Genomic DNA, 43,509 nt, shown 5'->3' on the forward strand with positions numbered 1-43,509 from the left:
CCACCCGCAGATGCGATGTCACGCCGCGAGCCTAGTGCTGCCACACGTCTGAGCGTGGTCCACGTGGCGATGCCTCCGACAACGCCAGGCCCCGCCTCGGCCGCCATCGACGACGCGGGTACTCTCCCGGAAAGGCGGCATCTGCGATCAGACCTCGTCGAGCTGCAGGATCATGCCGCGGAAGGTCGCGTAGCGGGCCAGGTTCGCCACGGCGTCCTCGGCGGTGCGCCGGCCGATCTCGGACCCGAGCGCGGCTTCCAGCGCGGCCATGTCGTCCCAGTCCAGCATCACGACCATGTAGCACGGCTCTCCGATCACGGCTGCCGGCTCATGACTGCGCGTGTAACGGCGCAGGCCCGGATACTGTTTCGCCAAGGGGATGTGGACATCGGTGTAGTGACGTTCGAATGCGTCGACGTCGGATGGGGTGTCGTACATCACGACGAATCGCGCCGGCTGCTTGGCGGCCGGGTCCACGGTTGCAGTCATCTGTTCAACTCCTGTCATGGGAACCTCCGGTGTGCGGCGTCACCGGCTCAGTGCAAGGGGGCTTTCTCAGGGCAACAGGGCCAGTTTGCCGACGGTGGCCCTGGCTTCCAGTTCCGTCAGCGCCTTCGGGCCGTCGGCCAGTTCGTACACGATGGGCAGGCCGGGGGCGAGCACGCCGGCCGCGATCAGCGCGGACAGCTCACCCATGAGCTCGCCGAAGATCTGCGGCGCGGCCTGGGTCAGCACGCCGATATTGAGGCCGATGACGTGGACCTGGTGCTTGTACACCAGCTCCCAGTTGGTGATCGGGGCTTCGCCGCCTGCCACGCCGTAGACGACGACCCGGCCGGTGACCCGCTTGGCCGCGGCCAGGCTGGCGGCGAAGGTGACGCCGCCGGCCGACTCCAGGACCACATCGACGCCGGAACCGCCGGTCAGCTCCGTCACCTCGGCGGCGAGGTCGCCGCCGAGAGAGTCCAGAACGTGGTCGGCTCCCAGTGCCAGCACTGTCTCGTGCTTGCCCGGCGAGGCGGTGGCGATGACCGTCGCACCGTAGTGCTTGGCCATTCTCACCGCAGCCTGGCCGGTCCCGCCCGCCGCGGCGTGGATCAGCACAACGTGCCCGGCGGCGATGCCGCCCAGAGGCTTGAGCGCGGCCAGCGCGGTGGGCCAGTTCACGACCAGACCCAACGCCTGCTGCTCCGTCCAGCCCGAAGGCACCGGCACCGCCGCAGCCGCGGGCAGGACCATGTACTCGGCGAAAGCGCCGTCTCCGACGCCGACGACACGAGCCCCCGGTTGCGGACCGGTCACCGCCTCACCCACCGCGACGACCTCACCGGCGGCCTCGAAACCCGCCAGGTACGGTGGCCGCGGGCCGTCCAGGAACGTGCCGTGGGCCTTCGAGATGTCGGCGAAGTTGACCCCGGCGGCGGTGACGCGGATCAGGACCTCGCCCTGGCCGGGGCTCGGCACCGGCGCGTCGGTGATCAGACGCATGTCCTGCGGGCCGTTGAGGGAAGTCTGCTGCAGCGCGCGCATGGTCGCGGGAATGCTCATTGGCGATCAGGCCTTCTGTCTCGGCGTACATGAGAGAGACCGACCGGCCCGTTGCGCGGGCCGCGCCTCTCACCATGTAGACCCCGGCCACCACAAAAAGGAATCGACCGCTCCCGAACCGCAAGGAGTCAGCTTCCCGCGCTCCCTTTCACCATGGCTGAGGGTGAACCGCTGGTCCGGCCGACGCGTGATCATTAACATCGTCGGGCGTGGCACCAGAGATTCTCCCGGGCGGGACGGCGGCCGCCGACGGGGACAAGGCTTACGCCTCCGAGCACGGTCGTATCGCCGACGAGATGCTGGACCGGTGGGGTGGGTTGGCCTCCGGGCTGCCGCTGCTGGGCGCCGCCTCGGACGAGGAGGACGAGTACGGTTTGCGGCATCTGGTTCGGCATTTGGCCGCGGCGGGCCGTGACGAGGACGTGCACCGCCTGCTGGCCTGCGAGCGTCCCGCTCCGGGACGGGCCGGCGCGGTGAACACGTGGTTCGACGCCCGCGACCGCATCGGCCAGGCCGACGGCTACCTCGCCGACCTGGAGCTCGCGCGGCGTCTGGCCCGCAAAGCCACCGACGTCGCCATCGCCGCCGGTCGGACAGCCCCCTCGCTCGGGTTGGAGATGCGTTACGCATTGATGGCGGTCTGCGCGCGGTTCACGGGGACCCGAACCTACGACGAGCTGCCCCCGATGCTGGTCGAAGCCGGGATCTGGGACGTCACGCGGGCGCTGACCGCCGCGCGACGCGAAGACGGTCACGAGCGGCGCGCCGGGTACCTGTCCGCGCTGCTGCCTCACCTGCCGGCCAAGGAGCGGCAGCAGGTGCTGCACGAACTGCTCCACCCGGGATTCCCGAACGTGCTCCGCGAGGTGTGGCCGCAACTGAAGGCGGATGAGTTCGCCCACGTACTGACCGTCCTGGAAAACGACGACCCGTGGTACGTGAGTCATCAGCTGGAGGAGCTCGCCCCGCACCTGCCGCCCGAGCTGCTGGGACGGGCGGTCGCGCTGGCCGTGGTGCTGCCCCTGGACCATCGCCGTGACCAGGCCCTGGCGGCGCTGGCTCCGCACCTTCCGCCCGCACTGGCGCGTGCGGCTCTGCCCGCCGCGATGGAGCTGGCGGACGTACGCGACCGGGCCCGCGTGCTGTCCGAGCTGATCCCGCGGCTCCCGGACCAGGACCGGCCGGAGACGCTGACCGCGCTGCGCGCCGCCGTCGCCGCGATCGATCCTCAGGCCGAGGCGAGACTGTGGCGCTGGGGCGAACTGCTGGCCCTGCTGCCCGCGGCGAAACGCCTGGCGGCGCTGGCCGACCTCCCCACTGACTCGTGGGACCGCGCCGAGCTCCTGATGCACGCGGCCGAGCGCGTACCCGTGCGGGAACGCGCCCCACTGTCGGCCGCCGCTCTGACGGCGGCGCGCGACATCGCCGATCCGCTGGTCCGGGCCCGCGTCCTGATCCAGCTCGCCGAACTGCTTCCTCTCGAAGAGCAGGCCGCCGCGCTCGCCGAGGCACGCACGGCGTCGCGCGAGATCACCGAACCGCCCTACGGCGCGTGGGTGCTCACCGAAATGCTCGAACCGCTGCCCGCCCACCAACGGCACGCCGTGCTGGCCGAGGCGCTGACGATCACACGGTCGCTGCCCGCCTACGACGTCGACGACGGCCGAAGAGACTGGGACGACCGCGCGCGCCTTCTCATGGAGATCTCCACCTGGCTGTCCCCCGACGAGGCCGAGGAGGTGCTCGCCGAGGCTCTCGACCTGATTCGCGCGGTCGACGACGAGGACCAGAGATTCCACGGCCTCCTCGCCATCGCCGAACTCCTGACCGGACGACGGCGCCACGCGGCCATGGCCGAGGCGCTGGACCTCCGGCTCGGGGACGTCGACTACGAGAACTACTTCCACGGTCAGCTTGCGCGAATGGCACCACTCCTGCCTGAGGACCTCATGGTCAGAGCACTGAACGAGCTCCATGGACTGAAGCGCCCGGGATACCTGGGCCGCACCCTGCTCGGTGTCGCCGAGCACCTGTCCGGCCTCGCGGTCGACCGCGGCCTGGACATCGCCCGTAAGCTCACCGAACGCCCCCATTACCAGGCTGCCGCGCTCGCCGCCCTCGCCGACCGGCTGCCCTCCGCCGAACGCCGCGCGGTCCTGCGCGAGGCCGAGGCCATGGCCCGTAAGAATCGGCAGGGCATGATCCACGTCGCGCGCCGCGTCCCGATCGGACGCCGTGCCGCGCTGCTCGCCGAGGAATTGTCTTTCCGCCAACGCGGCTTCCGGGCTGACCAGGACGAGGCGCTGGCCTCCCTCCCCGATGAGGCGGCCCGTCCGGTCCCGTTCGCGTATGTCCCGGTGCCGGTTCTGGACCGCAGATGGGACGAGGACGGGCAGATCCTGCTGCGCCGGGCTCACCGCGCATGGCGGCGCGGCGCGGGCCGCACCGTGGTGATCGGGATCGTCCGTACGGCGCTCGAGAAGTACGGCCACCAGGATCCCCCGGGCTCGGCCGCCCTGACGAGCGCCGCCCGGGACCTCGGCGGCCCCCTGGCCGAATGCGAGTATCGAAGAGCCGTGCACGACATCTATCGCTGGTGGCCTTAGGGTCCGTGGCGGCTTCAGCGAGAACCGGCCCCCGCGCCACGGACAGTCTCGAGATGCAGGGGCCGTCACTTACTGTTGGACGGACCTGGAGGGCGACGGGAGTTGCCAAGGCCATTGGCGCTCGCCGTCGGGGTGAACAAGCTTCCCGGAAGCGAATACCGCATACTGCGCCCTCCATCCGTAACGGTAGTCCGGGTCATCGGCAAACGGCAGCGCCAGGGACCTGACCTGCAGGCACGGCCATTCTTCGACGCTGATGTCGTGGTAACTGCCCCATGCGTCGAGCTGGTGTGTACGGCCGTGCCGCTTCTCGTACGGCGCTGCGGCCTCCCTGTAGGCCGCCAGATCGATCGCCTTCCACAGCAGGCATTCGACGCCGGTCACCGAATCGACTACGACGCGAGGGGGAATCTGTGAGCATGTCGCGCAGGCCGTGAATCCTGATCCTCTCGTCTCGCAACGGCCGCCCCCGCTCTCGATGTATGCGGCATACATGCGCCTTGGCTCATGGGCGACAAGCTGCGCAAAGCCTGTCTCGTCAAGCCGCATCAGCAGGAAGTCGAGCAGTTCCTCCACGAAACGCTCATAGCGTGCCACTTCGCGATCATCCCATGGTCTTGTGGCGAGTCGGGGTGATCTGATCGCCGCGCAACGGGCGATGCCGGAGCCGTTGCTGCCGGTGTGCGGACTGTTCCGCCACCGGCAGGGTGCCCGGCGTCACCAGTCGATGAGCCGCAAGCCGGGCGGCAGGATTCACCCTGTTCAAACGGCCTGGCCACTGGTCGGTACTTGCTAGGCGAAGGGCTCCACTTCGCCCTCCGACCAGGACCGGCGGCGGCTGCGCTGCCACGCCTGGTAGACCGGCATCGCCTCCGCCTGCTCCCGGTACGCCGCGGCGAGCACGTCACGGATACCCGGTACATGCTCGGCGACCGGCGAGCCCGCCGACCACAGGAGCCGCTCCCGTACCCACATCGGGTCGCCGGCCAGTGGCCTGACCACCACGTTCTCGCGCTCGGCCGTGATCGCCCTGCACAGGGAGACTCCGTGCCCCTGGCTGATCAGGGAGAACACCAGGCTGGCGTCGGTGCGCTGGATGCGCCGCGGCACGAACCCCGCGCGGCGGCAGGTGTCCCGGAACATCGCCCGCATCCTGACGTCCTTGCCGACACCCGGCAGCCAACGCTCGCCGGCCAGCGCGGCCAGCGGCACCTCGGGTTCGGCCGCGAGCGGGTGGTCCTTCGACAGGACGACGAAGACGGGCTCGACGCCCAGTACCGCTTCGCTCAGCCCTTCGGGCACCGGCAGCTCGTAGCCCGGATAGTCGACGCTCAGCCCGATCTCCAGCCGGGATTCGGCGAGCAGTTCGACCAGTTCCTCGTCCGCGTCGCTCACGTGCAGGGACACCTCGGCCTCCGGCAGTAACCGGCGGCTGACCGTCATCAGGCCGGCGGCCATCGGCCCGGCCGTGGCGCCGAGCCTGAGCGTCGCCAGGTCGCCGTCGGCGTCACGGCGTTGCACGTCGCGCACCAGATCGTCGTGCAACGCGATGATGCCCTGGGCATGGGACAGGACCATGGCACCCAACGCCGTGGGCTTGGCGCCGGTTCCGTCGCGGGCGAAGAGCCTCCCGCCGAGCGCTCGCTCGATCCGCTGCAGCTGCGCGGTGACGGCCGGCTGGCTGTGGCCGAGCACGGCCGAGGCCCGGCTGATGCTGCCGCACTCGGCGATCGCCGCGACAACCCGGAGGTGGCGGATCTCCAACTGCATAACGCGATGTTATGCCCGATTAGGAGTACCTACGCTCGATGTCCTGATCTCAAAATCTTTCCTGCACCATCAGGAAGGAATTTGATGTCCAGGACGTCTCTGCGCCGGCGCCTGCCCGGTCTCTTGCTCACCACCGCCCTGTTAACCGCGAGTCTGACCTCCACCGCGAGCGCGGAGCCCACGCCGAGCGCCGATCCGGCGCCCTCCCGGTGGACCTCCGGCACCCAGTCCACGGCGCCCCGCGGCTCGTGGGTCACCCTGCTGACGGGCGACCGCGTCTATGTCGAGGGGAACCGGGTCTCGATCGACCCCGCTCCCGGCCGCGAAAAGGTCGGTTTCAGCCAGTACGAACGCGACGGGCACCAGTTCGTCGTGCCGAACGATGCCCAGAAGCTGGTGTCGGCCGCCCGGCTCGACCGGCGGCTGTTCGACGTGACCGGGCTCGTCCAGGCCGGATACGACGACGCGCACGTCGACGACGTGCCCACCATCGTGTCGTACGAGGCCAAGGCCGCTGCCCGGGTCAGGTCGGCCGGGAAGGTCACCCGCACGCTGCCCAGCATCGGCGCCGCCGCGGTGAAGGTCGGCAAAGCGAGAGCGCACGAGTTCTGGACCGAGGTGACCGCCGGCCCGGCGACCCAGCGCACCGCGGCGGCCGGCATCGGGCGGATCTGGCTCGACGGCAAGCGCGAGGTCTCGCTGGACCAGAGCGTGAAGCAGATCGGCGCGCCGACCGCCTGGGCGGCCGGATACGACGGCGGCGGGATCACCGTCGCCGTCCTGGACACCGGGATCGACAACTCCCACCCGGACCTGGCCGGGAAGATCGTCGAGGAGAAGAACTTCACCGACGCCGCCGACACCGTGGACACCGTCGGTCACGGCACGCACGTCGCCTCCACCATCGCCGGCAGCGGTTCGGCATCGGGCGGAAAGTATCGTGGCGTGGCGCCCGGGGCGAACCTGCTGATCGGCAAGGTGTGCAGCACCCGCAACTGCACCGAGTCGGCGATCCTGGCCGGGATGGAGTGGGCCGCCGAGCGGGCGAAAGTGGTCAACATGAGCCTCGGCGGCACCGACTTCCCGGGCGTCGACGTCCTGGAGGAGGCGGTGAACCGCCTGACCGCGACCACCGGCACGCTGTTCGTCGTGGCCGCGGGCAACGAGGGCCGCAACGGCGGTGTCTCCTCGCCGGCCACCGCGGACGCCGCGCTCGCCGTGGGCGCGGTCGACAAGCAGGATGCCCTGGCGTCATTCTCCAACCGCGGGCCGCGCGTCGACGGCGCGATCAAGCCGGACATCACCGGGCCGGGCGTGGGCATCGTCGCGGCGCTGGCGAAGGGATCCGACTATCCGGAGTACTCGCCCGGGTACACCCAGCTGAACGGGACGTCGATGGCCACGCCGCACGTCGCGGGAGCCGCGGCGCTGCTGGCGCAGCAGCACCCGAAGTGGACCGGCACCGACCTCAAAGCCGCGCTGGTCGCCACGGCCAAGCCGAACCCGGGCCTGAACGTCTTCCAGCAGGGCGCCGGCAGGGTCGACGTCGGCCGCGCGGTCCAGCAGGCCATCCTGCCCGACGTCACCAGCGTCGCGCTCGGGTCGCAACCGTGGCCGGCCGAAGACGACGTTCCCGTGACGAAGACGATCACCTACCGGAACGACGGCACCGCGCCCGTCACCCTCGACCTCACGACCACGGCGACCGGCCCGGACGGGGTCGTCGCGCCGGCCGGGCTGTTCGCGGCCAGTCCGGCGCGGGCCGTCGTGCCGGCCGGTGGGACCGCGGCGGTCACGCTGACCGCCGACACCCGGGTGCCGTCGGCGACAGGCACCTTCACCGGAATGCTGCTGGCCTCGAACGCCGACGGCGTGTCGGTGCGGACCCCACTGGCGATCACGAAGGGACATGAGACCCGCACCGTCACCTTCAAGCTCACCGACCGCGCGGGCACACCGGCGAGCGACTACGACCTGTCGGTGGTCGGACTCGATCTGGACGTCTTCCAGGTTCCCTACGACGCGTCGGGCACCGTGAAGGCCAAGCTCCGGCCCGGCCGCTACCACGTTCAGGCCACGGTGATCACACCCGACGGGACCTCGACGCTGCTGGCGCAGCCGAACCTCACCGTCGGGCACACCGACGACGGAGTCCTCACGCTCGACGCGCGCCAGGGCACACCGGTGTCGGTGACCGTACCGAAGTCCTCGGCCCGGACCCGGCTGGCCGCGGCCGGTTTCTTCCGCGGCCTGCCGCGCGGATACGGCCTGGCGGCGCGGATCGTCGGCGCCGATTTCGGCAAGCTGTTCACCGCGGACCTGGGTGAGGAGGTGACGGCCGATCAGGGCACGCTGGTGTCGGAGGTGCGCAGTTTCTGGGCCGAGCCGGGCGCCGACGGCACTTTCTACGGCTCGCCGTACGAGTACGACCTCGTGCAGTTCGTCCGCGGGCGGTTCCTCACCGGCTACCGCCACACCGTGCGCCCCAGCGAGCTGGCGACCGTGGTCAACCGCAACCACGGCGTGACCCCGGACAAGCAGCAGGGCTACATGCACAACTTCGGTTTCCCGCCCGAGGGCGGCAGCGCGATGTCGGGACCGATCAGGTATGACGTGCCCAGCACCCGGACCATCTACTACAGCGCGAAGGGCGTGGTCTGGGACAACCGGTGGGAGACGAGCGGAGCGCGCCAGACGCAGTTCTGGTACGACGACACCACCTGGCAGCCGGGCGGGAAATTCGTGGTCGACTGGCAACGCGGACCTGCCGGGCCGAAGTTCAACCCGCGCACGTACGTCGCCCGGGCGGGCAACACGATCATGTTGAACATCCCGCCGTTCGGCGACGACTCCGGGCACACCGGCTACTCGCTGCTCGACGGCGGCCGGGTCGGGTTCTACCGCGACGGCGTCCAGCTGGCCGAGATACCGAAGTACTTCTACGACGCCAGCGGGCCGGTGCCGTCGGCCGAGAGCACCTATCGGCTGGAGTACGACGTCAACCGTACGACCGGCTTCAACGCCTCCACCAAGATCAGCGGTGCGTGGACGTTCAAGTCCGGTGAGGTGAGCACGGACAAGTGGACGTACCTGCCCCTGTCGTCGTTCTCCTTCACGCCGCAGGTCGACCTGGCCAACAGCGCACCGGCCGGCCGGCCGTTCATGCTGCCGGTGAGCCTGAAGGCTCAGCCGGGCTCGGCCGCCTCGCGGACGCGGCGGGTCAGTGTCGAGGTCTCCTACGACGAGGGCGCGACGTGGCGGAAGGCGGTCCTGATCCCGACCGGAACGGACACGTGGCTGGCCACGCTGATCCACCCGGACAAGGGGTCGGTGTCCGTGCGCGCGCACGCGGAGCGGGCCGACGGCGGCACCGTCGACTACACCGTCATCCGCGCCTACAACCTGCGATGACGCCCGGCGGGCCTCGGGCACGTCGCCCGAGGCCCGCCGTTGTCACGCGCTGTCTGTCTCGGACGTCTCGGCCCAGTGGGTCGCCGATGAAGAGGCATTCAACGCCCATCCTGCACTGTGGGCCCGGGTCGGCCCTTCAAGCCACGGATCATCCGTCGCAGCAGGCGCGCCGCAGTGGGCACGGATGAGTTCGATCACAGTGTCGGCGGTGCAGCCGAGGAAGCTGCGGCCATCGGGCAGCCGCGCCTCTGGACTGATGTAGCTGCGCCGCCCCATGTGGGTGGCCGGGTCAAGCCCGTGTACGGTGATCTTTCCGGCGCGGCCGGCCCGGTTCCATCCGCTGCGGCGGAACAGCCGCCAACGCTGAGGGAAGATCCAGGTGCTGACCCGCTCGATCCAGTCGCTCGCGCTGGTGAGCTGATGCAGGTGATCGGCGTGCGTGAGATCGTTGGCGCCGTTGTGGAACCCACCGATGGTGATCAGCAGGAGCGGTGCCCGCAGCCGGGTGTGCAGTTCTTCAACCGCGCCGGTGGCGACCTGGGCGCCACCGCTGTAACTGAGCAGCACCACGGGTATGCCGCTGTCGGGCTGGTACCCCGCCCGGCGCAGCTGGTTGACGATCTGGGTGCCCACGGCGCGGTTGTACAGGGGACGGTACCTGTGGTCGGCGGCCACGAAGATCTGCATGACGTTGTGCAGGAACAGCAGGAGCCCGATGCGGTGACGGAGCCACGCCCACACCGGCCGGTCGGCGAGCGGGTCGGCCAGCGGAGAGTAGGGCTGCACCTGACCCAGCACCCGCAGCTCGGGCGCACCGGCGATCAGGGCTTGGACAAGCTGGCCCCCGTCGCGGGTGTCGCGGAAGCGACGTTTCCCGATGCCGTCCAGATAGACCAGGTAAGCGTCCGGAGGACGATCGGGATCCGCACCTCGGGCATAGGGGATGCCCTCCGGCAGCTCGGTGGCAGGAGTACGCCAGCCGACGGTGTAGGCCGTGACCTCGTAGCGGGCGAGCAGAGCTTCGGCGAGCAGGACCGGACCAAGCAGCAGGACGAGAAGCGGGATCTCGATCATGTGACCAGCTCCTGCGACCCGGTAGTGTTGATCTTCACGACCAGGCGCCGTACAGCATCGATGGCGGCCGCCAGCCCGACTCCGGCGACGGCCACGCAACCCGCGGCAGCCCACCAGCCCAGCCCCGTCGCGGTGGCGAGCGGGGCGACGAGGCCGGCCCCGACTCCCCCGAGGAGCAGCAGGTGCAGCAGGGGCCCGAGCAGCGGGAACGCGAGGACGGCGGCGAGAAGTAGCGGAGCGACCAGGCCGGGTGTCCAGGTCAACGCGGCAACGACCGACAACGGAGCGGACAGCACCAGCTCGGCAAGGGTCCATGCGGTCAGCGGCCACAGAGCGAACGCAGCGCCCTCGACCAGGGCACCGGTCAGCATGAGCAGGATCGCATGGGGCCGCGACACGCCGGGCCGGCGAGCCACCAGGGGCAGGAACCGCCCGACGGCCTCGGACAGGCCGGCGAACAACAGCAGGACGACAACGACGGGTGACATCGCTCAGTGCTCCCGTGTCGAGTCCGCCGGGTCCGGCCGGCTGCCACGGCCGGCCCGGTGCAGGTAGCGCTCGAGTTCGTCGGCGGCGCGCAGACAGCCGCCGGCCGCGCGCTGGTCGACCTGCAAGCGGGCCGCCGCGGCCCGGAAGCGTGGCTCGTCGAGCAGGCGTCGGGCGAGGGCGTTCACGGGTCCCGCCGCGGCGTCCTGGGGACGGATCGACAGCCCGGCGCCGAGCTCGACCACCTGCCGGGCCACGAGCGGCTGATCTGCGCCCTGCGGGACCACCAGCATCGGAACCCCGGCGTACAGGGCCTCGTTGACGCTGTTCATCCCTCCGTGAGTGACGAACAGCGCAGCACGGGCCAGCACCTCGAGTTGCGGTACGAAGCGGCGAGCATGCACGTTGTCCGGCAGCGGATCCAGCGCGGCTGGATCCGTCTCTCCGGTGGAGATGATCACGGTGCCGCCCAGTGGTGCCAGCGCGGTGGCGAAGTTACGCAGCAACCGCGGGGCGGCTTTCAGCACCGTGCCCACCGAGGCGTACAGCACCGGAGCTTGCAGGCTGTCGGCCGGGAACGACGGGTCGGGTGGACGGACGCCAATGCTCGGGCCGACGAACTGGTACGACCGGTCGAAGGCGTCGACGCCGGGCTGGAACGCGCGCGAGGTGAAGACCAGGTTGAGCGGCTGCCGTACGTTCGCCAGGTCCAGCAGCGGCAACCCACGGGTGTCGTGGCGGCGGTACAACTCCCACCGCGACCGCAGGTAGCCCCGGACATTGCGGGGCCGGGCCGCCGCCGCGGCCAGCAGCTCCCACGAGGCGGCGGTGGGGCTGGGCGCATACCTGTTGAACGCGAACGTGGTGAACAACGCTGCCGCCGGCACCCCGAGTTCGCGGGCGGCGACTGCGCCCCAGGGGCAGGCGGCGCCGTGGACGATCAGGTCAGGCCGGATGCGACGCAGATCGGAAAGCACAGGCGGCAGCAGACCGACGGCAGTGCGCGCAAGCCCGTCCAGCATCGTGAGGGGTATCGGCGGATCGGGAAGCGGTTGGTCACCCCCGGGGTAGAGGCACACGGCCGCACCGGTGGCCTCGATCTCCTTCGAGAACGCGGGCGAGGTGTGATACGTGACGAAGTGGCCACGGCGGACAAGCTCGGCTACGACCGGCAGCGTCGGATTGACGTGCCCGTGCATGGCGATGTTGAGGAACGCGATGGTACTCACCGGCCGACCCCCGCTGCGGAGGCGGTCCGTGCCTGGCCCAGGCCGGCCGGTGCCGCAGGAGACCCGTCAACCCGATACAGGCCGGGCCCACTGATGCGCAGCCCGTCGAGAAAGCGGCCCGCTTCGAGGCAAGCAGTCTCGATCAGTCGGTGGGATTGGCCGAAGTCCCACGGGGCGGGCCAGGCCTCGATGCCGGTCGGCAGCACGACGGTCGGAATCTGTTCGGATACGTCGTGCAGGTCGCGCTCGATCTGATGGTGCCACAGCAGTTGCCCTGCCCGGGCGGCGACCGCGCCGGCCCGCAGGGGAGGGACGATCGGGCGCAGCGGACAGCTCGCCGGCCCGGTCGACAGCACCAGCACGCTGGCCGCCCCTGCTTGCAGAGCAGCCCGTACCGGGACGTAGGCGATCACCCCGCCGTCGACAAGCGTCCGGCCGTCCCGTTCCACCGGGGGCAGGACCCCCGGAACGGCCGCGCTGGCCAGCAGCGCGGACTCGAGATCTCCATGGTCGAGCAGCACCTGGTCGCCGGTGGCCAGATCCGTTGCCACCGCGGCGAAGGGGATCTCCAGCTGTTCGATCCGCGACGGCAGCTCCGCCCGAGCGATCAGTCTGCGCAGGCCGCGGTCCGCGCAGATGCTGGCCCGCGAGGACAGATAGCCGAACGGAAACACCTGACGGCGACGCGCCTGGGTCCACACGCGATCCAGCCATGGTGCGGCCTTGCCGGGGTGTGCGGCCGCGATCGCTCCGTTGAGGGCTCCCACCGAGGTGCCGATGATCAGTTCCGGGACGAATCCTCGCTGCTCCAATGCCCACCCGACGCCGACCTGCGCAGCCCCGAGCACTCCCCCGCCCCCGACCACCACCGCCACGGGACGGGGAAGGGCGCGCAAACCCACCGGCTGCGGGCCCGCGTCCGGGCGGCTCGATGACGAGGAGCGCGTCCTCTCGTCGTCCGTCATGGCTTGACGCTGCGCATCGCCGTGACCACCCGGCGAGTCGCCCTCGCTGACGCCATTGAGGGCCGAGGAGGCCAATCTCCGGCGATATGTAACCCTCATGCTCCGCCCTCTCTCACCACGGCGCTCGATTCCTCAACCAAGACCGGGCGGTCACCGAATCGGTGACTCCGTCGGCCAACTTGTTCGTCTGAGTCGTCGCCGCGAAGGGGGGAGCGAACGATGCGGCCCGTTGCGATCAGGTCAGGTCGGCGAGGTCCTCCTCGGTGAGGGTGATCGACCGGGCGGCCAGGTTCTCCTCCAGATGGGCCACGGAACCGGTGCCCGGGATGGCCAGGACGATCGGGGACAGGGCCAGCAGCCAGGCCAGGGCGATCTGTTGGACGGTGGCGCGGTGCCGCGCGGCGACCTTGACCAGGGCGGGGTCGTTGAAGTCGGCCCTGCCGCCGCCGAGGGGGAAGAAGGGGACGAAGGCGATGCCGGCCTGCGTGCAGGCGTCCAGGACGGCCGTCTCGTCATGGTTGGCGATATGGAAGTCGTTCTGGACGGCCGTGACGGGAGCGATCGTGCGGGCCTCGGCGAGATGGCCGGCATCGACGTTGCTGATGCCCAGGTGGCGGATCAGGCCCTGCTCGCGGAGCGAGGCGAGCGCCTCGAAGCGTTCGGCGAGCGACTCGCCGTGGGGCGGCCCCACCGTGCCGATGCGCAGGTAGACCAGGTCGAGGCGATCCAGGCCCAGGCTCTGGAGGTTGGCTTCGACCTGGGGCCGAAGATCGGCGGCGGTGCCCTGGCCGGGACCGCCGGGACCGAAGACCGGGCCGACCTTGGTGGCGATGACCAGATCGTCCGGGTACGGAGACAGAGCCTCACGGATCAGGGTGTTGGCGCGTACCGAGCCGTCCTGGGTGCGGTAGAAGTCGGCGGTGTCAATGTGGTTGACGCCGAGTTCAACGGCTCGGCGCAGGACGGCGCGACCGGACTCGGGGTCGCGGGCGGGTCCGCCCAAGCCGCTCTGGGGTAGGCGCATGGCGCCGAAACCGAGCCGGTCGATCATACGGTCGCCGCCGAGGCGGAACTGGTTGGTCATGTCTCTTCTCGTGGTGTGTGGTGCCTGGAGAAAACGGGGCCGCCACTTCGGTCGGCGCCGAAGCGGGGCACCCTCGTGGCACGGGCCGGGACATCCGTGCAGCGCTTCTGGTTCTACACATCCACTACCGTATCATTTGCGATAGTATCAATCAATACTAATTTTGCGAGGAAGGTGACTCGCGCGGGAACGACCGCGAACCTCGCGGTCGTTTACTGCTCCACCACAGGAACGATCTACACGCCGGCCGACGAGGTACGGGCCGGTGCCAGGGCCGAGATCAGCCTGCGGCGCGCCCAGGAGAGGGTGGACGGCGGCAACTCCGCCCGTGTCGGCTCGCCAACGCCACTGGCCGTTCGTTGTCGATCAAGCCCCAGATCGCGCCGGATCCAGTGAGACAGGACACGACTGGCCATGTTGGACGGCACGCGGCCCGGCCTACGCTGCGTCGGCTGATCCGCAGCTGAACGGCACGGCCTTGAGGGCGCGGGTCATCTGGTTCCGGCGGCGCCCGCCGCAACGAGTCCCAGGAGGTTGTCGTGAATCTCGGTGAACCGGGCCCGCACCGCTTCCGCGGCCTTGGCGACATCGCGCGCGGCGGGGTCTCGACGCCGTTCGAGCAGCAGGTGGACGGTGTCGGCGAGTGCGGTTTCGGGATCGTCGACGCTGAGCGGGCCTGCGACATCGGGGTCGTTCATGACGGTGCTGAACCCGACCAGCATGGCGTGCAGGGCGTACATCTGCCTGGACAGCGGGAGATCGTCGCGCACGATCCCGTGGTCGCGCAGGATCGTCACGACCGCGTTGCCCAACGCGCTCGGGGTGGCCTCGACGAAGCGCTCCCGGTCGGCGGGGCGGTGGAGCAGCTGCCGCAGGGCGCTGTCGTTGCTCATGAGCCACCGCAGCCACGGGTTGCCCAGGGTCGTGCGGATGAGCAGCGGAGCGAGACGGCGGGGCAGGACGGACTGCGGGTCCTGGGCGATCTGGTTGTTGATGGTCTCGAGCCAGGCCAGTACCTCGCGCGCGACCAGCCCCACGAGCAGGTCTTCCTTGGTCTCCCAGTACAGGTAGACCGTGCCCTTGCCCACGCCCGCGGCCGCGGCGATCTCGGCGATGGTCACCTTGCGGACGCCGTGTTCGAGGACCAGCTCGCGCGCGCTGTCGAGGATTCTGGCCGCCTTGACGGAGTCGTGTTCGATCAGCCGGCTCACCGTCGTGGTTCCTCCCCTTCGCTCTTCGGCGGCATGATGCTACCGGGCTTCACGGAGGTGAACCCAACCGTGCGGCGGGCCCCGAGGCCCGGGTCACCTCAGGCCGATGTCGACCGTCTTCATCCGGGAAGCCTTGCTGCGGTGCTCGGCCTCCGAGAGGAGCGTTCTGCCGAGCGTCGTCCCCGCGACGTGGTCGAAGACGAACCGGATCCCGTACTCGGTGCGGTCGGCCGGGACGAAGAGCTTGCGCATGGCCATGCCGGAGCCCTGGTGGAACTCGATGAAGGGCGGAGTTTCGCCTCCCAGACCCGCAGCGCCCGCGGCACGTCTCCGGGATACCGCTCCAGCATCGTGCCCAGCATGTCGGCCCCGGCCAGGCCGCTGGAGGCCCCCATCCCGGAGTAGAGGGTCAGGCACCAAGCCGAGTCGCCGACGAGCACCACCCTGCCCTGGTGCCACGTGTCGAGCCGCACCTGCTCGGCGGTGTCGAACAGGTGATCCGGCGCCTGCTCGAACTGGTCGAGCAGCCAGCCGAGCTCCCGTCCCCGTCGGCAGTCCGCTGCGGTAGATGGTCCAGGCGGATTGACGACTCGCGGCCCGGGGAGGGAGACGTGGCCGAGCGCGAAGGCGTCCCGGGCCGCAAGGTCACGCGCAGAGATGTGGCACGCCGCGCACCCTCAAGTCCGGCTCCGCCCGTACCATCGCCCTGGACTTCCCGGAAGACGACGATGCTCCCGTGTACACCAACCCGTTCTTCACGGAGTTCGCCCACGCCGTCGAGAAGCGGCGCGATCACGGGGATACGCGCTCTACGTGACGACCGACGCTCCCGAGCCGGGCAAGCTGCTTGAGCGGTTCCGCGAGCTCGCCGCCCGCCAGGTCGACGGAGCGCTCATCGTGCCGGGTTCGCGTTCGGTGGACGCATCCGGACTTGACCTGGTCGGCCTGCCGTGGGTGCAGCCGAACACGACAAGTCCGCTGCCCGGGGTCGACCTCTATCGGGGCGCGTTCGAAGCGACCGAGCACCTGATCGCTCACGGGCACCAGCGTGTCGGGTTCGTCGGAGGTGGAGCCGAGGAGCCGCGGCATCGTGGCTGGCGCGACGCCTGCGCCACACACGGCGTGGTCGCCTCGCCAGGCCTGTACGCACCGTTCACCCGCGAAGGCGGCTACCGGGCCGGCCTCGAACTCGCCGCGGCGGACGACCGGCCCGGCGCGATCTTCGCTTCCTCCGACCTCATCGCGCTCGGCGTCCTCCGGGCTCTCCACGAGCAGGAGGGTGCAGGTTCCGGAGGGGATTATGGGGGATCTTGGCGTAGTTCTCGCCAGGCTGCAACCCGAGCCTCGTGTGCGGCCGTCATCCCGGTGCGGCGGGCGCCCGGATCGCTTCACCGTGGCCGTGGTGTTCGTCGTCGGGGGTGACGTAGCCGATGCCCCCGTGCAGCCGGACGGTGTTGTAGAAGGTGCGGCGTGCCGGAACATCCAACGGCCGAACCGGTTGCAGCTGTTAACCGCGGATCGGCATGGGAGCTGTGGGTTCAGCCCCCGTGGGGTCCGCTTCGGCGCGCAGGATCCGCCAGCTCACATAGGCGCAGGCGGCGGTTGCGGGCATGGTCAGCAGTGTGCTGGCGATCCCGAGCACGATCACGTTCCCGGCCAGGTAAAGAGGCACCATCAACGTGCCGCCGAGGGCGAATTTCGCCACGAAGACCGCCGTGCACTTCTGGTAGCGGCGCCGCCTCGCACGATCGCGCCGCCAGGTGAACCGTTCACCGCGCGCTTGCCCCACCACCAACCCGATCACCGGCCACCCCACCAGCATGGATACCAGGAACACGGCCCCGCCGACCACGGTGGCCAGCACACCGACAAGGTAGAAGTTGACCCCGTCCCCGGTACTCCCGGCCAAGAACGCAGACACGCCCACCGTGAGCAGCCCGCCGGCTGCCTGCCAGTACTTTCGGTCGGTCCACACCCGGGCCACCGCGAAGACGAACACACCGCCGACCGCGATCAGGGCGGAGATCACTACTCGGCCGGTCATCAGATAGGCAACCACGAACAGCGCTCGGGATGCAATGGATTCCGCGAGCGTGCGCCAGCCGCCCACTACGGCGAACAAGGACAGCGACTTCTGCGTCAGCATGTTGAAGTTCATGTGCCGACCACCGCACCATTGGATCCGCCGGATCCGCCGGGGGTGGGAACCATACGGGGGGTGTCTCCGGTGACGTCGGGGGTGGGGAAGCTGTCGCGGCGCATCGCGTCCTCGTAAGCACCGATCGCGGCGCGCAGACTCTGCCGCCCACGGGAGGCCTGGACCAGTTCATCGCAGAGGCGGTGCGCATCCTGCATCGCCAAGTTGCCGCCGAAACCCGGTGCCACGTGGATCGCATCGCCGATGACCGTCACCGGAGCAGCCGGCCATGCCGGCATCGGCGGGATCAGCCCGCCCCGCAGCGCGACCGTGAGGTTCGGCCATGCGTTGTCGACGAGCATCCGCAACGTCGGGTGAAAACCGGCGGACACTTCCTGGGCCCGGCGCCACACCGTGGCCGGTGATTCGGCCGAACCGAGCAGTTCCTGCGTGACGGGCAGCGCCCACATCATGTAGTCCTCGGCATCGGCGACGACGCGGGAGCGCAGAGCAGGCAGCCACTCCTGACTCGCGGCGACCGGCGGCCGGCTGAACCGCAGCACGCCCATCGCCATCATCGTGCCGTGCGCCTGTGCGTTGGCGGGGCTGTGGCCGATCAGTTCGGGTAGCCCGGTACCGGCCATGGCCCGCAGTGGTGTCGCGCCCATCAGCATGCGTTTCCCCGTGTCGACCACCCGTACGTGAGGCAGGTACTGGCGGCGAACGGCCGAACCGATGCCGTCCGCACCGACCAGCACGTCCGCGGTGTCCGTGCTGCCATCGGCGAACCACGATCGGACGGTCCCGTCGGGCCGCTGTTCGAACCGCGTGAACTCCGCCCCGAACCGCACCGTGTCCTCCAGTCCGGTCAGCAACACCGCCCGCAACAGCGGCCGGTGTACCTGCCGACCGGGCCGCGCCGGTCCCGATGTGCCGTCCAGCGGCTGGCTCCGCTCGACCACAAGCCTTCCATCTGCTTCGGACAGGAGCAGCCTCTGTTCGCGCGGTCCGCCCATGGTGGCTTCCGCCATCGCCACGTGCGGCGGCGGTAAGCACGCCCGCAGCGCAGCCGTTCCACGGTCATCGAAATGCAGGCTGATGCCCTGCGGGCGCCCCTGCTCCGCTTCCCGCTCGTATACCACGACCTCGATTCCCGCCCGTCGCAACCCGTGGGCCAGCGTCAACCCACCAAGCCCCGCACCTACCACGACCACCTTCACCCTGCCGACCTTTCTTCACCGGTTGATGAAGTTCAAGGTATCACGCACCGGGCGAATGGCTTCACCAAGCGATGAGGAAAGAACCGATAGACTCGCCCCTGTCATGACAGAACACAGTCCCTCTGCTCGCCCCGGACGCTGGCGATCCGGCGCGGAAAGCAGGCAACGGATCCTGGAAGCCGCCCGCGCACTGTTCCGCGAGCACGGCTATGGCGGCACGACCGTGCGCGCTGTCGCCGCCCAGGCGGGGGTCGATCCGGCCATGGTGTTCTACTTCTTCAAAACCAAGCAGGGCGTGTTCGCCGCGGCCACGGAGATGCCCCCCCATCTGCTGTCAGCCATCGAATCGATCTTCACTGGCGGCCTCGATGACATCGGCGAACGCATCATCCGGACGCTCTTGGAGAACCTGGACAAATCCAGCCGCACGCCGCTCGTGATGCTCACCCGGTCAGCCCCCACTCACGAGGCGTCCGAAGCACTACTCCGCGAATTCATCGACCGGGAAATCACCAGTCGGCTTGCGGCGATGCTCGACACGCCTGACGCCGCGCTACGGGCCGGCATGGTGAACGTCCAGATCCTGGGCCTCGCAGTAGCGCGTTACATCGTACGACTCGAGCCGATCGCCTCCGCGTCCACCGATGAACTGGTGGCCCGCCTCGGCCCGGTCGTGCAGCAGTGCCTCACCGGACAGGGGGCTACTACCACTACCAACACGCCGGGCAGTGGAAGGTGATCGACCGTGCCAACGCGGCGGCAGGGAAGATCCTTTCCTGCCGATGCTCGGGGATCATGGCCGTCGCTCCACGGCCCACCTCGTCCACCTGCCAGGAGGTGTGATGGAGCATGGACACGGGGTCTTCTGAACCGTCACGTCGTGGTGCTCGGTCGAGCAGCGCATGAAGGTGGTCACGCCGGGGACGATCGGCAAGCGCACCTCGGCACCCGTTCCCGGATCACGCACGGTGAGCGTGACGGTGGTCAGGCGATGGAGTCCATGATGTGTTTCCTTGAGCGGCCCTCGCAGGTGATGATGGGTCCGCCGGGGCTCTGAGGCGCGGCGGACCCATCGCTGCGGAGGTGTTACGTGCCGCTGATCGCCTTGTCCGAGCCCAAGGTCTTGGTCCGGGTCTGCAGGAAGGTACGCAGGGTCTTCGCCTCTTCCTCGATCTTGGCGGTGTCGGCCTTCTCGTTCAGCTTGTAGGCCGCGACGAGGTCGTCGAGCAGGCCGGAGGCGGTGCCGCCGGCCAGCAGTTTGGTGTACAGGGCCCGGTACTGCTCCTCATAGAGCTTCTTGAAGGTGGCGTTCGCAAGGAACTTCTCCTTCAAGGGATGGCCCATGCGCATCATGCCGCCGCCACCTTCCGGGCGCGTCTGCTCGCCGCCGTCGGACGGAGTGAAGCCCCGAGCCTGCTGGGATTGCTGACCTTGCTGCTGGGTCTGCTGGGGGCGTCCCCGGCCGAAGCCCATGCTGATCGTGTCGTTCACGCCGCTCTCCGCGTTGCCGCTGAACGCGAGGTTGAGGTCCCAGGTGACGACCTTGAACTTCTTGGCGTCCAGGTCGTACCACAGGTAGTAGTTACGCCCGGGCCCCGCCATGTCGTCGAAGTTCACCATGAGGTTCTGCAGGACCAGGTACCGGGCGAACGACTCCACATCCAGGCGCTCGTCGAGACCCTCGGCGAACTCGGCGTCGGAGGCTTCGTTCACCCACCTGACCAGGTCGATGACCGGCTGCAGGTCCTTGCCGCCGACCTTGTTGATCTGCTTGAAGTCCTCGGTGTACTCGGTCTGGTCCTCGCCCTTGTAGTCGAAGGACCCCGAGGCCAGCGACTTGTACAGCACGCCGTTGCCGAGACCTTCGGCGTATCCCTCGTCCAGGTACTCCACCAGCAGCCGCGGCGCGGCAGAGCGGTCGTTGACCGTGAAGGAGGCGTAGGTGGAGCTCTGGGTCGGCTCGCCGGCGGCGCCGACCACCGAGGTGCCCAGCGCCTCGTTCAGCATCGCCGTCGAGCTCGTCGAGGCCGGGCGCACGGCCATCTGGCTGTGGCCCTGGTAGCGGCGGCCGTCCACGAACTCGTCGAAGCTGATCAGCCACGGCAGGTTCTCCGGCTCCTCGCCCTTGAGCTGGGCGCCGAAGCCCCCCGGCCCGCCACCACCGCCGAAGCCGCCATCGCGGCCGGTCTGTGGCTGCCCGGCCGGGGATCGCGTGGCCTGGGGTTGCCCGGCCGCGGGCTGTCCATCGCCAGGCGGTTGAAAGCCCTCGGGAGGCTGGAAGCCCTCCGGCAGCCCTTCGGGCCGCCGGCCGCCCCCGGGCATGCCGCGCTGCTTGGACTGCCCCTTCCAGGTCAGCCCCATCAGGGTGGAGTTGCCTTTGAGGCGGACGCCCACGCTGGGGATGCGGGTGCCGTCGATGGTCAGGTCCGCCTCGACGTACTCCTTCTCGCCGTCCTTGAAGTACTCCGTCAGCATGTCCTCGTACGCCGCGTCGGTGAAGGTGAGCTTCACGTCGTGCGCCACGGAGGCGTCGAACAGGTCCTTGGTGCCGGTCAGGTTCGTGACGACGGTCTCGGTCTCGGCGGCCTGGGCGCTGGTTACGTATGGGCGGATGGTTCCGCTGCCGAACACGCCCCAGCACGCCGCCAGGAACGCCGTGCACAGCGCGACCAGTTTCCAGTTGTGCCGGAGCTTGACGGGGATGCGGTGCTTGAGCCGTTTGGGCTGTGCTGTCATGCGCGTGCCCCTACAGGTCGGTCTGGTCGTATCCGGTCAGGACGGTGACCGACTGGCCGTGGTTGCGCTCGCGCAGGGCGGCGATGACGTCCGACGGCTCGCTGCCCTTCTTGATCTTGACGGTGTACATCAGCTCCGTGAGCGCGCCGGCCCTGATGGACTCCATGCTGACCAGCTCGAACTCGTCGGTGTGGCGCACCAGGACGTCCTGGATGGCGTGGGTGTAGTCGTCGTCGGAAGGCACCTGCACCTTGACGACCTGGCGGCGCACGTTGAGCTGGAACCAGTTGAACCGGTGCATGACCATGATGATCAGCGAGATCGCCACGGCGGCCACGATGGCCAGCAGGTAGAAGCGGGTGCCGACGGCCATGCCGACGCCCATCACGAGGAAGATGAACCCGACGTCGCGGGTCTCTTTGATGGCGTTGCGGAAGCGGACCACCGACAGGGCGCCGACCAGGGCGAAGGCGCGGGCGATGTTCGAGCCGACGACCAGCATGATGAGCGAGATCAGCATGCCGAGGATGACCAGCGTCTGCACGTACGACTGGCTGTAGGAGACGTTGCGGTGCGTCGCCCGGTACACCCAGCCGATCATCGCGCTGAGCACGAACGAGAGGGACATCGCGATCGCGATGTCAGCCACGCTGAACGTGCCGGACAGGTCCTGGAAGGAGAAGTCCATGGGGGGTCATGCCTCCGAGAGAACGGTCGACCGGCGGCGGTCGAGGTCAAGGTCGTAGCCGGCACCGTGGCCGGCGTCCTGGTGGGCGTCGTGGCCGGGGATGTGGAAGATCGAGCGCGGGGCCAGCCCGTGGGCCTCGACGCTCTGGCAGTACTTGGAGACCCGCACCACCTGCAGGTTCCGCTTGGCGGTGAGGTCGGTCAGCCAGTACGGCACGCGCTCGTTCGCCTTGACCTCCACGATCGCCTTGCGGGCGGGCACGATGAGCCGGTTCTCGGCGTCGGCGCCGAGGTGGAAGTCCCGGTCACGGCCGCGGATGCGGCGGTCGAAGGTGACGCGCAGGCCCACGTCGGCGTCGCGGCCCACGTACGCGTGCCGCTGGTATCCGGTCATCGCGACGGCCCGCAGGTCCAGGCGCAGCACCAGGTCGAGCACCTCCTCCAGGAAGGCCCGCTGGGATGGGTCGTGCTCGACCATCTGCCGCCCGTCGCACAGGCGCAGCGCGTCGGTGTACGGCAGCTGTACCCGCCGCTTCTGAGTGACCCGATTCACCCGCTGCTTGATCTCGATGAACACCGGGGTGTCCAGGTTCACCGAGAACCGGTCACCGTAGTGGCGGATGCGCAGCTTTCTGCGGAACTTCAACCCCTCGATCTTCTCCCAGTAGAAGCGGAGCTGTCGGGTGTCGTAGTAGACGCTCCAGATGCCGTAGCCCGCGTCGCCGCTGTACCGGTCGCGATCCAGCCGCTGCTCGATCTCCTCCCGCAGCTCGACCGCCTCTGCCGCGTCCACGAGGTACTTGATCTCGTACCGGTTGAAGGCGTGCAGCTTGCTCGGCGCCCGCAGCCGGTGACCCAGCTCATCGTCCACCTCGGCACCGGACACCGGCCGATCAGCGCCGTCAGCGGCGGAAACCGCTCGTTTGCGGAACCTTTCCAGCATGTCCCTCCTTTCGTCAGCACACATCCGACAGCATGAAGCTGGGAATAATGTGTGAACCGAATCTGACGTGAAGGTGAACGGAGGGTTCAGCCGTCTTCGGGCTGCTTGAGTGGCAGGAGCACGCGGAAGGTGGTGCCGCGGCGCGGGGTGCTCGTCACCTCGATCCGGCCGTGGTGCGCCTGCACGAGCGCCGCGGCGATGGCCAGGCCCAGCCCGGTTCCACCGCTGTCGCGAGAGCGGCCCGCATCGGCGCGGTAGAAGCGGTCGAACAGGTACGGCAGGTGCTCGGGATCGATGCCCTGACCTTCGTCGCGCACCTCGATCAGCGCGGCCCTGGCGTGGGGGGCGGGTCCGGAGCCGACGTGCACCACCCCGGGAGCGGGCACCCCGGCGACCGCGCGCGGGCCGACTTCGACCCGGACCTCCGCTCCCGGGGCCGTGTGCTGGATGGCGTTGCCGACCAGGTTGGCGATGACCTGGTGCAGCCGGTGTTCGTCGCCGAGCACGAACACCGGTTCGTCGGAGACGGCCAGCCGGATGGGCCGATCGCGGTCTCGGGCCCGGGCGGCGTGCACCACGTCCCCGGCCAGCACGTGCAGGTCCACGACGGCAGGCTCCAGCGTGGGCTCCTGGTCCATGCGGGCCAGCAGCAGCATGTCCTCGACCAGGACGCCCATGCGGGCGGCTTCGGCCTCGATCCTGCGCAGCAGGCGCTCGGCCGCCGGGTCCCGGGGGCCTTGGCCGTGGTGGTAGAGCTCGGCGAAGCCCCGGATCGAGGTGAGCGGCGTGCGCAGTTCATGGGAGGCGTCGGCGACGAAGTGCCGCAGTCGCCGTTCGGAGCGTTCGGACTCGCGCAGCGCCATCGCCAGGCGCTCCAGCATGATGTTGAGCGCTCTGCCGAGCCGCCCGCTCTCGGTTGTCGGGTCGGTGTCACCGACTCTGCGGTCGAGGTCTCCGCCGGCGATGGCCTCGGCCGTACGTTCCATGCGGGTGAGCGGGCGCAGCCCCAGGCGCACCACCGCGAGGGCGAGCGTGCCGAGCAGCAGCAGCACCAGGCTGCCCACCGCCACCTCGATGATCAGGATCTGGTGCACGGTCGCCTGGTTGGGCTCCAGCGACATCGACACCGCCAGTCTGGTGCCGTCGGGCAGGTCCTTCACCAGCACGCGCCACTGCTCCGACCCCGTCCTGGCGGGCACGGTGACGGGACCTCGCGCGACCGTGAAGATCACGGCAGGGGGGATGGCCGGGCCATTCGTGTTCTCCGTGGGCAGGTTGCGCAGCAGAGCCCCGGAAGGACTGTAGAAGGCGATCCTGAACTGCGTCGGAAGCTCAACGGCCCGGCCCATGTCGACCCGCGGCGGAGGGGGTACCGGGCGCCGGCCGAACGTGGTGGCCGCTTCGGTCAGCTGGGCGTCCACCCTCGCCAGCAGCGATCGGTCCAGGAGCAGCACGCTCGCCGTGGCGAAGGCCGCCAGTCCGGCGGCGCACAGCCCCAGCAGCGCGATCAGCAGCCGATGCCGCAGGGGCAGGGCCGGTTTCACGAGGGTCCCTGCAGCCGGTAGCCGACCCCACGCAACGTGTGGATCAACGGCGGGCCATCGGCGTCGATCTTGCGCCGCAGGTAGCTGATGTAGGACTCGACGATCCTGCTCTCGCCGTCGAAGTCGAAGTCCCACACGCGGTCAAGGATCTGCGCCTTGCTGACCACCCGCTCGGCGTTGATCATCAGGTAGCGCAGCAGGCTGAATTCCGTCGGTGACAGATGAATCGGCCGCCCGGACCGCCGCACACTGTGGGCCTGCTCGTCGAGCTCCAGATCCGCGTACCGCAGCACGCCGTCGTCGGCCTGCTCCTCCACGGGCCGCGTCCTGCGCATGATGGCCCGTAGCCGCAGCACCACCTCTTCGAGGCTGAACGGCTTGGTCACGTAGTCGTCGCCACCGGCGGTCAGCCCCGCGATCCGGTCGGACACCGTGTCCCTGGCGGTCAGGAACAGCATCATGGGGCTGTCGCCGGCTTCGCGCAGTTTGCGGGCGACCGCGAACCCGTCCACGCCGGGCATCATCACGTCCAGCACGATGATGTCAGGCCGCTCGCGGGCCACCTCCGCCAGCGCCTGGCGTCCGTCGGAGGCGGTCCGCACGGCGAAGCCGTTCAGCTCCAGAGCTTCGGACAGCAGCTCGCGAATGTTCGGCTCGTCATCGACGACCAGGACTTTCGCGGCAGGTTGTTCGTTCACGACCTCGTTCTACACGCTCATGGTGAGAGCTACGTGTGAAGCGTCGCCGCCGCATCAGTAGAGGGTCTGGCCACCGCCGAACGGCCACCTGTCCGAGGTGACGCTCTGCTGCTCCGCGCCGCCGTACTCCGATGCGGGCACGGCCTCGCAGGTGCTGGTGATCCAGGTCGTACGGGACGCCCCGCTTCCCCGCCCGCCCACCATACGTTCCTGGCCGGAGCCGCTCAGGACGTAGCGCAGCTCGCCTGCCTTGACCCAGCGGTCGAGCTGCTCGGCGTTCGGCGCGGGGTCGGACCCCATGAATCCGCCTGACCCGCCCCGCCGGTCGGCTCCGGGCATGCCACCCGAACCGCCTCGCCCTGCCGCGATCGGCATTGCGCCTGCCGATAAGTTCCATCCGCCCAGGTCTTGGCCCTGTTGTAGCGTTCTACGAAAGATCCGTGATCTTCAGCAGAAGACCGAGCCTTCCTCGCCGCTCTCCTGGCACCGCTGCCCCACGACGCTCCTCGTTCGGCCCGATACCGTCGTGCGGTGGCACCGCGATCTGATGAAACGACGCCATGCTCGCGCCTGCATCCTCGATATTCGAATCGTCGGCGCCGAAGGCCCTGTTGTCGCATCGGAAGTTCGGAATCCATCGCTCCCAGCCCGTGCGCGGTCCACTTCCCTTGCGGAAACACGCCGACCGTTTTGCTGTCCGCCGTCTGGGGCGATATGCCGGGAAGGCTAGGATTCCGCGCATGCAGCGCCCCCTCGCCCACAAGTCGGCCGTCGGCCTGCTTGCCATCCTCTGGCCCGGCCTCATCGGTGGCGTCGTGCTCGTCTGGCGGAACGATGCCGCCCCCTTTGAGATCTTCGCGGGGGTGTTCTGGAGCTCGGTCTGGTACTTCTGGCTTGCCCGGATCTGGCTGGGCGGCCCGATGGCGATCGGGCTGATGCGCAAGGCGCTCTTCGCGATCTGCCCGATCATGATCGCCGCCACCGCCGTGGCCATCGGCATCACCGACGGCGAGGTGTACCCGTCGCAGATGATCGGGGTCGCGGCCGCGTTGTGCGGGATCGCCGGCGGGGTGCTGCTCCGCCGGGAGGACGTCAAGAGATGGAGCCTGTCCACCGTCGCGGCGAGGACGGTCCGTCAGCCGCCCGACGGAACCGCCTTCGACCTACGGGCCGTCGCGCTCCGGCAGAACAGGGGTATGTTCGGCTGCCTGATGATCGTCGTCACTGTGCTCATGCTGCTCGTGGTCGGCGTCATCGGCGCGATGTTGCCCGAGGGCCGGGGGATGAACGCCCCGGACTACATCGCCTTCATGGTCGGCGTGGTGCTGGTGGTGATCGTCGGCATCACCGGATATATCCGCATAAATCTCCAGGCCGCAGCCATGGGCGTCCTGACCGTCACCGAGCGGCACCTCAACGAGCACCCCTGGCCCAGGCTCCGTTCGGTCACCCTGTCGTACAAGGGCGAAGCGGCGGTCGTGGACGGAGTCCGCAGGTACCCGTCGGCGCGGCTCGACCTGTCCCTCTACGACCAACCGGACGAGCACCACCTCAGGCTGCCCGACGACGCCACCCTGCACGGCTCGATCGCGGCGGCGCTGTCGACGCACAGCCCCGAGGGCGTCTTCGTCGGCTGGGTCCCGCGAACCGACGCGACACATCCGGTCCGGTGAGTGCCTGAACGAGTTAACCAGTTCAAAACTCATCGCATACGGCTTGAGCTGGGAGTTCTCCGAAAGGGCTACGCGGCTCGGTGGTACTCGTTGATCAACCCGTCGAGTAGCGTCCTGCGCTTGATCGGACCTTCCAGGGGTACGACGGTCCGCCCGTCATGATCGGGCGACAACTGCCGACAGGACCGGTGCGGGCGATGCCCGTTGTAGTGATCGGCATAGTCGATCAGCACCAACCGCAGATGCCGTTCGTCGTAGATCAGCACTCAGCCCGCACGGTGCGCACCTATCGTTCGGCGTAGCAGTTCGCCCGCGGCGTCCGCGGCGGCGTCTTCACCACCGCCACTCCCCCGTCGGCGAAAACCTCGTCGAAGACATCGGTCAACTTGGCGTCCCAGTCACGGATGAGGAAGCGGAAGGAGCCGATCCGCCTCCCAAACTCCATGAGCAGGTTGCGAGCCGGCTGTGCCGTCCAAGCGCCGGTTGGGTCGGCGGTCACACCCAGGATGTGCACGCGCCGGGTGGCACGGTCGCTTCGCTCACGCGGTAGCCGAGCCGGACCAGCTCACCATGCACCCGGCGACATCCCCAGGTCGGGTTCTCCCGTGCCAGGCTCAGCACCAGGTCTCGGACCCGCTTGCTCGTCCTCGGACGGCCGAACCGGCTCGGATATGTCCACCGGCGTCGAACCAGGCGGCGGTGCCAGGCCGGCAGGGTGCCCGGCATCATCAGCCGATGAGCCCGCAGCCCGGGCGACAAGAGCCGCGCCGGCGCAGCCAGGAGCGCTCGATCGGTCCCAGTCCGGCTTCGGCCGGACGACCTGACGCCGCAGCACCGCCATTTCATCCCGCAGCACCAGAATCTCGGCATCCTTGGCCACCTCGCTTCGGCCCAGGAGCACCAGCCGGCCGAACACCCGGATCATGGTGAATGTCCTGATGCTTCAAGCCGTTCTCACCGATGCCGAGTGGGCCGCCCTGCTCACCCCGGTCGACCGGCGCGGCCTGACTCCGTTGTTTCATGAGGGCAATCCGTCGCTGGGTTGTTGTTGCGATTGGAAACGATCGAGGGGCAGCGCGGTCGCGCTGCCCCTCGATCGTTTCCACGCGCCTACCAGCGCAATTCCCCGCTTTCGTCGCGGAACGTTCCTGTTGGACCGTCCGCATCGAGGGTTGCCAGGCGTACGACAGTTCTGGCGCTCTCTTCGGGTGACCTTCCGATTCCGAAGGCCGCGGTCATGTCGGTGGCGGTGGTGCCGGGCTCGATTGCATTGAACTTGATGCCCGGCTGGGCCTTGGCGTACTGAACCGTGAGCATGGTGGCTGCTGACTTGGACGCGGAGTAAAGCGCGAGGGGCAAGTGGAACTCCGGCCGGTCGGGGTTGTTCACTGCCCAAAATGACCCGGCGCTGCTCGAAACGGTGACCACGTTGGGGTTCGATGATCTGCGCAGCAGGGGAAGTGCCGCCTCCGTGACGCGCACGATTCCCACCGCGTTGGTGTCGAACACGCGGAGAGCCGTGGGGCCGTCGATGACTCCGTCTCCCAAGATGCCCGCGTTGTGCACCAGAACGTCGAGCCGGCCCTCAGCCGCGTCGATCGTCGCCAGTGCGCTGCTCACCGATGCGTCGTCGGTCACATCGAGTTGAACGAATCGTGCGCCAAGTGCTGCTGCGGCCTTCTCGCCTCGTTCGACGTCACGCGCGCCGATGTAGACGACGTGGCCCAACTCCAGAAGCTGTTTGGCTGTCTCGAAGCCGATGCCCTTGTTGGCCCCGGTGATCAGTGTGATGGTCATGCTTTTCCTTTCGACATATCTGGAGCGATGCCGCCACGGCCGGCGTCTGACAGCAGCCCGGGCCGGCCGTGTCCGCCCCATGTGTTCGGCTTTCCGATCTATGCCACCGGCCCGGGAAGTCGAGCGCGATGTCGGCCTGAGCCGTGCTGACGGCCGCCACCGCGTTCAGCTGCGCCCGAGACTTGCACTGACCCAGCGGCGTTCTCCGGGTTGCTGACGCCGATCGCGGAGGTCAGCCGGTCAGCTGCCGGTGTAGTTCGCCGGCGTCGTGCAGGGCCGTCATATGCACGAACCGGCCGTCGCGGACCTGATAGATGGCGTACTCGACGATTTCGAACGAGGCGCCGGTGGGAGCCACACCGAGCCACTCCTTCATCGGAGTGCCCGTGTTGACCAGACGCGCGGCCAGGCGGTCACCGTCGAAGAGCAGTTCCTTGAGTTCCCAGTGCAGGTCCGGAACCGCGTCCACGTCAGCCTTCTGAACCGCGATGAGGTCGTCCCGGGTGGCCGGCTCACCGTTCAACGTGGTCCGGTCGTTGATGAACTCGTCCATGCCATCGAACCTGTGGGCGTTGAGCGCCTGGATGTAGCGCAGGTAGAACGCGCGTAGATCGCTGTCGGACATGAGATGACCCTTCTGTTTGGCAGCTCCGAGTCGGGGCTCCGACCACATGTCGTCAGGACGCGAGGCCTTCACGGCCCCTGACGTTGCGCCTGTCAGATCTGGTTCAGGCCGCCGTCGACGTACAGGCTGGAACCGGTGATGAAACTGCTCTGCTCGCTGGCGAGGAAGGTCACGGCCGCGGCGATCTCCTCCGGGCGCCCGAGCCGGCCCAGCGGCACACGCGTAGCCAGGTACTGCTCGAACTGCTCCGGGTCGGGGGTGAGCCCTCTCAAAGCAGGGGTATCGGTCGGGCCGGGCGTGACGGTGTTGACCCGGATACCGCGACCCTTGAGCTCGTTGGCCCAGGTCCGGGAGAACTGTCGGGTGGCGGCCTTGGTCGCCGCGTACACGCCGAGCCCCTCATCGCCGACGTCCACGTTGGTGGAGCCGTTCAAGATCACCGAGGCGCCGTCGTTGAGCAGCGGCAGCGCCTTCTGAACGGTGAACAGCATGCCCCGGACGTTGATACCGAACAGGGTGTCGAAGTGCTCCTCAGAGACCTGCTCGAGCGGCACGAGCGCGGCGACGGAGGCATTCGCGAACAGGACGTCCAGGCCCCGTCCCCGGCTGCGGATCGCCTCATAGAGCCGGTCCAGGTCGGCCAGGTTCGCGATGTCGCCGGTCACCGCGGTAGCCGCTGAACCGATCACCTCGACGGCGGCGTCGAGTTCGGTCTTGCGCCTGCCGGTGATGAACACGTGCGCGCCCTCAGCCGCCAGTCGCACGGCACTGGCCAGGCCGATTCCGGTGCTACCCCCAGTGACGAGAGCGGTCTTACCGTCCAGTAGCCCCACGATGATGCCCCCTTCAAGTTTTGCATCGATCGCTACAGAAGTCCGACGTTAGCACTTCTGTAACGATCGCTGCAAAAGGCGGTAGGCTGAAGGAGTGGGGAGAAAGCAGAGCGGCTCCATGGGCCGGCCGCGAAAATTCGACGCCGACGAAGCTCTCGAGCGCGCCGTGCTGACCTTCTGGGAGCATGGCTACGAGGGAGCCAGCACGGCCCACCTGGCGGACGCGATGGGCATCTCCACCACCAGCATGTACGCGGCCTTCGGCAACAAGGAAGAACTGTTCCGCAAGGCCCTGGAGCGCTACACCGAGGGCCCGAGCGCATACCTGGTGCAGGCTCTGGAGGAGCCGACCGCCCTCGGCGTCGCCACCGCGATCCTGGCCGGCACCGTTCGAACCACCACCCGCCCGGCCCATCCCCACGGGTGCCTGGGCGTCCAGGGCGCTCTGGCCGCCAGCGACTCCGGACGTGAAGTCCGCGACCTTCTCGTCGCCTGGCGCAACAGTTCCTACTCCTGTGTTCGAGAGCGGTTCCAGCGAGCCGTCGACGACGGCGACCTTCCTCCGGAAACCGATCCGGGGCTCCTGGCCCGCTACGTCACCACTCTGGCGTTCGGTATCGCCGTGCAGGCCGCGAGCGGTGTCGGCCGCGACGAACTCCAGGAGTTGGCCGACGCCGCCCTACGCAACTGGCCGCTCTCCTGAGAACCTGTCCCGCTCGAAAACCCAGTTTCGCGCGGTGGTGTTGTCGCTTGTCCACCGGTTGATGAGGAGCTTGTTCGGCCTGCTGGCGGTGCTGGTCCGCTCTGATCTGTCCAAGGACGTTGAGCTGCTGGTGCTTCGTCAGGAGAACCAAGTGCTCCGCCGTCAACTCGGTGGCCGACTCCGGCTTGCGGCGTTGTCCCGGCTGATCCACCGCCACGGTGGGCGGAGCTGTTCCCGCTCACCGGCGGCGACAATCCTGCGTCGGCACCGTGAACTCGTAGCGCGTAGTGGACCTTCACCGGCAGGAGCCGCCCGGGACGGCCCGGCACCTGTCGGCCGGTCAAGGCGCTGATCGTGCGGATGGCGCGGGAGAATCCGACCTGGGGGCATAGGAGAATTCCGGGTGAGCTGGCGCGCCTGGGGTTACCCGATCGCGGCCTCCACGGTGTGGGAGATCCTGCACGCGGCTGGATCGATCCGGTGCCCCGCCGGGCCGGGCCGAGCCGGCGGCAGTTCCTGGCCGCCCAGGCGCACGCGATCGTCGCGTGTGACCTCCTGGTGGTGGAAACGGTACTGCTCAAACGGCTGCATGTGCTGGTCCTCATCGAGGTGGCGACGCGGCGTGTGCACGTCCCGGGCGTGACCACGAACCCGACCGGCGCTTGGACGGCCCAGCAGGCCCGTTACCTGCTCATGGACCTCGGCGAGCGGCTCGGCTCCTTCCGCTTCCTCATCCGTATCTTCGACGCCGTTTTCACCGGCGCGGGCGTGACGGTGCTCTCGGGGCAACTGCTATGCCGAGCGATGGGTGCGCACCGTACGAGCCGAGTGCTACGCCTGCGCTTCCGCGTCTTCCCCTATGTGAACATCTCCTGGTGGGCTCCCCCGAACCGCAACGGACCTCGAACACCCGAAGTGTTCAGGGGAGCACTGTGCACAAGGAGAAGACGGGCAAGATCAAGAACTCGCACAGCACCGCACGCCTGATCGAGGGACAGCGCACCATCGGCCGGCGCGAGGCACTCATCGAACTCGATATCGCCTATCCAGGCCGCATCAGGCGAAGACCGGCCTCTAGCTATAAGAAATGATCTTTACACACCCTGAAGTGACAACCTCGTGCGTGACAGTGCCGGAGGCGCTACGTGGTCACGGTAGAGGTCAATGCCGCCTGCGTCGAGCGGAGGCTGAACAATGGTGAGCTTGATTGCCCCCGATGCGGTGATGAGCTTGCCTGTTGTCAGGCGATGGCGCCGAGCATGTAGCCGCCGTCGGCGAGGACTTCGGAGCCGGTGGCGAAGCGGGCTTGGTCGGAGGCGGTGAAAAGGATGAAGTCGGCGATCTCGTCGGGGGCCGCGTTGCGGGGGACGGCGAGGTTGTCGACGGGGACGATCGGGTTGCCGTCGGGGTCGTAGGCCAGGGGCGTTTCGATGATGCCGGGATGGACGGCGTTGACGCGGATGTTGTCGCGGGCGAGTTCTTTGGCGGCGGCGCGCATGAGCCCGCGCAGTGCCCATTTGCTGCTGCTGTAGGCGACGAGGCCGGGCGCGGCGGTGAGCCCGGCGATGGAGTTGACGTTGACGATGGCGCCGCCGCCGGCTTTGCGCATGGACGGGGCTGCAGCGCGGATGCCGAGCAGTGCGCCGGTGAGGTTGGTATCGAGCACACGCCGGAACTCGTCGAGCGGGATGCTCTCAGTGGTGCCGATGCGCAGGTAGGCGGCGTTGTTGACCAAGATGTCCAATGGTCCGAAGTGTTCCTCGGTCCGGGTGATCGCCTCGGCCCACTCTGTCTCGCTGGTGACGTCGAGGCGGACGCCGAGGCTGTTGCCGCCGACCTTCTCGGCTACCTCGTCGTAGCGGCTGCGGGACGCGGCGACGACGTTCGCGCCGGCCTGCGCGAATTGGACGGACAGCGTGGTGCCCAGCGCGCCGGAGGCGCCGGTGATCAGGACGGTCTTGCCGGTGAAATCGAACATGACGGGCTCCTTCAGTGGGAGGTGGAGGTGGTGAGGGCAGGTGCGTGGACGACGTCGTCGGCGTCGGTGGAGTAGGCAAGGCTTCGCCCGGCCTCCAGGGCTTCGAGGCGGCCGCGCAGGGCTGTGGTCGCCAGCTCGTAGGCGTCGGAGCCCAGCGTCAGGCGGAGCGGCGCCTCGGCCTGGTCGGCGGAGGCGATGATGGCCGCCGCCATCTTGACGGGGTCTCCTGGTGTGGGCAGCGGTGGCAGTTCGCCGGAGAGCACGCGTCGCAGCTGCCCGGACGGGCCGTCGGCGTATTCGGGCAGCGGTGCGCCGAGGACGGCGCTGCCGGCGCCGAAGTTGGTGCGGGACATGCCGGGCTCGACGATCGTGACGCCGATGCCGAACGGCGCGAGCTCGGCGGCGGAGGACTCCCAGAATCCCTCGATTCCCCACTTGGTGGCGTGGTAGAGGCTCATGGCAGGGAAGGCGATCTGGCCGCCGACGCTGGCGATCTGGATATAGCGTCCGCCGCCCTGCCGACGCAGATGCGGGGTGGCGGCGCGGGCGAGCTGGATCGAGGCGGTGAGGTTGGTCGCGATCTGCCGGTCGATCTGCTCGTCGGTGAGTTCCTCGGGTGCCCCGAACAGGCCGTAGCCGGCGTTGGACACCACGATGTCGATGCGGCCGAGGTCGGTGAACGCGCGGTCAACGACCTGACGAAGCGCGGTCGTGTCGGTGACGTCCAGGCGGGCTCGCCACAGTTGCCGGCCGTAGCGGGCCGCCAGGCCATCGAGGGACTCTGGGCGTCGTGCGGTGGCGGCGACCCGGTCTCCCCGGGCGAGCAGTTGTTCGGTGAGTTCACGGCCGAAGCCGGAGGAGGTTCCGGTGATGAACCAGGTGCGCATGAGGGCCCCCCTTCGTTGGTAACTAACTAGATACATTCATACGGCATGCCGTGCCGTATGTAAATCCCTGGATAGTTATGTACGATGGGTGGATGCCACCTGACGCGACCGAGACCAAGCGGCGACTCATGAAAGCGGCGGTCGACGAGTTCGCCCGGTACGGTCTAGCCGGTGCCCGGGTCGACCGCATCGCCGAGAACGCCGCGGCCAACAAGCGGTCGATCTACATGCACTTCGGCACCAAGGAAGAGCTGTTCGACAAGGTTGTCGCCGACACCTTCCTGGAGCTCGCGGCATCGATCCCCTTCGGCGACGATCACCTGATCGGCTACGCCGGCGACCTGTTCGACCGCCTGGAGAAGTGGCCGCACGTCCGGCGGCTCTACCTGTGGGCAGGGCTGGAACGAGAACAGTCCTTCGAGCCCGAGGTCGCGGGATACCGCGCGAGGGTCGTCGCGATCGGGGCCGCTCAGCAAGCGGGCAAGCTTCGCACCGACATCCCGCCGGCAGAGCTCATGGCCATGGTGATCGGAGTGGTGATCAGCTGGGACAGCGCCGCCTGGTCGCTGAAGGCTCTGCAATCGGAATTCGGTTTCCACGATCTCGCCAGCCGCCGGGCCGCGGTGGTGAGCGCCGTGGCCGGGCTCGTTCAGCCACCCCGACCCCCCTCCTGAGAACCATCCAACGACACGTGGAACGGCCCCGGCATCATCCGGGCCGGAACCGGCTGGATGACCGGCTGGCGTTGCGGGGCATCTTGTTCGTGCTCTACATCGCGGCAACGTCACCCACGTTCATTGGGGAGGGTTGGTCGCAGGACGCGAGTTAGACCGAGGCGCCGTCACTGCCCGAGCCGGCGAAGCGGGCAGTGCCAGCTCAGCCGCTCGGCCGAGTCGGGCCCGTGGCTGGTGGCCAACCCCGCAGGGCCATGTCGGCCACCTGTTGGAGGTCGTCTCAAGTGGCGCCGCTGGCAGCTTGGACGGCGATGCCGTTTGCCACGGTCATCCTGCCAATTCGCGGGTGGTGTCAGCTGGCCACTGATCAGCTGGCGATCCGGTACTCGTTGATGAGGCCGCCGAGGATGGCTGCGCGGTGGACTCGTCGGTTGGCCAGGTCGACAGTGGTCGGCGGTCCTGTCTCGGCTTGCGATGGGGACAGTTCGCGGCGTAGCGTGCCGATGAGCCTTTCGCAGTGCGTATTCGCTTTCGGGGCCTTTGGTGGACTCGTGATGACCCTCAGGCCGGCGTCGACGAAGACCGCGTTCGAGCATGATCAAGGCATACAGGCGTGTGAGGTTGATGGTGTTCACATGCAGGAAGTCGACGGCGACGATGCGCTCGGCCTGGTCGGTCAGGAATTGCTTCCATGTCGGACCGTTACGGCGCGGGGCGGGGTCGATCCCGGCCTGCTTCAGTCTGTTCCAGACGGTGGAGGCGGCGATCGTGTGGCCGAGGCGGGTCCGTTCACCATGGATACGCCGGTGACCCCAGCTCGGGTTCTCCGCGGCCATGCGCAGGATAAGTGCCTTGACCGCAGCCGGACGCGGTACACGGTCCTGGCCCGCTCCAGCAACCCCTTAGCCGTCAAATAGCGATCCCGGAATCACGCCATCGAGCGATGCGAGTCACAGAGTGCGGTCACCGCCACCGTGACCGCGATCGCCTGTCACCTGAGTCCGACTCGAGAAGGTCCGCGGCCGGCATCCCTCACCCCTCCAGGCCTGCTGGTTACGGTCGGGCGCTGTCGTCGGGCCGGCCTTGATCGGCGTTCTTGCCCTTCTTCCTGCCGCTCTCCAGCAATACAGCGATACCGATGGCGATCAATATGCCGATGGCGGAGATGATCCAGCCTGCCGGGTCCATCTGAGTTCCCTCTCTGGGCTCTGCCCTCTCAGCGGTACTTGTTCGGCGGGCCCGTCTGCGGTGCGACGAGCCCGCCGTTCGGCAAGCCTCTCGATGTACCCGTCCTCGACGGGCAAAACCCTTTCAGCGAGCGAAACTCAGCAGAGCACGCGGGGGACACCGAGCTCCGTCATCTGATGGGCCTTGCGAAAGACCTCGATCACGGCGGCCGGCGTCTCCTCGGGTGCGTATGGGCCTCATCGTCAACCCCCGATCTTGGATGAGACCGTCTCGGGGCCCTGAGGAACATCCGGGATCGGATCGGGCGCTGGAGTCGGGTCATGAGCAGGTCGTCAACACTTCTTCAGGTTGTAGAACGTGCCGGGCGACCTGTAGTAGTGGGTCCGATACCCACCAGGTCTGATGGTCCAGCACGGTCCATTGGGCCACCAGGCGATCCTCGCCCTCACTTGCTTCGTCTGCCCGCACTTGTTCTTGATCGTGACGCTACGGTAGAAGCCGACGTCGTTGATCCAGATGTCGTAGCAGGACACCTTCGCTCCAACCTTCCCGGACCGCGCGGCTGGTGCTGTGGCACCGTCTGTGCCGGCGTGAGCAGTGCCCACGAAGCCGACTCCGGCGAGGGCGCCGGCCAGCACGAGCGCTCCCCCCATGATCGCGATACGCACAGTGTTTCCCTCCTTTTGTCGGGGTGCCGGCGTGGGTCAGCCGCAGGCCTTCGGAGTGGTGCCGCTGCCCTTGTTGGCGCGGCCGATCCCGGTCGTCACACTGCCCGTGGCCTTGGCACAGACGCCGCTGGGGGCGTAGACCATGTTGCCCCAGTGGTGCCCGCCGTTCCCGGGGCGGTAGCTGAAGGATCTGCTCGTCTTGCTGGTAAAGACCGTGATGGCGCCGGAACCGCCCTTGGCGACCGACACCTCGCCCCAGTTGGTGCCGCAGCGACGAGAGTAGAACAGCCGGATCGTGCCCAGGCTGTCGCCCACCTCGTTCTTCAGCGAGGCCTTCTTCCCGGTGTTCACCTTGGTGTTGGCGCACCCGGTCGTGTAGGGGTCCTTTCCGTCGTAGGGGTGAGCGCTCGCTGGTGCTGTGGTCATCACGACCGATGAGATCGCCGCTACGGACACCGCAACCGCTGCTCTATGGATCTTCACGTCGAACCGACTCCTTTGCGACAGGCCCCGGCATGCGGGACGGCCAGAAAGCACTCCGCATGCCCAGGGATTCTTTTGGTCGACGACGGTTTGCCACACCCCACGATGACCACCGTGGATGGGTCCGATGCGAACCCGGGTACCGTCGCCGACGGACTGAAAACGCCCCCTCACCACGTGGCCATGCGTCGACGCCGGCTTGAAGCAGGTGCCCTTCCGGGCCACCGCCTGAGCACGACGCGGGCCACTCAGACCATGAGATGAGGGCTGCGGATGAGCCGTTGTAGCCAGTTCTCACAACGGCCCCATCGCGATCTTTCGAATGAACCCGCAGATGACGGGCTTACCGGACCGACTCGGCCGGCCACCGGCCACCTGCGTCGACAACCCTGTGGGTCAAGACAACTAGTGGCAGGCGACGCCCGTGAGGCTACGACGACCGTTGTAGCTCTCGTGAGGGCCGGTGGCGTCCTCGTGCATGGCGTGGATGCTCACGCACAAGTTCTTGCCGTAGACCCTGACCGGGCCGGCGTAGTACTTGAAGCTGCCCTCTTCCCGGTCGTGGTTGTTCTTGATGGCGTCCTCGGCGTAGCGCTCGTTGTACATCTCGATGGACAGCGGGGTCTTCTCGCCGTAGCGGGCCTGTCCGGGGCGCTTGACCAGGGCGGCGCAGTTCCAGCCGCTCGCCGGGTTGTAGAACAGCTTGATGTCGCTGCGGTAGTAGGTTTCGCCGGTGAGCAGGTCCTTCAGGGGCACTCGCCAGCTTCCCACGAGGTTGCCGCGGCAGCCGTAGGCGCCCGCGTTCGCCGCCGACGGAACCGCGATCGCCGTCGCCGAGACCGTCGTTGCCGCCGTGAGGATCGTGAGGATTCGCTTGAACGTGCTGTTGCTCATGGTGTGACGGCGGGCCTGCTTGTCCGATGGGGCGTCGCCCGGCCCGTGGTCCCGTCTCTGGGCATGCGCCGTTTTCCCTGTCTACCCTCTGGGACGTTCGCCGCGAAAGTCTGTGCCGAAATGCACACTGAACCGTCCTTTTTCGTTCGCGGCTCGGGGGTGCACCGGTGCTCACCCGTACGAGAACGTCAGGAGGGGTTCGGTGGCACCTTCTCAGCCGGCCGGCACACCTCGTCTGCCGGGCGAGCCGTTGCGCACACCGAAGTGCATCCCGACTCCCATCCGACTCAGACAGCGACCTCACTCAGGCGGTCGTTGAGGAGGCGTCCAGGTTCCGGTCGTAGTAGTCGGGAAGCCGAATACCACCCGGGGTGGTCAGCGGCTCAGGCCAGGCCCGCGATCGACGTCGCGGCCGGGCGGCGGCCGGTAGGCCTGGCGGCGTGCACGCTCGGGCTGCCGCCCGGGTGTAAGGCGGGTGGGGTCGTCAGTCCGGCTCTCGGCCGAGAGCCAGGTCGCGCTCGACCGCGAAGAGGCACAGCAGGGGCGGCTGCGGCGCTACCACCGCCTGACCGACGACGGCGCCGAGGCCCTGCGCGCGGAGGCCTGCGCCTGCCGGAAAGTCCATCCATGCAGTTCAAGCGGCATGTGAGTACTCGTGGAGAACCCCGCCGAGCCGATCTCGTCGGCGTATATTCAGGTTATCGATTCGCTTCGGATCCGTGATCGGATCTGGGACGGTACGCAGCGGAGCCGCTTAAGCCCAGGCTCGGTGCTCGTTGTAGAAGTGTTCGTGCTCGCGCAGGGCGTGCCGCAGGTGGCGTTCGTTCCAGATCAGGCAGCTGGAGGTCACTACGTGCCCGCCCCGCCAAGTTCAGCCGAAAGGGACAGGCAGGGATTCGAGGTCGTGTACGCCGACGAGAGGGAGGGCCAGGTACACATACCGTTGGCGGAGGCCGGGGCCGTGCCGTTCGAGCGTCCGCCTTCTGTCCGCATCAGATCCACTGAGCAGGCTGACCAATGTCACTGGAAGTTGATGGCCATAAGGTTCATGCCGCCATAGCTTGACCGAGAGGCTCCCGTCGTCATGAGTGGAAGTGGAGAACTCCCTGACAGTCATACGAGAAGGGATGGCTCGCCTCGTGGGAGAGGTTCTGTGAGACGTGTTCATGTGATCGCTATTGTCGCGGGAACGATCGTCACTCTTGGGCTGGCAGTCGTCATGATTTTCATGACGGCCAGAGTGCTCACAGCGATGACCGGAGCGCCCCGATCTGAGCCGCACGTGACGTCCTTTGCGCTGCTGCCCGTGCTTGAGACGTCCTCCATTCCCTGCGCTACGGGTACGGTGGGCGCTCTCGACGGCACCTCGTGTTACAAGCTCGGCCAGGGCATGACCGACATCACAGCAGAGAAGGCGGCAGCCGGCCTGTCCGGAGGGGCGACCTGGGTAGTCCAAGTCACGCTCAACAACACCGACAGTGCCAAGTTCGCCGCGCTGACATCGGCCCTGTACCAGCTGCCCGCCCCGCGGAACCAACTCGCCATCGTCATCGACGGCAAAGTGGTCACCGCACCGGCCATTACACAGCCGATTTCTGGTCCCGTGCTGGAGATCAGTGGTGCCTTCACCCAGAAGGACGCCACCGACCTAGCCAGCCGCCTGACTGGCGTGCCTGACTGACCGATGCCTTCGCCGACCTATGTGATTACGCACTCTGAGTCGCTGGAAGGGTGCCTGGGAGACGCAATCAAGCTTCGGTGGCACAGGACAACTGACCCGCAAACGCTGCTACTGGTCACCGACGAAATCAGCGGCCCGCGCGGCGGTTTCCCGTTCGGCGGTGCGGAGGAAGTCGGCGACCTCGCCCGGCATGTCGAGGGTGACCGGCAGCTCCAGGGACGGGCTGTCCTCGTCGGCGGGGGTGTGCGCGGGCATGAGGTCGGTGAGGGCCGTGCGGATGGCGCCGGGGCTGACGGCGTGTTCGCGGGCGAGGACGGCGATGGAGCGGCCTTCCAGGTACGCGGTGCGGAGGTCTTCCCGGCCGCCACGGCGGGGCGGCGGTCGCCCTTGCGGCCCTTGGCCTGGGCGGCCCGCCGCCCGTCGTAGGTCAGCTCGAGGACGCCCGGGGCCAGGGCATGGTGAGCGGTTCGTCGTCCAGGTATGCCGCCAAAGGGCCGGTCATATCGGACCGTGCCGGCGGCTGCTGGGCCAGCCCGTTGGCGTAGGTGGCGAGGTAGCCGACCTCATCGGAGGCCGTGGAGTTGAGGTCGCCGAGCAGTTCGACCGCGCGCGGGACTATCCGGGAGAGGGCGTCCTGCACGCAGTGTCGGACGTACAGCGAGTCGGCGAGCGTCGACTCGTCCGGGCCGTCTCCGCTGACGCTCACACCATAGAGAAACGTGGGCACCATCGTGAACGCCAGTTCATCGCCCGTGCCCTCCTCGCGGGGGACCATAACTCTGGACGGCGAGCAGGTTCATCGACCGGGCCAGACAGCACGGGCCCGTCACCCCGCTGATCGAAATCTTCGGGTAATCCTGCGTGGCGGTCAGCGGGCGGGGTCGTGCTCGGCGGTGATGCGAGCGGAGATTTCTTCGCCCAGGCGAATGTCGTGGCCGGAGGCCGGCCAGGTGGGGTGTTCACGGATAGGTTGGACCAGCGGCTGAGACTGGGCTACGAAGATCGCTTCCCTCGAGGGCGCTGATCGTTTCTCGCCACCGCCGCCCCACGAGGCCCTCGGCGATTCAGTGACGCATAGCACGGATCAGTACAGGCAGCGCGACGAGCAAGGCGATTCCTCTCAGCGCCCCCGCGACCGGGTACGGCGCGCGGAGCCCGAACGCGTGCGCCACCAGCCCCCCGGCCAGCGCCCCGAGCGGGATCAGTCCCCAGCCGAGCATCCTGTAGACGCTGTTGACCCGGCCGAGCAGCTCGGACGGCACGATCCGTTGCCGGAGGCTGACGGTCACGATGCTCCAGAGCGTGGTCACGAAGCCGTTGACGGCTAGCAAGGCGCCGAGCACGATCACGTTCGGGCTCAGCCCGATCCCGACGAAGATGACGACGTTCGTGATGAGCGCGGCAAGGAGCGCGGAAAGCTCGCCCATCCTCTGGACGAGGCGCGCGCTGACCAGCCCGCCGAGCAGACTGCCGATCGCGGCGCCGGCGAGCAGCAGCCCGTAACCGGGCGTATCCAGGCGCAGTGTCTGGGTCGCCAGGAGGACCAGGGAGACGTTGCCGAGCTGAAAGCAGAAGGTGTTGACGCCGAGCAGGATGGCGAGGGTACGCAACAGCCGGTGACGGGCCAGCCAGCGCAGGCCGTCCGCGATCGCCGTCCGCATCGGTGGATGTTCGATTCGCTCGCGCCTGCGCCTGGGCAACGTCGCCAGCAGCGCGGCGGACAGGGCGAACGAGGCGGCGTCCACACTGAACGGCAACGCCACTGCGACCGCGAACAGCAGGCTGCCGGCCGGTGGCCCCGCGAACTGCAAGCCGGCCGTGGTGATGACCTGCTGATGTCCGTTCGCCTTGTGCAGCAGCGGCTCGGCGACGATATCCGGCAGCACCGCCTGGGCCGCGTTGGCGAAAACGACCGTACACCCTCCTAGCCCGAAGGCGATGATGGCGAGCATCGGGATGCCGATCTGGCCGAAAGCGGCAAGGACCGCGATGACAGCGACGATCAACGCCTGGATCGCCTGAGCGCGCCACATGAGGGCGACGCGGTCGTGCCGGTCGACGAGCGCGCCGGCGGGCAGGGACAGCAGCAGCCAGGGAAGGTATGTCGCCGCGGACACGATCGACACGAGCCGGGGGTCGCGTGTGACCGTGACGGCCAGCAGGGGAACAGCCGCGGCGAACGCCCCGTCGCCGATGCTGTTAATACCGGTCGCCCACCACAACCGCCAGTAGCCCGCAGACAAGCGTGGCTCGGTCTCACGTTGCGTCATGTTCCGTGCCATGTGGTGATCTTCAGCTGCCGGGCGCCGGCACGACAGTATTTAGGCGAGTGCTACATAATCGCTCTGTGGCGCTGATGATCGATCTTGGTGTGGCCGAGTTGGCGGCGACCCGGTTCGCGATCTCGCCGCTGTCGGAGACCGTGTCCTGCTTGCAGCAGCTGGGTGATCTTGATCGGAACCCGCTCCACCTGCGGTGGCTGCGGTGGGCGGCGGATGAGCTCGCCAGAAATCCCCTGGATCTCTCGCATACATGGCCGCTGATCGTCAGCGACCGGCCGAACTGGCCGGAGTTCCTCGTTCCTGCCCCGCTCGGCTCGGGGGCATCCATCGACGACGACCTTGCCGCGTTGCGCAGGACACCCGCATCTCAAGTGCGGGTCAGCCTCCGGCGCGTGTTCGGCGAAGACCTCCCCGCCCCGGCCGCCGCGCTCGCGGAACAGCCGGCGGCAGGGCTGCGTGCGATCGCCGCGGAACTGCGTACGGCACACGACCGGCTCATCGCGCCGCACTGGTCACGGATCCGGGCCGTCCTCGATGCGGATGTCATCCATCGGGCCAAGCAGATGGCCGCGGGCGGTGCCGAGAGGTTGTTCGCCGACCTGCATCCGGATCTGCGCTGGCGCGATGGCCGGTTGATACTGGGGGGAGCACGCTGGCGGGTCGAGCGTGTCGTGGAGCGCGGTCCGGGTGGGCTGGTGCTCATGCCGGTGGTTCTCGGCTCACCCTACGTGCTGATCAAGAAGAGGACGTCCACGCAGACCACAGTGCGCTATCCGGCACGAGGCGTCGGGGCACTGTGGACCGCCGGAACGCAGGCACCCGCGGGCAGCACGGTCCGGCTGCTCGGTCGGGCGCGCGCCGAACTGCTTGAGGCACTGCGGTCCCCCGCAACGACGACGGACTTGGCCCGAGTGCTCGGGATCACACCCAGCGCCGTGTCACAACACCTCCGCGTACTGCGCGAGAGCGGGCTGGTCACCCGCGAGCGATCCGGGCGCAGCGTCTTGTATATGACGACTACCCTTGGGGCTTCCCTGAGCGGGACAGTGATCTAGAAAGTATCCCGTGGATCATTGAACCGGGCCACGGAGCCAGATCCTGATCGAGACGACGTCGACAGCGCCCTGGTAGATACGTTCACACTTGTCAGCAGTTCCGGCAGCAGCCTCGCCGAGCGGGAACATCCGGCCTCGAAGATGTACCCCGGGGTGGTGGTCGGATGGTGCGAGCTGGCGGCTACACACCCCGGCTTGTGCGAGATCGCCCCGAGTGACCTGCTCCACCAGCGCATCCAGCGCTGCGGGCAGCCCGGGGTCGGCCTGCTCGCCGCGCTTGCGACCCGCTCCGGAGCGGCGCATCCGGCCCTCGGCCGGCGGACGGCACCCCTCGTTTCGGGCGGTCTTACATGGAGGTGGCGCCGGAGGCGAGGGCGATGACGCCGACCACGGTCATCAGCAGCGCCGAGCCGGGGTGCATGGCAATTGAGATGCGGATGTCCTGCTTCTTCCAGGCGAGCCAGACCCCCGGGTAAAGGAAGACGAGCTTCGACAGGACCGTCCAGGGGGCCCAGAAGTGGTACACCGAGAAGAAGAAGGTGTTGAACAACGGAGCCCACTTACCGAGCTGCGGGAGGCGGGGCAGCAGGAAGCCGCGGAAGTAGTACTCCTCGAGCAGGGGCAGGGTGAAGCCGGTGAACGGCGCGCAGATGAGCAGCGTGGTGAGCACGAGCTCCTGCGGGTAGCCCTGGAGGTAGGCGGTGCCGTCGGGGCCGGCGCCCTGGTAGTCCACCCAGGT

The 43,509-nt window shown here is 68.3% G+C and carries 50 protein-coding genes (1 of these 50 cut by a window edge); 14 read left to right on the plus strand and 36 right to left on the minus strand.

Annotated features, from left to right (window positions below; translation table 11 throughout):
• The 3 genes from ACWDRB_RS41450 to ACWDRB_RS41460 all read right to left on the minus strand — a co-directional run.
• Window positions 1-22, minus strand: partial view of an RNA polymerase subunit sigma-70 gene (locus ACWDRB_RS41450; RefSeq protein WP_449903365.1) — the 5' portion only. Its footprint begins 974 nt before the window's first position; the window shows 22 of its 996 coding nt (coding positions 1-22); it begins with the start codon at window positions 20-22; the stop codon falls past the left edge of the window.
• 125 nt (window positions 23-147) lie between these two features.
• On the minus strand, window positions 148-489 hold the full coding sequence (locus tag ACWDRB_RS41455) for an EthD family reductase (RefSeq protein ID WP_449903368.1): 342 nt from the start codon (window positions 487-489) through the stop codon (window positions 148-150).
• A gap of 66 nt (window positions 490-555) precedes the next feature.
• Complete coding sequence (locus ACWDRB_RS41460) at window positions 556-1,548, minus strand: NADPH:quinone oxidoreductase family protein (RefSeq protein ID WP_449903370.1); 993 nt, start codon at window positions 1,546-1,548, stop codon at window positions 556-558.
• A 209-nt stretch (window positions 1,549-1,757) separates the two neighbouring features.
• Here ACWDRB_RS41460 and ACWDRB_RS41465 point away from each other — a divergent pair, with 209 nt between their 5' ends.
• On the plus strand, window positions 1,758-4,154 hold the full coding sequence (locus tag ACWDRB_RS41465; protein ID WP_449903372.1) for a hypothetical protein: 2,397 nt from the start codon (window positions 1,758-1,760) through the stop codon (window positions 4,152-4,154).
• A gap of 69 nt (window positions 4,155-4,223) precedes the next feature.
• Here ACWDRB_RS41465 and ACWDRB_RS41470 read toward each other — a convergent pair whose 3' ends face one another.
• Together ACWDRB_RS41470 and ACWDRB_RS41475 are read right to left on the minus strand one after the other, a co-directional pair.
• A complete protein-coding gene (locus ACWDRB_RS41470) occupies window positions 4,224-4,751 on the minus strand; it encodes a hypothetical protein (protein ID WP_449903375.1) in 528 nt (175 codons plus the stop codon).
• A 195-nt stretch (window positions 4,752-4,946) separates the two neighbouring features.
• Entirely contained in the window at window positions 4,947-5,924 is a 978-nt protein-coding gene (locus ACWDRB_RS41475) for a LysR family transcriptional regulator (RefSeq protein WP_449903377.1), read from the minus strand.
• Window positions 5,925-6,008: 84 nt separating this feature from the next.
• Here ACWDRB_RS41475 and ACWDRB_RS41480 point away from each other — a divergent pair, with 84 nt between their 5' ends.
• On the plus strand, window positions 6,009-9,335 hold the full coding sequence (locus ACWDRB_RS41480) for a S8 family peptidase (RefSeq protein ID WP_449903379.1): 3,327 nt from the start codon (window positions 6,009-6,011) through the stop codon (window positions 9,333-9,335).
• Window positions 9,336-9,377: 42 nt separating this feature from the next.
• Here ACWDRB_RS41480 and ACWDRB_RS41485 read toward each other — a convergent pair whose 3' ends face one another.
• From ACWDRB_RS41485 to ACWDRB_RS41515, 7 genes are all read right to left on the minus strand, one after another.
• Window positions 9,378-10,409, minus strand: coding sequence for a hypothetical protein (locus ACWDRB_RS41485; protein ID WP_449903381.1), 1,032 nt, complete (start codon window positions 10,407-10,409; stop codon window positions 9,378-9,380).
• Entirely contained in the window at window positions 10,406-10,897 is a 492-nt protein-coding gene (locus tag ACWDRB_RS41490) for a hypothetical protein (protein WP_449903382.1), read from the minus strand. Before ACWDRB_RS41490 ends, ACWDRB_RS41485 begins: the two co-directional genes overlap by 4 nt.
• A 3-nt stretch (window positions 10,898-10,900) precedes the next feature.
• On the minus strand, window positions 10,901-12,124 hold the full coding sequence (locus ACWDRB_RS41495) for a macrolide family glycosyltransferase (protein WP_449903384.1): 1,224 nt from the start codon (window positions 12,122-12,124) through the stop codon (window positions 10,901-10,903).
• Window positions 12,121-13,089, minus strand: a complete 969-nt coding sequence (locus tag ACWDRB_RS41500) for a patatin-like phospholipase family protein (protein WP_449903387.1) — start codon at window positions 13,087-13,089, stop codon at window positions 12,121-12,123. The genes ACWDRB_RS41495 and ACWDRB_RS41500 overlap by 4 nt, the downstream gene beginning before the upstream one ends.
• 235 nt (window positions 13,090-13,324) lie before the next feature.
• A complete protein-coding gene (locus ACWDRB_RS41505; RefSeq protein ID WP_449903389.1) occupies window positions 13,325-14,173 on the minus strand; it encodes an oxidoreductase in 849 nt (282 codons plus the stop codon).
• 491 nt (window positions 14,174-14,664) lie between these two features.
• Window positions 14,665-15,384 (minus strand): TetR/AcrR family transcriptional regulator, encoded by a 720-nt coding sequence (locus tag ACWDRB_RS41510; protein WP_449903391.1) that lies wholly within the window; start codon window positions 15,382-15,384, stop codon window positions 14,665-14,667.
• Between the two features lie 93 nt (window positions 15,385-15,477).
• Window positions 15,478-15,642 (minus strand): hypothetical protein, encoded by a 165-nt coding sequence (locus ACWDRB_RS41515; protein WP_449903393.1) that lies wholly within the window; start codon window positions 15,640-15,642, stop codon window positions 15,478-15,480.
• A gap of 12 nt (window positions 15,643-15,654) precedes the next feature.
• Here ACWDRB_RS41515 and ACWDRB_RS41520 point away from each other — a divergent pair, with 12 nt between their 5' ends.
• Both ACWDRB_RS41520 and ACWDRB_RS41525 read left to right on the plus strand, forming a co-directional pair.
• Window positions 15,655-15,789 (plus strand): hypothetical protein, encoded by a 135-nt coding sequence (locus ACWDRB_RS41520; protein ID WP_449903396.1) that lies wholly within the window; start codon window positions 15,655-15,657, stop codon window positions 15,787-15,789.
• A 252-nt stretch (window positions 15,790-16,041) separates the two neighbouring features.
• The gene (locus ACWDRB_RS41525) at window positions 16,042-16,806 is read left to right on the plus strand and encodes a substrate-binding domain-containing protein (protein WP_449903398.1); all 765 of its coding nucleotides are present in this window, start codon (window positions 16,042-16,044) and stop codon (window positions 16,804-16,806) included.
• Between the two features lie 85 nt (window positions 16,807-16,891).
• Here the strand turns inward: ACWDRB_RS41525 and ACWDRB_RS41530 are convergent, their stop codons facing one another.
• Complete coding sequence (locus tag ACWDRB_RS41530; RefSeq protein ID WP_449903400.1) at window positions 16,892-17,542, minus strand: DUF3159 domain-containing protein; 651 nt, start codon at window positions 17,540-17,542, stop codon at window positions 16,892-16,894.
• Window positions 17,539-18,741 carry an FAD-dependent oxidoreductase gene (locus tag ACWDRB_RS41535; protein WP_449903403.1) on the minus strand — a complete coding sequence of 401 codons (1,203 nt, stop codon included), beginning with the start codon at window positions 18,739-18,741 and terminating at the stop codon, window positions 17,539-17,541. The genes ACWDRB_RS41530 and ACWDRB_RS41535 overlap by 4 nt, the downstream gene beginning before the upstream one ends.
• Window positions 18,742-18,844: 103 nt before the next feature.
• Here ACWDRB_RS41535 and ACWDRB_RS41540 point away from each other — a divergent pair, with 103 nt between their 5' ends.
• Window positions 18,845-19,480 (plus strand): TetR/AcrR family transcriptional regulator, encoded by a 636-nt coding sequence (locus ACWDRB_RS41540; RefSeq protein WP_449903405.1) that lies wholly within the window; start codon window positions 18,845-18,847, stop codon window positions 19,478-19,480.
• A gap of 347 nt (window positions 19,481-19,827) precedes the next feature.
• Here ACWDRB_RS41540 and ACWDRB_RS41545 read toward each other — a convergent pair whose 3' ends face one another.
• The 6 genes from ACWDRB_RS41545 to ACWDRB_RS41570 form a co-directional block, all read right to left on the minus strand.
• A complete protein-coding gene (locus ACWDRB_RS41545; RefSeq protein WP_449903407.1) occupies window positions 19,828-21,477 on the minus strand; it encodes a CotH kinase family protein in 1,650 nt (549 codons plus the stop codon).
• Window positions 21,478-21,487: 10 nt separating this feature from the next.
• Window positions 21,488-22,165: a DUF4956 domain-containing protein gene (locus ACWDRB_RS41550; RefSeq protein WP_355199756.1), complete on the minus strand. Its 678-nt coding sequence runs from the start codon at window positions 22,163-22,165 to the stop codon at window positions 21,488-21,490.
• A 6-nt stretch (window positions 22,166-22,171) separates the two neighbouring features.
• On the minus strand, window positions 22,172-23,107 hold the full coding sequence (locus ACWDRB_RS41555; protein ID WP_449903409.1) for a VTC domain-containing protein: 936 nt from the start codon (window positions 23,105-23,107) through the stop codon (window positions 22,172-22,174).
• A gap of 86 nt (window positions 23,108-23,193) precedes the next feature.
• Window positions 23,194-24,651, minus strand: a complete 1,458-nt coding sequence (locus tag ACWDRB_RS41560) for a sensor histidine kinase (RefSeq protein ID WP_449903411.1) — start codon at window positions 24,649-24,651, stop codon at window positions 23,194-23,196.
• Window positions 24,648-25,349: a response regulator transcription factor gene (locus tag ACWDRB_RS41565; protein WP_397370550.1), complete on the minus strand. Its 702-nt coding sequence runs from the start codon at window positions 25,347-25,349 to the stop codon at window positions 24,648-24,650. Before ACWDRB_RS41565 ends, ACWDRB_RS41560 begins: the two co-directional genes overlap by 4 nt.
• Window positions 25,350-25,403: 54 nt before the next feature.
• Window positions 25,404-25,649, minus strand: coding sequence for a hypothetical protein (locus ACWDRB_RS41570; protein WP_449903414.1), 246 nt, complete (start codon window positions 25,647-25,649; stop codon window positions 25,404-25,406).
• Window positions 25,650-26,089: 440 nt separating this feature from the next.
• Between ACWDRB_RS41570 and ACWDRB_RS41575 the strand changes: the two genes are divergently transcribed.
• Window positions 26,090-27,022 carry a hypothetical protein gene (locus ACWDRB_RS41575; protein ID WP_449903416.1) on the plus strand — a complete coding sequence of 311 codons (933 nt, stop codon included), beginning with the start codon at window positions 26,090-26,092 and terminating at the stop codon, window positions 27,020-27,022.
• A 68-nt stretch (window positions 27,023-27,090) separates the two neighbouring features.
• Here the strand turns inward: ACWDRB_RS41575 and ACWDRB_RS41580 are convergent, their stop codons facing one another.
• The 6 genes from ACWDRB_RS41580 to ACWDRB_RS41605 all read right to left on the minus strand — a co-directional run bounded on the left by ACWDRB_RS41580 (window position 27,091) and on the right by ACWDRB_RS41605 (window position 30,277).
• Window positions 27,091-27,288, minus strand: a complete 198-nt coding sequence (locus tag ACWDRB_RS41580; protein WP_449903418.1) for a hypothetical protein — start codon at window positions 27,286-27,288, stop codon at window positions 27,091-27,093.
• Window positions 27,289-27,308: 20 nt separating this feature from the next.
• Window positions 27,309-27,536, minus strand: coding sequence for a hypothetical protein (locus tag ACWDRB_RS41585; protein ID WP_449903420.1), 228 nt, complete (start codon window positions 27,534-27,536; stop codon window positions 27,309-27,311).
• A 51-nt stretch (window positions 27,537-27,587) separates the two neighbouring features.
• Window positions 27,588-27,947 (minus strand): hypothetical protein, encoded by a 360-nt coding sequence (locus tag ACWDRB_RS41590; protein ID WP_449903422.1) that lies wholly within the window; start codon window positions 27,945-27,947, stop codon window positions 27,588-27,590.
• Window positions 27,948-28,132: 185 nt separating this feature from the next.
• Window positions 28,133-28,819 carry an SDR family NAD(P)-dependent oxidoreductase gene (locus ACWDRB_RS41595; protein WP_449903424.1) on the minus strand — a complete coding sequence of 229 codons (687 nt, stop codon included), beginning with the start codon at window positions 28,817-28,819 and terminating at the stop codon, window positions 28,133-28,135.
• 232 nt (window positions 28,820-29,051) lie between these two features.
• A complete protein-coding gene (locus ACWDRB_RS41600; protein WP_449903427.1) occupies window positions 29,052-29,444 on the minus strand; it encodes an ester cyclase in 393 nt (130 codons plus the stop codon).
• Window positions 29,445-29,536: 92 nt separating this feature from the next.
• A complete protein-coding gene (locus ACWDRB_RS41605; protein ID WP_449903430.1) occupies window positions 29,537-30,277 on the minus strand; it encodes an SDR family NAD(P)-dependent oxidoreductase in 741 nt (246 codons plus the stop codon).
• Window positions 30,278-30,371: 94 nt separating this feature from the next.
• Here ACWDRB_RS41605 and ACWDRB_RS41610 point away from each other — a divergent pair, with 94 nt between their 5' ends.
• On the plus strand, window positions 30,372-30,980 hold the full coding sequence (locus tag ACWDRB_RS41610) for a TetR/AcrR family transcriptional regulator (RefSeq protein ID WP_449903433.1): 609 nt from the start codon (window positions 30,372-30,374) through the stop codon (window positions 30,978-30,980).
• Between the two features lie 354 nt (window positions 30,981-31,334).
• Window positions 31,335-31,967: a hypothetical protein gene (locus ACWDRB_RS41615; RefSeq protein WP_449903477.1), complete on the plus strand. Its 633-nt coding sequence runs from the start codon at window positions 31,335-31,337 to the stop codon at window positions 31,965-31,967.
• A gap of 253 nt (window positions 31,968-32,220) precedes the next feature.
• Here ACWDRB_RS41615 and ACWDRB_RS41620 read toward each other — a convergent pair whose 3' ends face one another.
• Window positions 32,221-32,958: an SDR family NAD(P)-dependent oxidoreductase gene (locus ACWDRB_RS41620; RefSeq protein ID WP_449903436.1), complete on the minus strand. Its 738-nt coding sequence runs from the start codon at window positions 32,956-32,958 to the stop codon at window positions 32,221-32,223.
• 11 nt (window positions 32,959-32,969) lie between these two features.
• A complete protein-coding gene (locus ACWDRB_RS41625; RefSeq protein WP_355199768.1) occupies window positions 32,970-33,845 on the minus strand; it encodes an SDR family oxidoreductase in 876 nt (291 codons plus the stop codon).
• Between the two features lie 92 nt (window positions 33,846-33,937).
• On the opposite strand from ACWDRB_RS41625, the gene ACWDRB_RS41630 reads away from it, so the two are divergent.
• Complete coding sequence (locus tag ACWDRB_RS41630) at window positions 33,938-34,519, plus strand: TetR family transcriptional regulator (protein ID WP_449903439.1); 582 nt, start codon at window positions 33,938-33,940, stop codon at window positions 34,517-34,519.
• Window positions 34,520-35,022: 503 nt separating this feature from the next.
• A complete protein-coding gene (locus ACWDRB_RS41635; protein WP_449903442.1) occupies window positions 35,023-35,436 on the plus strand; it encodes a hypothetical protein in 414 nt (137 codons plus the stop codon).
• A 136-nt stretch (window positions 35,437-35,572) separates the two neighbouring features.
• On the opposite strand, the gene ACWDRB_RS41640 is transcribed toward ACWDRB_RS41635, so the two are convergent.
• The 4 genes from ACWDRB_RS41640 to ACWDRB_RS41655 form a co-directional block, all read right to left on the minus strand.
• Window positions 35,573-35,707 (minus strand): hypothetical protein, encoded by a 135-nt coding sequence (locus tag ACWDRB_RS41640; protein ID WP_449903444.1) that lies wholly within the window; start codon window positions 35,705-35,707, stop codon window positions 35,573-35,575.
• Window positions 35,708-36,039: 332 nt separating this feature from the next.
• Window positions 36,040-36,375: a hypothetical protein gene (locus ACWDRB_RS41645; protein WP_449903446.1), complete on the minus strand. Its 336-nt coding sequence runs from the start codon at window positions 36,373-36,375 to the stop codon at window positions 36,040-36,042.
• A 36-nt stretch (window positions 36,376-36,411) separates the two neighbouring features.
• The gene (locus ACWDRB_RS41650; RefSeq protein ID WP_449903448.1) at window positions 36,412-36,801 is read right to left on the minus strand and encodes a DUF2690 domain-containing protein; all 390 of its coding nucleotides are present in this window, start codon (window positions 36,799-36,801) and stop codon (window positions 36,412-36,414) included.
• Window positions 36,802-37,263: 462 nt separating this feature from the next.
• The gene (locus ACWDRB_RS41655) at window positions 37,264-37,752 is read right to left on the minus strand and encodes a hypothetical protein (protein ID WP_449903450.1); all 489 of its coding nucleotides are present in this window, start codon (window positions 37,750-37,752) and stop codon (window positions 37,264-37,266) included.
• 475 nt (window positions 37,753-38,227) lie between these two features.
• On the opposite strand from ACWDRB_RS41655, the gene ACWDRB_RS41660 reads away from it, so the two are divergent.
• The 3 genes from ACWDRB_RS41660 (at window position 38,228) to ACWDRB_RS41670 (ending at window position 39,433) form a co-directional block, all read left to right on the plus strand.
• Window positions 38,228-38,401, plus strand: a complete 174-nt coding sequence (locus tag ACWDRB_RS41660; protein ID WP_449903452.1) for a hypothetical protein — start codon at window positions 38,228-38,230, stop codon at window positions 38,399-38,401.
• Between the two features lie 6 nt (window positions 38,402-38,407).
• Window positions 38,408-38,812: a hypothetical protein gene (locus ACWDRB_RS41665; protein WP_449903453.1), complete on the plus strand. Its 405-nt coding sequence runs from the start codon at window positions 38,408-38,410 to the stop codon at window positions 38,810-38,812.
• Between the two features lie 108 nt (window positions 38,813-38,920).
• Window positions 38,921-39,433 carry a SecDF P1 head subdomain-containing protein gene (locus ACWDRB_RS41670; protein WP_449903455.1) on the plus strand — a complete coding sequence of 171 codons (513 nt, stop codon included), beginning with the start codon at window positions 38,921-38,923 and terminating at the stop codon, window positions 39,431-39,433.
• A 108-nt stretch (window positions 39,434-39,541) separates the two neighbouring features.
• Here ACWDRB_RS41670 and ACWDRB_RS41675 read toward each other — a convergent pair whose 3' ends face one another.
• The 3 genes from ACWDRB_RS41675 to ACWDRB_RS41685 all read right to left on the minus strand — a co-directional run bounded on the left by ACWDRB_RS41675 (window position 39,542) and on the right by ACWDRB_RS41685 (window position 41,703).
• Complete coding sequence (locus ACWDRB_RS41675) at window positions 39,542-39,688, minus strand: hypothetical protein (protein ID WP_449903457.1); 147 nt, start codon at window positions 39,686-39,688, stop codon at window positions 39,542-39,544.
• A gap of 172 nt (window positions 39,689-39,860) precedes the next feature.
• A complete protein-coding gene (locus ACWDRB_RS41680; protein WP_449903459.1) occupies window positions 39,861-40,139 on the minus strand; it encodes a hypothetical protein in 279 nt (92 codons plus the stop codon).
• Window positions 40,140-40,497: 358 nt separating this feature from the next.
• Window positions 40,498-41,703, minus strand: a complete 1,206-nt coding sequence (locus ACWDRB_RS41685) for an MFS transporter (protein WP_449903461.1) — start codon at window positions 41,701-41,703, stop codon at window positions 40,498-40,500.
• A gap of 86 nt (window positions 41,704-41,789) precedes the next feature.
• Here ACWDRB_RS41685 and ACWDRB_RS41690 point away from each other — a divergent pair, with 86 nt between their 5' ends.
• Window positions 41,790-42,770 carry a metalloregulator ArsR/SmtB family transcription factor gene (locus ACWDRB_RS41690; protein WP_449903475.1) on the plus strand — a complete coding sequence of 327 codons (981 nt, stop codon included), beginning with the start codon at window positions 41,790-41,792 and terminating at the stop codon, window positions 42,768-42,770.
• 346 nt (window positions 42,771-43,116) lie between these two features.
• Here the strand turns inward: ACWDRB_RS41690 and ACWDRB_RS41695 are convergent.
• The coding region (locus ACWDRB_RS41695) for a CPBP family glutamic-type intramembrane protease (RefSeq protein ID WP_449903462.1) at window positions 43,117-43,509 on the minus strand (393 nt) is incomplete at its 5' end.

The sequence above is a fragment of the Nonomuraea sp. NPDC003707 genome (assembly GCF_053587055.1).

Bases quoted from the DNA above. Each gene is read 5' to 3' on its own strand.
- ACWDRB_RS41455 (WP_449903368.1), bottom strand. From the start codon at position 489: ATGACTGCAACCGTGGACCCGGCCGCCAAGCAGCCGGCGCGATTCGTC.
- ACWDRB_RS41460 (WP_449903370.1), bottom strand. From the start codon at position 1,548: ATGAGCATTCCCGCGACCATGCGCGCGCTGCAGCAGACTTCCCTCAAC.
- ACWDRB_RS41475 (WP_449903377.1), bottom strand. From the start codon at position 5,924: ATGCAGTTGGAGATCCGCCACCTCCGGGTTGTCGCGGCGATCGCCGAG.
- ACWDRB_RS41480 (WP_449903379.1), top strand. From the start codon at position 6,009: ATGTCCAGGACGTCTCTGCGCCGGCGCCTGCCCGGTCTCTTGCTCACC.
- ACWDRB_RS41485 (WP_449903381.1), bottom strand. From the start codon at position 10,409: ATGATCGAGATCCCGCTTCTCGTCCTGCTGCTTGGTCCGGTCCTGCTC.
- ACWDRB_RS41490 (WP_449903382.1), bottom strand. From the start codon at position 10,897: ATGTCACCCGTCGTTGTCGTCCTGCTGTTGTTCGCCGGCCTGTCCGAG.
- ACWDRB_RS41500 (WP_449903387.1), bottom strand. From the start codon at position 13,089: ATGACGGACGACGAGAGGACGCGCTCCTCGTCATCGAGCCGCCCGGAC.
- ACWDRB_RS41505 (WP_449903389.1), bottom strand. From the start codon at position 14,173: ATGACCAACCAGTTCCGCCTCGGCGGCGACCGTATGATCGACCGGCTC.
- ACWDRB_RS41515 (WP_449903393.1), bottom strand. From the start codon at position 15,642: ATGGCCATGCGCAAGCTCTTCGTCCCGGCCGACCGCACCGAGTACGGG.
- ACWDRB_RS41525 (WP_449903398.1), top strand. From the start codon at position 16,042: ATGTGGCACGCCGCGCACCCTCAAGTCCGGCTCCGCCCGTACCATCGC.
- ACWDRB_RS41530 (WP_449903400.1), bottom strand. From the start codon at position 17,542: ATGAACTTCAACATGCTGACGCAGAAGTCGCTGTCCTTGTTCGCCGTA.
- ACWDRB_RS41540 (WP_449903405.1), top strand. From the start codon at position 18,845: ATGACAGAACACAGTCCCTCTGCTCGCCCCGGACGCTGGCGATCCGGC.
- ACWDRB_RS41545 (WP_449903407.1), bottom strand. From the start codon at position 21,477: ATGACAGCACAGCCCAAACGGCTCAAGCACCGCATCCCCGTCAAGCTC.
- ACWDRB_RS41550 (WP_355199756.1), bottom strand. From the start codon at position 22,165: ATGGACTTCTCCTTCCAGGACCTGTCCGGCACGTTCAGCGTGGCTGAC.
- ACWDRB_RS41555 (WP_449903409.1), bottom strand. From the start codon at position 23,107: ATGCTGGAAAGGTTCCGCAAACGAGCGGTTTCCGCCGCTGACGGCGCT.
- ACWDRB_RS41570 (WP_449903414.1), bottom strand. From the start codon at position 25,649: ATGGGGTCCGACCCCGCGCCGAACGCCGAGCAGCTCGACCGCTGGGTC.
- ACWDRB_RS41575 (WP_449903416.1), top strand. From the start codon at position 26,090: ATGCAGCGCCCCCTCGCCCACAAGTCGGCCGTCGGCCTGCTTGCCATC.
- ACWDRB_RS41590 (WP_449903422.1), bottom strand. From the start codon at position 27,947: ATGATCCGGGTGTTCGGCCGGCTGGTGCTCCTGGGCCGAAGCGAGGTG.
- ACWDRB_RS41595 (WP_449903424.1), bottom strand. From the start codon at position 28,819: ATGACCATCACACTGATCACCGGGGCCAACAAGGGCATCGGCTTCGAG.
- ACWDRB_RS41600 (WP_449903427.1), bottom strand. From the start codon at position 29,444: ATGTCCGACAGCGATCTACGCGCGTTCTACCTGCGCTACATCCAGGCG.
- ACWDRB_RS41620 (WP_449903436.1), bottom strand. From the start codon at position 32,958: ATGTTCGATTTCACCGGCAAGACCGTCCTGATCACCGGCGCCTCCGGC.
- ACWDRB_RS41625 (WP_355199768.1), bottom strand. From the start codon at position 33,845: ATGCGCACCTGGTTCATCACCGGAACCTCCTCCGGCTTCGGCCGTGAA.
- ACWDRB_RS41630 (WP_449903439.1), top strand. From the start codon at position 33,938: ATGCCACCTGACGCGACCGAGACCAAGCGGCGACTCATGAAAGCGGCG.
- ACWDRB_RS41635 (WP_449903442.1), top strand. From the start codon at position 35,023: ATGAGCCTTTCGCAGTGCGTATTCGCTTTCGGGGCCTTTGGTGGACTC.
- ACWDRB_RS41640 (WP_449903444.1), bottom strand. From the start codon at position 35,707: ATGGACCCGGCAGGCTGGATCATCTCCGCCATCGGCATATTGATCGCC.
- ACWDRB_RS41650 (WP_449903448.1), bottom strand. From the start codon at position 36,801: ATGACCACAGCACCAGCGAGCGCTCACCCCTACGACGGAAAGGACCCC.
- ACWDRB_RS41655 (WP_449903450.1), bottom strand. From the start codon at position 37,752: ATGAGCAACAGCACGTTCAAGCGAATCCTCACGATCCTCACGGCGGCA.
- ACWDRB_RS41675 (WP_449903457.1), bottom strand. From the start codon at position 39,688: ATGCCCGCGCACACCCCCGCCGACGAGGACAGCCCGTCCCTGGAGCTG.
- ACWDRB_RS41685 (WP_449903461.1), bottom strand. From the start codon at position 41,703: ATGACGCAACGTGAGACCGAGCCACGCTTGTCTGCGGGCTACTGGCGG.
- ACWDRB_RS41690 (WP_449903475.1), top strand. From the start codon at position 41,790: ATGATCGATCTTGGTGTGGCCGAGTTGGCGGCGACCCGGTTCGCGATC.